Raw genomic sequence first — 57,671 nt, 5'->3', positions numbered from 1 at the left:
ACGGCATGGGAGGTTACCTTGGAGTCCCGGGGGGACAGCTATGTGTTCTGTTCCAATGTGAAAAGATAGGTGTCATTTTGACCCTTCTGTAGGGACAGAGGAACTGGGACATCTGGAGATGATCGGCACCATTGTCCATCAGCTCACCCGAAATCTCACCCAGGAGCAGCTGCGGGAAGGCGGCTTTGCCCCCTACTTCATCGACCACACTGCCAGCGTCTACCCCACGGCCGCCTCTGGTTCCCCCTGGAATGCCGCCGGGATTGGGGTGAAGGGCGATATCATCGCAGACCTCACCGAGGACCTGGCCGCGGAGCAGAAAGCCCGTGTGACCTATGACAACATCCTGCGTATGTCGGATGACCCAGACGTCAACGATGTCATCCGTTTTCTGCGGGAGCGGGAGATCGTCCACTTCCAGCGCTTTGGCGAGGCCATTTACCGGGCCAAGGAGCGGATGGATCAGAAAAATGTCTATCTCACCAACCCCGCCTTCGATCAAAAGAGATCATAAAAGTGAAACTTGGGCCCGTTGCCAGATGCGGCAACGGGCCCAATGATGTTTTTATGTTTACTTTTCGGGGACAATTTCAATCCAGTACCCGTCGGGGTCGGTGATAAAGTAGATGCCCATGTCGGGGTTCTCGTAACAGATGCATCCCATCTCCTGGTGCCGGGCGTGGAGGCCCTCGTAGTCGTCGGTGACAAAGGCCAGGTGGAACTCGCACTCGCCCAGGTTGTAGGGATCGGTGCGGTCTCGCAGCCAAGTCAACTCCAGCTGGAACGGGGTCTTGCCGTCACCCAGATATACCAGTTTAAAAGAACCATCCTCCGGGACGTATTCCCGCACGACCTCCAGGTCCAGGGCATTTTTGTAGAAGGCCAGGCTCTTGTCCAGGTCCAAAACGTTAAAGTTAAAATGCTGAAAATGAATCATAAGGGGTCACTCCTCCAGGTAAAATAGACAAGCCATATTATACCGTCTCCTGTGTCGCCTTGCAATATGGTTGACGGGAGAGGTGATACCCCTTACAATGAATTTAATGATCCGTAGCTCCAGGAGGAATTGCAATGAATTTGACGTTTTTGGCCCAGACTCCCCTCTTTCGTGGGATAGCCCCTCAGGATATCACCGCCATGCTGGGGTGTCTCCACGGCAGGGAGCAGTCCTTTTTCAAGGGGCAGCTGATCTATGGAGCTGGAGAATGTGTCACCGCCATGGGTATGGTGTTGGAGGGCAGCGTCTGCATTCAGCGAGATGACTTCTGGGGCAATACCAGTGTGTTGGACTCGGTGCAGCCGGGGCAAATGTTTGCAGAGACCTACTCCTGCATCCCGGATGAGCCGCTGATGGTCAGTGTGGTGGCGGAAAAGTCGTGCACCGTCCTCTTTTTGGAGACGCCCCACATGCTCCAGGTGTGCAGCAATGGGTGCGGATTCCACCAGAGACTGGTGCAGAACCTACTGTCCATCTCTGCCCAGAAGAATTTGGCCCTCTCTCGGAAAATTGCCTTTACTACCGCCAAGACCATTCGGGGTCGACTTCTGACCTATCTCTCTGCCCAGGCAGCAGAGCACAAGAGCCCTTCTTTCACAATTTCCTTTAATCGTCAGCAGCTGGCAGACTATCTCAATGTGGAGCGTAGTGCCCTGTCCAACGAGCTGAGCAAAATGCAGCGGGATGGCCTGTTGACCGTGGAGGGCAGACAGTTTGTGCTGAAGGTACAGGAGGAAAACCTCCTATAAGACTGGAAATGAAAAACCCATTGCCAGGTGGAATCTTTTCGTATACAATAGAGGGCTGTCAATTGATGCACAAATGAAGGAGGACGCACCATGCGTGACTTTTTGCCAATTTCCAAAGCGGATATGGAGCGGCGAGGCTGGGAACAGTGTGACTTTGTCTACGTCATTGGGGATGCCTATGTGGACCATCCCTCCTTTGGCCATGCCATCATCAGCCGTGTGCTGGAAGCGGCAGGATATAAAGTGGGATTCATCTCCCAGCCTGATTGGAAGAACCCCCAGTCCATTACCGTCCTGGGTCGGCCCCGTCTGGGCTTTTTGGTCACTGGCGGCAACATGGACTCCATGGTCAACCACTACAGCGTGTCCAAAAAGCACCGCAAGATGGATGCCTTTACACCCGGTGGAGTGATTGGGAAGCGGCCCGACTATGCCACGGTGGTGTACTGTAATCTCATCCGTCGGGTGTACAAGGATATCCCCATTCTGATCGGAGGAATTGAGGCCAGCTTGCGCCGCATGGCCCACTACGACTACTGGTCAGACAAGCTCAAGCGCTCCATTTTGCTGGACAGTCAGGCGGATCTGCTCATGTACGGCATGGGTGAACGGTCTGTGGTGGAGGTGGCGGACGCTCTGGACAGCGGCCTGAAACCCCAGGACATCACCTTTGTCAACGGTACGGTGTACCGTGCCACCCAGGTAGACCTGATGATGCCCTATGTGACCCTCCCCTCCTACCAGGAGCTGTGTGAGGATAAGCGTAAGTATGCCCAGAGCTTCTACACCCAATATTGCAACACGGACCCCTTTTCTGGAAAGACGCTGGTGGAGCCTTATGGGCCCAAAGAGTTCGTCATCCAGAACCCCGCCCAGAAGCCCCTGAGTCAGGCGGAGATGGACCGGGTGTATGGTCTGCCTTATATGCGTACCTATCACCCCTCCTATGAGGCCGCTGGCGGTGTGCCTGCCATTGAGGAGGTGCGGTTCAGCCTGGTATCCTGCCGTGGCTGCTTTGGTGGGTGTAGCTTCTGTGCCCTCACCTTCCACCAGGGGCGTATCATCCAGACCCGGAGCCACGAGTCCATCCTGGCAGAGGCCCAGCAGATGGTGTGGGAGCCGGACTTCAAGGGATACATCCATGATGTGGGCGGCCCCACCGCCAACTTCCGTCAGCCCGCCTGTAAAAAGCAGCTGACCAAGGGCGTATGTCCCACCCAGCAATGCCTCTTCCCCAAGCCCTGTAAAAACCTGATTGCGGACCACAGCGACTATCTGGCTCTGCTGCGCAAACTCCGAGCCATCCCCGGGGTAAAAAAGGTGTTCATCCGCTCCGGTATTCGCTTTGACTACTTGTTGGCCGATCAGGATGACACGTTCTTCAAGGAACTGGTGAAGTATCATGTGTCCGGCCAACTGAAGGTGGCTCCCGAGCACATCGCCGACCCGGTGCTGGAGAAGATGGGTAAGCCGCCCCGGGCTGTCTACGACAAGTTCCTGGCCAAGTACAAGCGGCTCAACGAGCAGTGTGGTCTGAAGCAGTACGTGGTACCCTACCTCATGTCCTCCCACCCAGGCTCTACGCTGAAAGAGGCGGTGGCTCTGGCAGAGTATCTGCGGGACTTAGGCTATATGCCCGAGCAGGTTCAGGACTTCTACCCTACCCCCTCTACCCTGTCCACCGCTATGTACTACACGGGACTGGACCCCCGCACCATGAAGCCGGTGTATGTGCCCACTAATCCCCATGAAAAGGCCATGCAGCGGGCGCTCATCCAGTACCGCAACCCCAAAAACTATATGCTGGTCCACGAGGCCCTGGTGAAGGCAGGACGGGAAGATCTGATCGGTTACGACAAACACTGTCTCATCCGGCCCAAGGGTGGTCAGTGGTCCGGGAAGAAACCTGGAGCCTCCAGTCAGCGCCCCAACGCATCCAAGGGCGGAAAGCCCAAGGCCAAGGGGGACACTTCCCGCACCACTGCGCCGAAAGAGCACAAGAAGAAAAAGGCCGGATGGGCAGTGGCCAAGCCCAACAATTCCCGCAAAAAGCGGACCGGAAGAAAATAATCAGGTGAAACCATGAGTATTTCTCAATATTTCCCCATTTGGGACCAACTGACCCCAGCCCAGCAGGACCTGCTCACTGCCTCTGCCTCCAAAGCCCAGGCTACCAAGGGGACCGTGCTCCACAATGGTTCGGCGGACTGCCTGGGGCTACTGTTGGTGTGCAGCGGACAGCTGCGGGCGTACATTCTCTCGGACGAGGGGCGGGAGATCACCTTGTACCGCCTCTTTGAGCGGGATATGTGCCTGTTCTCCGCCTCATGTATGCTGCAAAGCATCCAGTTTGACATTCAGATTGAGGTGGAGAAGGATGCGGAATTCTGGATTATCCCACCGGACGTGTACAAATCCCTCATGGAGCAGTCCTCTGCCGTGGCCAACTACACCAATGAGGTGATGAGTGCTCGGTTCTCTGAGGTCATGTGGCTGATGGAACAGGTGATGTGGAAGAGCTTTGACAAGCGTCTGGCCGACTTTCTCCTCCAGGAGAGCGTGCTGGACGGCACGGACCAGCTGGTCCTCACCCACGAGAAAATTGCAAACCACATGGGGACAGCTCGGGAAGTGGTCACCCGAATGCTTCGGTACTTCCAGTCCGAGGGTCTGGTCTCCCTCTCCCGGGGCGTGGTGAAGATCGAGAATGAAGCAGCCTTGCGACAATTAAGTGAGCGATAAAAAAGCTGCTGCGATTTCCTCGCAGCAGCTTTTTGCTCATTTGTCTCGGTATTTTGCTTGGCAAATCAGCTGTGTCATGGTGCCCATGGGGCAGTAGACACACCAAGAGCGGGGCTTGAAGAGCACCATAGTCACAAGGCCCAGCAGCGTGGAGGTGAGCATGACGCTGTAGAATCCAAAGGCAAACTGGGCCACACCGGGGGAGAATAAGGTGCCGTGGTAGGCCCAGTGCCAAGGCAGCCGGAAGGTCCATAGCAAGGTCACCACCTGGGAGAGATCCTGGGCACCTGCAAACACCAGATAAGTATTCCACAGCATGAGAAAGAACATGGCAAAGAAGAACACCAGAAAGCCGTAACGGAATCCCCGACTCTTCATCCACTTGGGCATATCTCTCCGCCGGGATAGTCCGAACCGGCCTCCCAGCAGACCCAGAAGCTGACCCCGGCCACAGTAACGGTTGCAGTAGCTCTTCTGCCCGGTGGCAACGGCCAAAATCAGAGGGATGAAAAAGCACAGAAGGCCCAGCCAGGCAAAAAGAATGTTGAAAAAGCCTAGGACTAGGTAGAGGGCTGTGGCAATCCACAGATAGTCGTACCAACGCTTTCCCTTCATGCCCCCACCTCCTGAATGGTGATGATAGAGGCCGGGCACTCTTTGGCGCACTTCCCGCACCCCACGCAGCGGGCCGGGTCTACCTTGGCATACAGCCCATGGAATACTTCAATTGCTGACAAGGAACAAACCTTCACACAACAGCCGCAGGCCACACACAGGGCTTGGTCCACCACGGCGTTTCGTTTCACAACACGCATCTGTTTTCCTCCCACGATTTGATACGTGTATCATACTATGTTGGGTGCTTTCGTTCTGTGACCAGATCACATAGCGGTAGAAAACACCCGCTTTGCAATGTCCACGGAGTCTTTGGCGTCTTTGGCATAGAAATCAGCGCCGATTTGAGCGGCATATTCCGGGGTAAGCACGGCTCCCCCCACCATTACCTTGCAGGCCAATCCGGCCTGACGGAGTTGGGCGATGGTCTCTTCCATGTTCTTGACGGTGGTGGTCATTAGGGCGGACAGTCCCACCAGCGGGGCTTGGTGGCGCTGGGCGGCCTCCACTACCTTCTGGGGGTCTACATCCCGGCCCAGGTCCACCACGGTGTAACCGTAGTTCTCCAGCAGTACCTTGACGATGTTTTTGCCGATGTCGTGGATATCCCCCTTCACCGTGGCGATCACGATGGTGCCCCGGTCCACTTGCTCCTGGTCTCCCGTGGTCATGTGCTGGCGGATGACGTCAAAGGCGGCTTGAGCGGCTCCGGCAGACTGGATGAGCTGAGGCAGAAACACCCGGTTTTGCTCGAAGTCTGCCCCTACCTTGTCCAGAGCGGGAATGAGCATCTCATTGACAATGTCCATGGGCTCCCGCTGCTCCAACAGACTGTGGGTGGAAGCGGCGGCTTCTGCTTTTAGCCCAGCCACTACGGCTTCTTCCAGCGTTCGAGTGCCGGAGGTACTGGTGGGAGAAGCGGAAGTCCCGGCTGTGGTGGTGATGGAGGTGGATACGGTGGCGTTGCCGTAGGCGGCGATGAAGTCGGCGGCGTTCTCATCCACTGTGGTCAGCAGATGGTAACAGCGCACGGCTGCCATCATGGCGTCCACGTTGGGGTTGAGAATGGGCAGGTCCAGCCCTGCTGCCATGGCCATGGTGAGAAAGTTCTGGTTGACCAGTCCTCGGGCGGGGAGGCCGAAAGAGATGTTGGACACCCCCAGCACCGTTTTCAGGCCCAGTTCCTCCTTCACCTGCCGGAGGGCCTGGAGCGTCTGCACGGCCCCGTTGGGCTCGGCGGACACCGTGAGGGTGAGACAGTCAATATACACATCCTGTTTGGGAATGCCGTAGGACATGGCTCGGGCCAGAATGTGGCGGGCGATGTCTACCCGCTTCTGGGCGGTCTGGGGAATTCCCTCTTCGTCCAGGGTGAGGCCCACCACAGCGGCGCCGTATTGTTTCACCAGGGGGAGAATTTTGTCGCTGGTGGCGTCTTCCCCGTTCACCGAGTTGACGATGGCCTTGCCGCAGTACACCCGCAGGGCCCGCTCCAGCACGACCGGGTCGGTGGAGTCCAGCTGCAAGGGGGCATCTGTCACCCCTTGAATGGCCTTCACCGCTGCCACCATCATCTCAGCCTCATCAATATCGGGCAAACCCACGTTGACATCCAGAAGATCCGCCCCTGCGTCTACCTGAGCCAGGGCCTGCCCCAGCATATAGTCCACATCGCCCCGGCGGAGCGCTTCTTTCATGAGCCTTTTGCCCGTGGGATTGATGCGCTCACCGATGACGCGCACTCGGTCAATGGGCACCACTTTAGTGGCGCTGCACACCGCTGGAGGCACGTGGCGGGGCACCTGGCGCACCTGGGTTTGGCTGAGCGCCTCCCGTAGCAGCCGGATATACTCCGGTGTGGTGCCGCAGCAGCCGCCGAATACCTGTACCCCCATCTGGGCCAGGGAGGCCAGACTCTGGGCAAACTCCTCCGGGGTGATGTCGTAGCCAGAGCCATCCGGGTGGGGTAGGCCTGCATTGGGCTTGAGCACGATAGGGAGATTGGTCCATGCAATCAGTTCCTCCACCAGGGGAGGCATCTCCCGGGGGCCCAGGGAACAGTTGATGCCGATGGCATCGGCCCCCATTCCCTCCAGGGTCAGAGCGGCGCAGGCGGGGCTGCAACCCAGGAAGGTGCGCCCGGTGGACTCATAGGTCATGGTCACCATGACGGGCAAGGAACTATTCTCTTTCACGGCCAGCAGAGCGGCTCGGGCCTCCTGTAGGTCGGTCATGGTCTCAATGACGGCCAGGTCAGCCCCAGCGGCCACACCGGCCCGTACCACCTGGGCAAATATATCCACTGCCTCTTCAAATTCCAGAGTGCCAGTGGGCTGGAGCAACTGGCCAATGGGGCCGATATCCAACGCCACCAGTCCCCTGCCCTGGGCGGCTTGCTTGGCCAGAGAGACGGCGGCTTGTACGACTTCTTCCACAGTGACCCCGCAATGGGCCAACTTTTCTCGGTTGGCCCCAAAGGTGTTGGCATAGACAATCTGACTGCCTGCGTCCAGATAGGCTGTGTGTATGTCCAGCAGCCACTGGGGGTGTTCCAGGGCAACCAACTCAGGGGTTGCGCCTGTGGGCAGCCCTTTGGCCTGGAGCATGGTGCCCATGGCGCCGTCCAGCAAGATGGGGTGACCGGAGGTGAGTAACTTATTTAGATCCACAGTGACCGCCTGCCTTTCGATATTGACAATGTTCCCCGGCAGGACAGCTCAGACAGCTTCGCTTGGCGTCTGTCACAGGTGTGTGAGACACACCGATGAGAGCAGTGACCGATTTTCGGGGGGTTAAAATGTGGGTGGCGCTGGCGCACAGTCCGATTTTTCGGGGGGCGTCCAGCAGGGCCAGTAGCGGGCCCTGGAGGGACAAGGGCAAATCCCCATACCCGGGGCTATACCGGAAGGGGAAATAGCACCCTGGATACTCTCCGTGAAGGAACGTCTCGATTTCATCGCAGACCTGTTCCACCGCAGCAGTGGCGCAGCAATCCAAAGCTAGGGCCTGGAGCATGTCCCGGCTCTCCGCCTGCCGGATGAGACTGTCTGTCTGCGGGGACAGGGTGGCGCAGAACACTGCCACCTGATGGCAGCCGCTGAGGTGAGTGCGGAGGTCCTGCCCAGGTAGAAGAAGCCCGGTGGACAGGCGCACCCCCTCCTCCTCCAGAGAGATGGAGAAGGTGCGATAGGTCCACCGGGGACGAGCCGTTTTTACAAGTGCCTGGGCGCAGGTCGTTACCGTCTCCACCAGCGCTTGGTCCGCCTGGTGGGCGGGACAGCCCATATACCGCAGAACCTCAGAGATGTCCAGGGACGAAAGCTGTACTTCCATCATACGCTGCGGATGGCGGTGATGCTGTCACTGATCTGACGGGCCACCTGAGGATTGTTCATGGTGTACAGGTGAATCCCGTCCACACCGGCGGCGATCAGGTCAGAGATCTGGTCAATGGCATAGGCGATACCTGCCTCCCGCATGGCCTGGGGGTGATCACCGTAGCGGGCCAGAATACGGGTCAGCTTCCGAGGCAGAGAGGCACCGCACATGGACACCATACGCTGAATGGAGGCCTTGCTCAGCACCGGCATGATACCCGCCTCAATGGGCACTTCAATCCCAGCCAGACGGCACCGCTCCCAGAAGCGGAGGAAATCGTCGTTGTCAAAAAACAATTGGCTGACCAAGTGGGTCACACCGGCATCCACCTTTTGCTTGAGATAGCGGATGTCAGAGACCACGTCGGGGCTCTCCGGGTGTCCCTCTGGATAGCATGCCCCGGAAATACCAAAATCCCCGTGCTGCCGAATCCAGGACACCAGGTCATCAGCGTGGAGAAAGTCCGTGTGAGAGACTGCGTTGGGGTTGTGGTCTCCTCGCAGCGCCAGAATATTCTCCACGCCTCCGGCCTTAAGGGTGTTCATCACCTCTAGAGCACTCTCCTTGGTGCAGCCCACACAGGTCAAATGCGCCATAGCAGTAATGTGGTACTCATTTTCAATCATGCAGGCAATCTCTTGGGTGGAGTGGTTGACGTTACCGCCACCCCCTGCGCCGTAGGTCACACTGATGAAATCAGGGCGAATATCCTTCAATCCATCTAACGTGCGATAGATGCTGTCAATGGGGGAATCCCGCTTGGGCGGGAAGATCTCACAGGAGAATACAGGGCGGCCTTGGCCAAACAATTCTGCAATTTTCATGGGGTACCTCACTCGTTTGCTTTTTTTCGCTAAATAGCTGTATCTTTTGTGAGTATACAGGAAAATGAGGCAAAATGCAAGATGTCTTGGGAAGCGGAGGGAAAATGTTAACAAAGTATGAAATATTAATTTCCTCACAAAAATTCGACCATTTGCGAAAAAGGATATCTGAAACGAGAAAACAGGAAAAATTGTCGTGGTATGGAAGGAGTTTCTAGATAAATGCGGTACAAATCAAATAAGAACGGTTGAAATGAATTAGAAAAAACCGGAAAATGCAAGACAGGAAAAATGATCTTGCAAGAAAAGAGTGGTTGACAAGTCGCCGTCAAGTTTGATACTCTAGGTGTAGTATGTTAAATTTCAAACTATGTCACGGAAAAGAGGTTGCGGTACATGAACGTGTTGTTGGAAGAGTTTGTGCTCCCTCCCGACCTGGAAAAGATACTGGACAACAGCCCCAGTATCATCATTCCCAAGACGGAGGAGATGCTGTACGGCCTGATTTTTGGCAATAACGGAACCAATACCAATCAGGTGGATGTCTGCTACCGGGTCAATGGTGAGCTGGTGAAGGAGGCAGTGGTCTCCCGCTGCAAGAACGGTGCTGCCGTCAACTTCACCGAGGACTATATGCGCCGTCGTGATCCGGACTGTATGCGCATTGGCGATGATCTCCCCACGGATAAGCCCCGCTTTAAGGATGTGTACGGCTACGACTTCGAGAAGTTGAAGATCGAGACCTATAAGTGGCTGGCCCGTCAGGAGCTGATCCTGGTGCCCTTTATGGCGGGCGGCAAGGAGTATGGCTATGAGGCTCTGCTGGTGTGTCCCCGCAATGCGGCTTTCTTTGCCTTTGCTCTGTCTCAGCTCCAGTCCTTTGTCAGTGGCAAGGACATTCACAACTTTAAGCCCCGCGCCATTGTCTATGTCGCTCCCCCCTTCCGCCACACCCACTTCAACGGCAGACAGGTGTGCGTGCACAATCGTCTGGAGGATCGCCATGAGGTGTTCTCTTATAACCTCTATCCCGGCCCCTCCGCCAAGAAGGGGATTTACAGCGTGCTGCTGGATATCGGCGAACAGGAGGGCTGGGTGACTGCCCACGCCTCCGCTGCCCGCATTGTCACCCCTTATGAGAATGAGATGGTGATGATGCACGAGGGCGCTTCTGGCGGCGGCAAGAGCGAGCTGCTTCAGGATGTGCACCGTGTGTCCGATGGCCGTGTGCTGCTGGGTACCAACCTGGAGAACGGCGAGCGGGATTACCTGCACATGAGCGATACCTGTACCATTCACCCCGTCACCGATGATATGGCCATCTGCCACCCCTCCTTCCAGACAGAGAGCGGCAAGCTGGCTCTGTACGACGGTGAGGACGGCTGGTTCCTCCGTGTGGACGGCATCACCGAGTATGGCAGCGATCCCATGTACGAGCGCATCACCATTGAAAGCGAGAAGCCTCTGATGTTCTTCAACATCGACGGTGTTCCCGGTGCTACCTGCTTGGTTTGGGACCACACCATGGACTCCAACGGCAAGCCCTGCCCCAACCCCCGTGTGATTATTCCCCGCACCATGGTGGACAACATTGAGATGTCCCCTGTGGAGGTGGATGTGCGCAGCTTCGGCGTGCGTATGCCTCCCTCCAGCGCCGCCCACCCGGACTACGGCATCATGGGTCTGATGCACATCATCCCCCCCGCTCTGGCTTGGCTGTGGCGTCTGGTGGCCCCCCGTGGCTTTAAGAATCCCAGCATCAGCGGAAACTCTCCCCTGGCCAGTGAAGGCGTAGGCTCCTATTGGCCCTTTGCCACTGGCCGTAAGGTGGTGCAGGCTAACCTGCTGCTGGAGCAGATTCTGAACTCCCCCAACACCAAGTATGTTTTGATTCCCAACCAGCACATCGGTGTGTATCGCATCGGCTTTGCTGCGGAGTGGATTGCCAGAGAGTATCTGGCCCGCCGCGGCGGCGTGAATATGAAAATGGACCGTCTCACCCCCGCCCCCTGCTCCCTGCTGGGCTACTGCATGAAGGAGATGAAGGTGGACGGCCAGGAGATCCGCACCACCTTCCTGCACCCTGAGACCCAGGAGCAGATGGGAATGGAGGGCTACCAGAAGGGTGCCCAGATTCTCTACGACTTCTTCGCCAAAGAGCTGGAAGCCTTTGACGTGGAAGAGCTCCACCCCGTGGGCAAGGAAATCCTGGAGTGCTTCAAGAAGCACGGCACCATCGAAGACTACTGCGCAATTACTCCCCTCGGCCTGAAATGAGAACCAGCACCCTCAGCTTTCCGGCAACAGAAAGCTGAGGGTGTTATTTTGCGCCCACTTGAAAAGAATACCACTTGTGCTCCGCGCAATTTTTGTTTATGATATATAAAAGCATTCTACCGATGACAGGAGGCGGTCATGATGACTTTGGAAATCTGTGTCGACAGCGTGGAATCGGCCCGTGCTGCAGCGGCGGGTGGCGCCACCCGACTGGAGCTGTGCGGCAATTTGATCATTGGCGGGACCAGTCCCAGCCCCTATCTCATTGAGGCAGTACAGAAGTTGGATGTGCCAGTGCGTGTGTTGCTTCGCCCTCGCTTCGGCGATTTCCTGTACACCCCCTCCGAACAGGAGATCCTGTACAAAGAGGTGGAGTTGTGCCGCTCTCTTGGTGTAGACGGCGTGGTGATTGGTGCGCTGTGTCCGGATGGGACCTTGGATGTCCCCTTCCTCTCTTCCCTGGTTGAGGCCGCCGGACCTCTGGGGAAAACGCTGCACCGGGCATTCGATGTGTGCGCCGATGCCCAGCAGGGCCTGGAGGCGGCGATCACTCTGGGCTTTGACACCATCCTTACCTCCGGTCAGGCGGCCACAGCTCTGGAGGGAGTGGAGACTTTGGCCCAGCTGCAACAGCAGGCGGACGGGCGGATTACCCTGTTGGCAGGCAGCGGCGTGAGCCCGGAGAACATTCCTGTTATCCGGGAGCGCACAGGAATTTCCGCGTTCCATATGTCGGGAAAACGCACGGTGGAGGGCGGTATGCGGTTCCGCCGGGAGGGAGTTCCTATGGGATTGCCCTTTGCCAGTGAATATGAGCGATTTTACACAGATGAGGGCTTAGTACGCAGCGCTTATGCAGCACTAACCCAAAAATGACTCAAAATGCAAAGGTAAATATCAACAAAAATTTCAGTGAAATTTTGTGAATGAGTCCGGTCTTATCTCTTTTGTCTAAAATACTATTGACAAATCCAAGCTTATTTTATAATATTTATCCAGTAGCTTGGATTGTTACCGCATAGGCGGGCAAAACCGGGACTCACCTTGACGAAATTACAGAGCTGATGTGTCTGGGCGGTGCCCAATTCTCTGTTACGGGTGAGGCCTGGTTTTTCTCTTTTTTCGTCCTTTCGATTTCCGTTCAGAGGAGGAATTACGGTGGTATTCCATGTGCTTAAAACGATCAATAATAACATTGTTAGCTGCTTAGACGAGAACAAACAGGAACACATCGTCATGGGACGCGGACTTGGGTTTGGTGTCAAGCAGGGCGCGGTGATTGATCAGGAGCGCGTGGAAAAGGTGTTCAGCATCTCCAATCCCGCCAATCTGGAACAGTTGAAGGACCTGCTGGCCCGCTGTCCCCAGCCTCAGGTAGAGTTTTGTACAGAGCTGATTCAATACGCCACTCAGGTGCTGGATCATCCCCTCAACGAGGGAATTTATCTGACGCTGTGCGACCACATCTGCTTTGCCATCCGCCGGGCGGAATCCGGTATGGGGTTTACCAATGCCCTGCATACGGAAGTCCGTCTGTTTTATCCCCAGGAGTACAACATCGGCTGTCACGCTTTGACGGAGATTCAGCGTCGTTTCAATGTGACGCTTCCCCAGGATGAGGCGGCCTCCATCGCCCTACACCTGGTCAACGCTGAGCATGAGATGTCTCTGGGTATTACCTTAAAGGTTACCCAGGCGCTGGGCCAGATGCTGCACACGCTGGAGTCCAATGACAAGTTCCATTTGGATCGAACCACCATCTATTATGATGAGTTGGTCATTCATCTGAAGTTCTTGGCATTGGACCTCTATTCCCCCCGGGATACTCTCCCGGCAGACGAGCAGTTCTCTGACCTGATTATGCAGGCATTCCCGCAGGACTATCATCTGGCGGAAATCCTCACCAAGGAGCTGGAAACAGCCTGCGGGAAAGAATTATCCAAGGAACAGAAAGCCTATCTGGCTGTTCACTTACACCGCATCAATAAAGGAAAAGAAGGAGTGAAGGAACATGGGACTATTTGACAAATTGCTGGGCAAGTCTTCGCATGCAGACGATCTGGTGATCTACGCCCCGATGGACGGAGAGGCCGTTCCGGTCAGCCAGGTCAACGATCCTACGTTCAGCGAGGAGATCTTGGGCAAGGGCATCGCCATCCGCCCCACTGGCACTCAGGTGGTTGCTCCCTGTGACGCCACCGTGGAGATGATGTTTGACACCGGCCACGCTGTGAGCCTCCAGGCTGACAACGGTGCTGAGGTGCTCATCCACGTGGGACTGGACACCGTGAACCTGAAGGGTGCCCACTACACCGTTCACGCCGCCAACGGCGACAAGGTGAAGAAGGGTCAGCTGCTTATCACCTTTGACCGTGAGGCCATCAAGGCGGACGGTTACGACACCATCACCCCCATGGTGATCTGCAATTCCGATAACTTTTCCACTGTGGAAGGACACACTGGCCCCGTGAAGGCTGGCGATGTGCTGCTCACTCTGAAAAAGTAAAAAAAGAAATCAGATAAATTTAGGAGGCACATTATGATACGAGGTTCGGGATTGCCGGTTTGCTCCGGCGTGGCCATTGGCCCAGCTTATCTCTATCGCAAGGGGCAGGCCACCCTGCCCGTCTCCTGCGGCGACCCCGCCGTGGAGCAGCAGAAGTTTGACAAAGCCAAGGAGGTTGCTCTTTCTCAGCTGCAGCACCTGGTGGATCAGGCCACCAAGGAGCTGGGCGAGGAGCAGGCCATGATTCTGGATGTCCAGATGATGATGCTGGACGATCTGGACTATCTGGAGAGCATTCAGGCCAAGATCCAGAACGGCCTGGGCGCCGCTCAGGCTGTCAAGCAGACTGGTGAAGAGTTTGCCATGGACTTTGCTTCCATGGACGACTCCTACATGCAGGCCCGTGCTACGGACGTGCGCGACGTGTCCACCCGTGTGGTCAACATCCTGTGCGGCGGCAGCTCTGGTTTTGAGATGGATCGGCCCGGCATTCTGATTGCCGAGGACCTGACTCCCTCTGAGACCGTTCAGCTGCCCAAGGACAAGATCCTGGCTTTTGTCACTCAGCACGGTTCCGCCAACAGCCATACCGCTATTTTGGCCCGCATCATGGGTATCCCCTCCCTGGTGAAGGCTGACATCGCCATGGATGACTCCCTGAGCGGTCAGATGATGGTGGTGGACTGCATCGAGGGCAACTATTACATCCAGCCCGACGATGAGACGCTCAAGGCCATGACCGAGAAGCGCGAGACCGTGATTCGCCACCAGCAGGAGCTGGAGGCCTACCGTGGTAAGCCCTCCGTGACCCGTAATGGTCAGAAGATCAAGCTGTACGCCAACATCGGTAACCCCTCCGACGTGGAGCACGTCATCAAGGGCGACGCCGAGGGCGTGGGCCTGCTGCGCAGTGAGTTCCTCTATCTGGGCCGCGAGGACTATCCCACTGAGGATGATCTGTACCAGGCCTACCGCAAGGTGGTTGAGGGCCTGCAGGGCCGTCCCTGCGTCATCCGTACTCTGGATATTGGTGCGGATAAACAGGCTGACTACTTCAACCTGGACGCCGAGGAGAACCCCGCTCTGGGTCTGCGCGGCATCCGTATCTGCATCCGCCGTCCCGAGGTGTTCCGTACCCAGATGCGCGCCATCTACCGCGCCAGCGCTCACGGCCCCGTCAGCGTCATGTTCCCCATGATCGCCTCTGTCTGGGAAGTCAAGCGTGTGCGTGAGATGTGCGACGCCTTCCGCAAGGAGCTGGAGGAGCAGGGCATTCCTGTGGGCGAAGTGGAGCACGGCATTATGATCGAGACCCCCGCCGCCGCCGTCATCAGCGACGAGCTGGCCAAGGTGGTTGACTTCTTCAGCATTGGCACCAATGACCTGACCCAGTACACCCTGGCTGTGGACCGTCAGAACCCCTCTCTGGAGGAGTTTGGCGATACCCATCACCCCGCCATCATGCGTCTGCTGCGGATGATTGCCGAGAACGCCCACAAGGCTGGCATCTGGTGCGGCATCTGCGGCGAGCTGGGTGCCGATCCGTCTTTGACCGAGACATTCCTGGATATGGGCTACGACGAACTGTCCGTCTCCCCCACCCGGGTGTTGGAACTGAGAAAGAAAGTTTGTGAAAGTGAGGGAAAACCCCAATGACTACCTTTACCTATGTGATTCAAGATCCCCTGGGCATCCACGCCCGTCCCGCCGGCCAGCTGGCTAAGACTGCCGCTACCTTCGCCGACTGTGACATCAAGGTTTCCGCCAACGGTCAGACCGCCGATGCCAAGCGCATCATGGGCCTGATGAAGCTGGGCGCCAAGCAGGGCCACACCCTGACCATCACCTGCGAGGGTGGTGACGAGGCCGCCGCTGCTGCCGGCATGGAGGCCTTCCTGAAGGAGAACCTGTAAGCGGATTTCTCCTGCATCTTAATTCGCATACTCCTGCATTCTTTTTGGGTGTAAAATAGGTGGCCGTTGTGGGCAGCGGCCACCTAAAATAAGGGTCAGCGGATGCTGACCCATACATCTATTGAGGGAGGGTATCATTTATTATGATGCGATTTTTACAACGTCTCGGCAAAGCATTGATGCTGCCCGTGGCAACTTTGCCGATCTGCGGTATCCTGATGGGTATCGGTTACGCTCTCAGCCCCCATGCTATGCAGGGCGGCACCATTGAGGGCGCTCTCGAGATTATTGGTTTCTTCCTGATCAAGGCCGGTGGCGCTCTGATCGACAACATGGCTATTCTGTTTGCCATCGGTGTCGGCGTCGGTATGGCTGATGACAAGGACGGCACTGCTGGTCTGGCTGCTCTGGCCTCTTGGCTGATGATCACCAGCCTGCTGAACACCAATGTGGTGGCCACCATTGCTCCCCACATGCTGCCTCTGAATGCTGAGGGTGTCATCGATACCACTAGCACCAACTACATTGCCTTCTCCAAGATTGCTAACCCCTTCATCGGCATCCTGTCCGGTCTGATCGGTGGTCTGAGCTACAACAAGTTCAAGAACACCAAGCTGCCTGACTGGCTGTCCTTCTTCAGCGGCAAGCGCTGCGTGGCCATCGTGGCTGGTCTGATCTCCATCGTGGTTTCTGCCATCCTGCTGTTCGTGTGGCCCGTGATCTTTGGTGCTCTGGTTGCTCTGGGTAAGGGCATCGCTAGCATGGGTGCTGTTGGCGCTGGTCTGTACGCTTTCTTCAACCGTCTGCTGATCCCCACCGGTCTGCACCACGCTCTGAACAACGTGTTCTGGTTTGACACCATTGGTCTGGGCGACCTGACCAACTTCTGGGGCGGCAAGACTTCTGCCGATGTGTCTTGGAGCCTGGGTATGTACATGTCCGGCTTCTTCCCCTGCATGATGTTCGGTGTTCCCGCTGCTGCTCTGGCTATGTATCACACTGCTAAGCCTGAGAAGCGCAAGGTTGCTATGGGCATCCTGCTGTCCGCCGCTATCGCCTCCTTTGTGTGCGGCGTGACTGAGCCCTTCGAGTTTGCCTTCATGTTCCTGGCTCCCGGTCTGTATGTGGTGTACGCTCTGCTGTACGGCATCTTTGTCGCTGTCACCACTGTCGTGGGCTTCCGCGCTGGCTTCTCCTTCTCCGCTGGTCTGACTGACCTGATCTTCTCCGCTTCTCTGCCTGCCGCTCAGAAGACCCTGCTGATCATTCCTCTGGGCATCGCTGCCGCTATCGTCTTCTACGTGGTGTTCCGCTTCGCTATCGTGAAGTTCAACCTGAAGACTCCCGGCCGTGAGGATGACGATCCCGATGAGGTTTCCGACGGCGCTCTGGCTAACAATGACTACACTGCCATTGCCAAGGCTGTTCTGGAGGGTCTGGGCGGTGTCTCCAACGTGACCTCCGTGGACAACTGCATCACCAGACTCCGTCTGGAGGTGAAGGATTCCAGCCTGGTCAACGAGAAGGCCATTAAGGCTGTCTCTTCCGGCGTGATCCGCCCCAGCAAGACCTCCGTTCAGGTCATCATCGGGCCCAAGGTCCAGTTCGTGGCCGACGAGTTCAAGAAGCTGGTAAAGTAATTTTTACCAAAACCCCCAAAAAGAATGCTTTTCATGAGAGAAATCTCATAGAAAGATTCCCTGTCCTACAGCCCACTGTAGGACAGGGTTTTTTATTTGTATAAGTTATAAGAGCACAGTTCGAGTTTATCTCGAACTGTGCTCTTATACTTTGGTCAATAGGCCATTTTTCACTGTGGTGGATAGGGAGAACTTCTTCTCCCCTGCTTGCGAAAAGGAGATGGTCACAATATCCTGGGATAGGTCAATGATCTTCCCTTCCCCGTATTTTTTATGCCGAACCTTTACGCCCGGATGGAACATGGCCGCATGGACTTTAGCCGCTTGCTCCTTTGGCGTAATGGGAGGAAACAGCTCCTGAGCAAATGCAGAGGGCAACTCCTGTGCCTTGTAAGAGAGCACCCATAGAGAGTCCTGCGCCCGGGTCATAGCCACATAGAAAAGCCTGCGCTCCTCCTGGTAGGTATCAAAGTCGGGGTCCTCTGCGGAAACATTAAATACTTTGGGGAGAATCCCGTCTACCACATCCATAAGAATGACGTGGGGGTACTCCAGGCCTTTGCTGGAGTGGATGGTGGACAGGGTAACGACACTCTCCTGCTCGGTATTAGGGCCCTCCCGCATCAGCTGATACAGGTCGTTTAACCGGTCTAGCAAATTCATAGGTGTGGCTTCTTGAAAGCCTAACGCCTCCAGAATCTCTGCTTTGCGTAGATCACCACCGCGATCTTCCACATACCTCCCGTACCCCATGTAGTGGACAATGCGATGGATGGCCCGGTGGGCTGGTTGTTGCAGCAGGTAGGAAACATGGGCTTGTAGAGCTGAACACTGCTTTCTAGACCATGGGGAGAGCATGGTGCACTTGGACAGATACTCCAGGATGGTTACCCCCTCCCCTTCACATCGATTGACCGCCTCTACTGCGGCCAACCGGGTGATTCCGGCTCCAAGCTTGTAGTATAGATCCAGAAAGAGCTCCCCATTGCAGGGCTGGGCGGCAAAGCGAATGATGTTACAGATATCCCGCACCACCCGATGGGTGAAGAAGCCACAGTCCACTTGACGGCACCGATAGGAAATCTGCTGGCGCTGGAAGAGATCAATGAGGGGGATGGCGCTGTCGTTGTCCCGGTAGAGAATGGCGATGGGACGAGTGGCTCTCTTCGCCACAGTGGCCAGATAGGCATACTGGCTGGTTCGGTTCTGCACCATCACTTGACGAATACTGGGCCCGGTGCGCCCTGTGGAGACCATGGTCTTAGGGTGGCGGTTTTTGTTCTTCTCAATAAAGGTCTGAGCGGCACTGACAATCTCTTTGGTAGAGCGATAATTGGTCTCCATGTACAGCACCTGCGCCTTGGGATAGAGCTCCTGAAAGTGGAGCAGGGCCTGGGGATAAGCTGCTCGAAAGCCATAGATGCTCTGGTCCTCATCTCCCACCATGAACAGGTTCCCGCTGGTTTGAGCCAAGAGGGAGATGATGGCGTGTTGGATTTTAGAGGTGTCCTGGGCCTCATCCACACAAAAATATCGGTATCGTGCCTGGAACTGGCGGAGGACTGGCGGACAGAGCTTTAGAATTTTCCGGGCATACACCAGCTGGTCGTCATAATCCATCTTTTGCTGTTGTTGCAGGGCCTGACCATAGGCGTGGTACAGGGCGGGAAAGTCGGTCACACCTTCCACTTCCACTTGCGCCAGCTCCTGCTCAGAGGTGATCATCTGGTTTTTTACATAGGTAATGGCGGTTTGTACCGCCTTGATGGTGCTCTCCGTGGCGTATTCTCCGGTCAGACGATGGTAGAGCGTGCCGATGAGAGAACTCTGCTGGGAAGTCTGTTCCATCAGGGTGTAGGCTTTCCGTCCCGTGATGTGCTCATAGCAGGAGATGATGCGGCTGCATACCCCGTTGATGGTACGAAACTCCAGCCGCTGAGCTACCTCTGCTCCAAACATAGAGGCGAAACGCTGCCGCATATCCCGGGCCGCTGAGACGGTATACGTCATGGTGAGGATGGACTCTGGAGGTATGCCACACCCCAGGACCATGTATCCAATTCGGCTGACCAAGACGGTGGTCTTACCGCTGCCTGGAACGGCCAACAGCAGCACCGGGCCATCCAGAGTTTGGACGGCTCGCTGCTGCTGTGCATTCAGGGACAGCCGATAAGTATGCAGAAATTGCGTCAATGTCATATGTATCTCCATGGTGGATCAGATTATGGGTGACATAGGCCACAGGGGGAGTATCCCTGTTCCACCAGTGCCGCTCGGCTGCCCTGATAGTCCTGGCGGTTGGAGCCATTCATATCCCGCACCCCAGAGCATTCTGGCAGGTGGAACTTTTTTGAGCTGGTATTGAGGACATAGTGGGTGGCGGTTACTTCTGAGGTCCAGCTCTCCCCCGTGGCGTAGTCAATGGTAATGCCAGGCTGGACGTTGTAGACATATACGTTAAAGCATACGCCCTCCCCCTGGTCTTCCACTGACCAGGCTTCCATCTGTACCCCAGAGGCCACCAAGTTGTCCCCATGAAAGATGGGAGTGACCCGGTATAGTACATGGTTTTCCGTTTCCTCCACATAGTCTGCCACCTGGTTCTCAAAAGGTAGCATGCCCTCCACATTCATATATCGGGTGCCAGTGATGAGATTTTGCTCATTGGCGTTTTCCCCCGCCAGCTGAAAGCCAATGAGATGGCAGCGATTGTAGAGGTACCGCCCGTCTACATTGTCATAGGTGACAGTGTGCCAACCGGAGGGCTTCACTTGACCGATGGAACCACGCTCCTCGGTGGGCATCAACTCCGTGCAGATGTTGGCGTAAGCCACCCCGCAGCGGTCCAGCTCATCCAAGGAAGCATAGGTCTCAAAGGCCTGGGTAGTGAAGTCAGAGGAATCAAAATTTGGGACATTGTCCTGTAGGACCACATAGGGCTGGTCTGTGTAAGGAGGGACGGTCTCCAAATCATAGCTGACCACCTGGGCGGTGGGGGTGGGAGTTGGAGCAATCTCTGTGAGAAGAGAGCAGCTTGACAAGGAAAGGGCTGCCAACACCCCGGCGAGGAGAAGGGATACGTTACGCTTCATGGTTCAGCATCCCACTTTTCGCCACAGCTGCCACGATCTCCTGCATTACCGGAACTGGCTGCACCAGGGCAAAGCGCACATGGCCCTCTCCCAGCTGGCCGAAGGCGGAGCCAGGGGTGCACAGCAGTCCAGAGCGCTCCAGCAGCTCAAAGCAGAAGTCTACGGAGTTGTGATATCCCTTGGGCAGGGGTGCCCACACAAACATACTGCCCTGGCTATCCGGCACATTCCAGCCAATGGAGCGCAGGCCACCACAAAGGGCGTCCCGTCGGGCCTGGTACTCGGCACGATTGCGTGTGACACTGTCCTGAGGCCCGTTGAGGGCAGCGATAGCGGCATACTGCACGGGAAGGAAAATGCCGTAGTCGATCTGGGAGCGCAGCCGACGGAAGGTCTGGATGATTTGACGGTTGCCCAGCACAAAGGAGATGCGAGCACCGGTGAGATTGTAGGTCTTGGACAGGGAGTTATACTCCACCCCCACCTCCTTGGCTCCCTGGTAGGCCAGGAAGGACTTCCCCACCCGTCCGTCAAAGATGATGTCGGAATAGGCGTTGTCGTGAAGAATGATGATATTGTGGGCCTTGGCGAAGGCGATGAGCTTGTGGTAGAACTCGTCGGGAGCGGTGACACACACAGGGTTGGCGGGATAGGATACCACCATCATCTTGGCCTGGTCTGCCAGCTCCGGTTCTATCCCGTCCAAATCAGGAAGGTAGCCGTTTTCTTCCTTCAGAGGGTAATGGACGATTTCTGCCCCACACAGGGCGGGGCCCATCTCAAAGATGGGATAGCCGGGGTCAGGCACCAGCACCACATCTCCTGGGTCACACAGAGCCCAGCCGATGTGGGTCAGCCCTTCCTGAGAGCCGTAGATGCTCATCAGCTCCTCTGGCTCCAATTCCACGCCATAGCGGCGCAGATACCAGTGCTGGACCGCCTCCACCAGCTCCGGCAGTTCGGTGAGAGAATAGCGGTAGTTGGTGGGCTGGCTGGCCGCCTGGGCCAGGGCTTGTACCACGTGGGGTTCCGGGAGAAAGTCCGGGGTGCCAATGGACAGATTGTACACCGGAAGCCCCTGGGCCAGCCGCTGCTGGCGGCGTTCATCCAAGACATTGAAAATACCAGGCTGGAATTCCTCCATGCGCTGTGCAACGTTGAGTTTCATGAAAGGATTACCTCGATTCTATTTCTGGGTGGTGAGGTCGGTGAGAATGGGCTGGTACTGCTGGGGGTCATCGCTGACGAGCTGGAGGAATTGGGCCTCATCCAGGACGGGAATGCCCAGTTCATTGGCCTTGCGCAGCTTGGAGCCCGCAGCCTCTCCAGCAATGACACAGCTGGTCTTTTTGGACACAGAGCCGGATACCTTGGCTCCCAGGGTCTCCAGCATTCCCCCTGCCTCCTTGCGGGAGCAGTGGGACAGCTCGCCGGTGAGCACAAAGGTGAGTCCTGCCAGACGATCTCCCACGGGGGCGGCAGTACTCAAAGTGTTCACCCCTGCCTGGGCCAGACTGTGCATCAGGTGCTGGCTCTGGGGAGAGGCAAACCACGCCGTGAGATACTCGGCGGTGATGGGACCGATGTCGTCAATGGCGGTGAGCTCTTCTACGCCAGCCTGGGCCAGAGCTTCCAGAGAGCCGAACTTGGCGGCCAACACTTTGGCGGCCTTCTGTCCCACCTGGCGAATGCCAAAGGCGAAGAGCAGCTTGGAGAGATCGTTGGATTTGGAGCGCTCAATGGCGGACAGCAGGTTCTCCGCTGACTTCTGGCCCATCCGGTCCAGAGCGGCCACCTGCTCCTGCTGGAGTTGGTACAGGTCTGCGGGGGTGTGCACCAGTCCGGCCTGGACCAGTCCTTCCACCACTGCAGGCCCTAAGCCCTCAATGTCCATGGCATCTCGACTGGCGAAGTGGGTCAGGTTGCGCAGCAACTGGGCAGGACACTCGGCCCCGGTGCACCGTACGTGGGCCCCATCCTCGTCCCGCGCCACCGGAGCACCGCACACGGGGCACTGGTGGGGCAGCTCATAAGGTACGGTGCCCTCTGGACGTTTGGCGATGACCACAGACACGATTTCCGGGATGATCTCCCCCGCCTTCTGTACCACTACGGTGTCCCCAATGCGGATATCCTTTTCGGTGATAAAGTCCTGGTTGTGAAGGGTGGCGTTGGTCACCGTGGTGCCAGCCAGACGAACCGGGTCCACCACCGCCTTGGGGGTGAGCACTCCAGTGCGGCCTACCTGCACCACAATGTCCCGCACCACGCTCTCCTTCTGTTCCGGAGGGTATTTGAAGGCGGCAGCCCAGCGGGGGAATTTTGCCGTCTCCCCTAGAGTCTCGCGGACCGACAAGTTGTTCACCTTTACAACAGCCCCGTCAATGTCAAAGGGGTATTTCTCGCGCTGATCGCCCAGCTTCTGAATCTCCTTCTGAATCTCTGCCATGTCCGTGGACTTCACATAGTCAATGACTTTGAAGCGCAGGCCGCGCAGATAGTCCAAACTGTCGCTATCAGATGTAAAGGAGATTCCATTTACATATTGAATGTTGAAAATTAGAATATCCAATCCCCGGGATGCGGCCACTTTCGGGTCCAACTGACGCATGGACCCGGCAGCGGCGTTGCGGGGATTGGCAAAGAGAGGCTCGCCCCGCAGTTCCCGTTCCTGGTTGAGGCGCTCAAAGGTTTTCCGGGGCATATAGACCTCACCCCGGACGATGAGGGTCTCGGGGGCGCCCTCCAGCACCATGGGGATGGAGCGAATGGTGCGCAAGTTTTCGGTGACGTCCTCCCCCACCATGCCGTCTCCCCGGGTGGCCCCCCGGACAAAGACGCCGTTCTCATACTCCAGGGCCACGGACAGGCCGTCCACCTTGGGCTCCAAAAGGTATTCAGTGGTCCCTCCCTGCGAGACTCGCTGGTGGAACTCCATCAGCTCCTCGGGGGAAAAGACGTCTTGCAGGGACTGGAGGGGCACCCGATGAACCACTTGGGTAAAACTGTCCAGGGGCTTCCCACCCACTCGCTGGGTAGGAGAATCCGGGGTAATCCACTCTGGATGGGCCTGCTCCAACTCCTCCAGCTGACGCAACATGCGGTCGTATTCAAAATCGGAGATGGTGGGCTGGTCCAAGACATAGTACAGATAGTTGTGGTGGTTGAGCTCCCGGCGGAGCTGCTCAATTTGCTGCAAGGAATCCATATCCGTTGATCTCCTTTGTGATGAGTTATCCATTTTGTATATAGGTGTTTGGTACGGTGCCAATGAGAACCGTCTCAGCCAGACACACCGTGGTATCCACGGTGACAGAGGTGATCTCCCCAGGGATAAATAGGTGGACTGTGACGGAGATATCCATGAGCACCTGGTGATGGGTCTGATTGATCCCGGCACTGTCAAATTGGTTGTGGACTTGGGTCATGACGTCCCCCACCGAGTCGATGGAGACCCGAAGCTTGGGGCCCAGTCCGGAGAAAATCATCCATCCGGTAAGGTTGCCCAGGGGGACTCCAAGCTGCCCGGAGTCCAGGTCCTCCAGCTGCTCCACCAGAGCTTGGGTAATCTGATTACGTAGCTGGTTAATGGTGGCTGTGCGCCCAGTGACGGTGGTCAGGCCGTCGCCGTCGGAAGGTTGCAGGTTCATCAGATCATTGTAGCCTAAGTTCTGCTCCTCCATGCACTGGTCCACCACATCCGCCACCAGCACCGAGATGAGATTGGTGGCCTGGCTTACCGCCACCGTCTCCACTACTGGGCGCATACTCCGGGAAAATTGGAAGAAGACCACAGCGATGAGAAGCATGGCAATGAGGATGGGCAGCAGAATGAAACATAGAGGCTGCTGTTTCCACCGCCTCCAACGGCGGCGCAGCGGTACCGACACGACAATCACCCCCGGGGACATTGTATGCCCCCGGGGGCCTGACCCATTCAGTGACCCAGCAACTCTTGAGCGGCCAGCATCAGACCGGCCTTGCCCGACTCGTAGGTCAGGCCGCCCTGGAGATATACCGTATAGGGCTCCCGCATGGGGGCGTCTGCCGACAGCTCAATGGAGGCACCCTGGATGAAGGCACCAGCTGCCATGATGACCTGACAGTCGTATCCGGGCATGTCCCAGGGCTCCGGGGTGACGTAGGAGTCCACAGGGGCGCCAGACTGAATCCCCCGACAGAAAGCTTTGACCCCTTCTCCGTTGCCCAGGTGAATCATCTGAATGATGTCGTGGCGGGGTGCCAGAGAGTGGGGCTCAGTCTCATACCCCATCTGCTCCATGAGAGCGGCTCCGAACACAGCGGTTTTTAACGCCTGGGCCACGGTGTGGGGGGCCATGAACAGGCCCTGATACAGCAGACGGTTGTTGCCCAAGGTGGAGCCGCATTCCTTGCCGATACCGGGGCAGGTCAGACGCATAGCGGCCCCTTCGACGAGGTCGTGGCGTCCGGCCAGATAAGCTCCGGTGGGGGCCAGACCGCCGCCGGGGTTCTTGATGAGGGAGCCCACTACCAGGTCAGCGCCCACATGGGTGGGTTCCTTCTCCTCCACAAACTCCCCGTAGCAGTTGTCCACCAAAATGGCAACATTGGGGTTGTGCTGGCGGATGATCTCGCACATGTGGCCAATCTCGTCCACAGACAGAGAGGCCCGGGTGGAGTAGCCCTTGGAGCGCTGGATGAGTACCGCTTTTACCTTGGGGGCAGACACGGCCTGAGCCAGTCCCTCCAAGTCGGGCGTATTCTCCGGGGTGAGGTCCACCTGGCGGTATTCCACGCCGAAGTCCTTTAGGGACCCGGTGCCTTTATCGGTGACACCGATGACACCCAGCAGAGTGTCGTAGGGAGCGCCAACGGCGGAGACCAGCACGTCTCCGGGACGCAGGCAGCCAAACAGGGCCGCAGAAATGGCGTGGGTGCCGTTGACAAACCCGATGCGCACCAGGGCGTCCTCCGTGCCAAACAGGTGGGCATAGATCTCGTCCAGCTTGTCCCGGCCCAGGTCGTCATAGCCATAACCAGTGGTTCCGGCAAAATAGCTCTCCGCCACTCGATACCGGCGGAAGGCGTCCAGCACCCGCAGGGTGTTGGCCTCAGCCACTGCGTCAATGCGGGCAAACTGCTCTTTCAGCGTCTCCTCTGCCCGGCGGGCCAGGGTGCGCAACTCCTCAGAAAACTGTAAAGACATATTCCTTAACACTCTTTCTCTAACTTAGTTTGGGCCAGTGCGGCCACCAGTGCCACGCAGGCCTCCACATCGGCGGCACACACCATCTCACAGGGGGTGTGGGTGTAGCGACAGGGGATGGAAATGCCCCCGGTGCACACGCCGCTGCGGGTCTGATGGATGGCTCCGGCGTCGGTGCCTCCCGCCTGGATAACATCTCGCTGGGCGGGAATGCCCTGTTTCTGGGCCAGCTCCATCAGAAGGTTTACCATTTCGGGGTGGCAGATTACCGAGCGATCCATCACCTTCACCGCGGCTCCTTGCCCCGCCAAACTGCTGGCGGTGTGCTTGGCACCGGGAATGCCGTCCTCACTGGTGACGTCCACGGCGATGCCATAGTCTGGGTCAATGGACCATGCGGCGGTTTTGGCTCCTCGCAGGCCCACCTCCTCCTGGGTGGAGAAGACGAAGTACACGTCGTTGGGGCAGTCATGCAGCCGCTCCATGGCCTGTAACAGCACCAGGCAGGAGATGCGGTTGTCCATATAGGGTCCGGCTACCAGAGCACCCGCTGGAAAAACCGGGGTGTTGTACACCGCCACATCGCCAATCTGCACCTGTTGTTCCGCCTCCTCTCGGGAGGTGGCTCCAATGTCCAGGTACAGGTCAGCCATGGTGCGCTTTCCGGGCGTGGAACCCACCTGGGCAGCGATGACGCCGCAGGTGCCGTTTTGAAAGCGCACCGGGGTGTTGACCACAGCGTCGGCGTGAACGCCGCCGATGGCTCCCACTCGCAAAAAGCCCTTGTCGTCGATGTGGGTCACCACCAGGCCAATGCTGTCCATGTGGGCGGAAAACATGAGCCGGGGGCCACTTCCCTTTTTGCGGCAAATGAGATTGCCCATGGTGTCCCGGGTGATCTCATCCACATAGGGGCGGGCCATCTCTTCTATGATCTGTGCCACTCCCCCCTCGGCCCCAGATGGGCCAAAGGCGTGGCACAGGGTATTGAGTGTATTGATCCATTCCATGTTGGGTTCCTCCTGTCAGCAATCCCCGGCAACAGACTGTAAAAACAGCCAGGCCAGTTCCAGCACCTGCTCCACATCGTTTATGTTCACTACACTGGCAGGGGCGTGAAGATATCGCACGGGGGCAGAGATACCGGCTACTCGCACACCGGACTTGGTGCGTTGAATGGCTTTGGCGTCGGTGCTGCCCGCCACGTAGTGTTTCAGCTGCCAGGGAATGTTATGCTCCTGGGCCACAGTACGCAGGCGCTCAAACAGGTTCCGGTCATAGATGGTGCCTTTGTCCATCCAAGACAGCACCGGGCCTTGCCCCAAGTGGCAGATTTGAGCCTCCGGGTCCTGGCTGGGGGCGTCCGCTGCGGTGGTGCCTTCCAGCACCAGGGCGATGTCTGGAGTCACAGAGAAGGCCGCTCCAAAGGCACCCCGGGTCCCCACTTCCTCCTGGACGGTGAAGACGAAGGTGCAATCCATGGGAAGGTCCCGACGCAGCAGCTCCAGAAGAACTGCGCAGCCAACACGGTCGTCTAAAGCCTTGGCCTTGAGGCAGCCGTCTCCAAACTCCACACAGTCGCTGCGGAAGACACAGGGGTCCCCCACCTCCACCAGTGCCTCCGCCTCTTCCCGGCTGGAAGCTCCGATGTCGATGTAGTAGTCCTCCAGTTTGGGGACCTTCTTGCGCTCCTCGGCGGTGGTCATATGGATGGCTTTCAGGCCAATGACGCCGGGGACCTGGCGGTCTCCCACCAGCACCTGCTTGCCCAGCAGCACCCGGCGGTCCATCCCCCCCACACAGACGAATTTCAGATACCCGTCCTCGGTGATGGAGCGGACCATAAGCCCTACCTCGTCCATGTGAGCACAGAGCATCAGCTTAGTTCCAGTGGCCTTTGCGCCCTTTTTGAAGCAAATCAGATTGCCCATAGCGTCCACATTCATGGTGTCCACATAGGGGGCGGCCTGTTCTTTGATGTAATCTCGTACGGCATCCTCGAAGGAGGACACACCGGGGAGGGCACACAGCTGTTTCAACAAATCCATGATGCTTGTGCTCCCTCCTCTCCCAGCTTTCGGGTGAAGGCTGCCAACAGCTGAGCGGTCTGCTCCAGGTCGGCAAGGTCCACCACCTCCACGGGGGTATGCATATAGCGCAGGGGCAGAGAGAGCACCGCAGTGGCAATGCCCTCATTACAAATCTGCATCCCCCAGGCATTGGTCCCGGTGTCTCCGCCCATGACTTCCTTCTGGACCGGAATGTCCAGCTCTTGGGCTTTGTCCAGCATGCGGCGGGTCATCCACCGGGTCATATTGGGGCCAATGCCCACGGCGGGGCCGCCGCCCAGGTCATAGGCCCGACCTTTGGCGCTGTCCGGAGTGGCGCCATGGGTGACATCCACCGCCACGCAGAAGTCAGGGTCGATGGTACAGGTGCCTACCATGGCACCAGTACCCCCGGTTTCTTCCCGGGTGCTGCCCATGATGTACAAATCCACGTCCAGTTGCTCTAGGTTGAGCAATTCCACGGTACGCAGCAGAGCGGCGAAACAGGCCCGGTCGTCCAAAGCGCCGGAGCAAATCTTTCCACCGGCCAGCTCTAAAAAGCTCTCCCGGAACACCATTGGGGTGCCCACGGGAATCTCCCGCTCCACCGTCTCCTGAGAGAGGCCGGTGTCCACATAGTATTCCCCTAGGGCTGGGGCCTTCTCCCGGTCCTCCGCCGACAGTACATGGGGAGGCAGACATGCAATCACGCCCAGTCTGGGCGGCTGGGTAAGGATGGTTACCTCCCGGTCGGGGAGCATCCGGGGGTCTACCCCGCCGATGGAGGCAAAGCGCAGGTACCCGCCTTCTGCTCCAGTGACCATTAGGCCGATCTGGTCCAGATGGGCATCCAGCAGCAGCTTTTTGGCGTTGGGTCTGCCGCAGCGGCGCAGGCCGATGACGTTGCCCAGCCGGTCCGTCCACACCTCATCCATCCAGGGGGTGAGAAGATGGGCGGCCAGGTCTGCCACGGGTGCCTCATAACCGGAGGGGCCTCCGGTCTGACACAGGGTTTTGAGACATTCCAGGGTATTCAATGGGCGGTCACTCCCTCCAGGGCATTGACGTACTGCTTGAACTTGTTGCCCCGCTCCTCAAAGTTGCGGAAGCAGTCAAAGGAAGCGCTGGCGGGAGACAAAATCACCACGTCTCCAGGCTGTGCCACGTCGTGGGCGGTATGGACGGCCTGTTCCAGATTCTCGCAGCGCCGGATTTCGGGATTGCCAGGGGTGTAGTCTGGAGCCTGCTGGGTAGCCTGTTGGATTTTATCCGAGGTGGCACCGGTGAGAATGAGGCACTTCACAGATTTGACGATCTCCGGGCCCAGCACATCGTAGGGAATGTGCTTATCGTAGCCACCGGCAATGAGAATCACCTTCTCCGAGAAGGAGCGCAGGCCGGCAATGGTACGGGTGGGGCTGGAGGCGATGGAGTCGTTGTAATAGCGTACACCGTCCAGCTGGCGTACCAGCTCAATGCGGTGGGCCACGCCGCCAAAGGACTTGGCGTACTCTCGAATGGTCTCATCGGACACCAGACCGTCCACAGCCGCAATGGCGGCCATGTAATTTTCCAGGTTGTGGACTCCGGGAATGAGAATGTCGTCGGCCGCCAGGATGGGGCGAGTGTGGTAGCAGATCATCCCGTCCCGGACACAGACGCCCCGCTCCAGGTTCTTTTTGCGGCTAAACAGGGTGACTTCGCCCCGGGCCTGAGAGGCAAATCCAGCGGTGATCTCATTGTCTGCATTGAGCACCAGCTTGTCCCCGGTATCCTGATAGGCGAAGATATTGCGCTTGGCGGCAATGTACTCCTCCATGTCCTTGTGGACATCCAGATGGTTGGGAGACAGGTTGGTGATAACCGCCACGTTGGGACTCTGGCGCATGGTCATCAGTTGGAAGGAGGACAGTTCCAACACCACCATGTCGTCGGGACGAATTTCGTCCACCTCGCACAGCAGCGGATGCCCGATGTTGCCTCCCACAAAGGTGCGATAGCCTGCTGCTTTCAGCAGTCCGGCAATGATGGTGGTAGTGGTGGTCTTTCCGTCCGAGCCGGTGACGGCAATGACACTGCATGGACACAGGTCCAAAAATGTCTCCATCTCGGAGGTCAACTGTGCGCCTGCCGCCACGGCGTTGGCGATCTGGGGCAGGTCCGGCCGCACACCAGGGGTGCGGAAAATCACATCTGCCCCCTCCAGGCCGTCCAGATAGTTGGGGCCCAGGCTCACCTTCAAGCCCTTGGACTCCAGCTCAGACAGACCGTCAAAATCATCTCTCTCTCGTTTATCACACACACGGACCGTCAGTCCGGCCTGTAACATTTTCTTTACCAGTGGGGCGTTGGACACCCCCATGCCGATGACGGCAATTTTTTTACCCTTGAGTGAATTCAAATAATCCCATAGAATTGATTGCATGGACCGTTGCCTCCCTTTCCTCATAGGAGTAAAATGACATCAGATTATTATAACGCATAAACTCCCATTTGACAATCATGCAAAGTTGAAGTACAATCATAGAGCAAGTAAGCTGGACAGCCGCGTGGGCAGGTCGAAAGGCCGTCCATGAGGAAAGTCCGGGCTCCGTAGGGCAAGGATAACGGGTAACGCCCGCCGAAGGCGACTTCAGGAAAAGTGCAACAGAGATATACCGCCTTGCTTTTGCAAGGTAAGGGTGGAAAGGCGGAGATAAGCGCCCGCCCGATGACTGGGAACTGCTCATCGCTGTAAACTCTATCCGGAGCAACACCGTGGAAACGCACACAAAGCCGGCCCGGCTGCGTTGAGGAGGTGGCTGGAGTGCAGCGGCAACGCTGTGCCTAGATAGATGGCTGTCTTAAAGGACAGAACCCGGCTTACAGGCTCACTTGTACCAAAAACGGCTTGCCCCGTCCGGGGTAAGCCGTTTTTCTCTTGACAGGCGGGGAAAATCCGTTATAATAAAATCCGCAATTCCATAACAGACAGTTCGGAACCATCCTGTCTCTAAACAAAACTACGGGAAAGCCACAGCCTTGGGCTGTGGTGCGCTTTTGTGCGCAAACAACGAGGATGGTGTACGCTCCGAAACCGGAGGGTGCACCTTATTTTTTGTCCATGGAGGGATTCAAGGTGGAACTCAGTCGCTATTCTGTCATCGAAGATAAAAACCCGCGGGAAATTGTTTTGCTGCGGGGCCGGGGATGCGCCTGGAAGCGGTGTCGGTTTTGCGATTACCATCTGGATGCCTCCCAGGACGAGGAGGCCAACCTGATTCTCAACCGGGAGGCGCTGTCCCATGTCACGGGGCGCTATGGCCGCCTGGAGGTCATCAACTCCGGCTCCTTTGCCGAGCTCCACCCCTCTACCCTGGCGGAGGTGGACAAGGTGTGTGTGGAGCGAGGCATCCGGGACCTGCATGTGGAGAGCCACTGGCTGTTTCGCAAGACCATTCCGGCTTTGCGGGAGCACTTTGCCCAGCTTGGTGTGACCCTCCACGTGAAAATTGGAGTTGAGACCTTTGATGCCGACTACCGGGAGCGCATCTTGGACAAGGGCATTGACGAGACGGACCCTGCCGCCATTGCCGCCCCCTTCGATGAGTGCTGTCTCCTCTTTGGCCTGTCGGGCCAGAGTGTGGAGGGCATGAAGCGGGACGTGGAGACAGGCCTTGCTCACTTTCACCGGGTTTGTATCAACGTGATGGTTCCAAACACCACCCCAATTCTTCCTGATTTGGAGGTTCGGGCAGCCTTTGTGCGGGAGGTCTACCCTCTGTACAAGGACAACCCCCGGGTGGATATTCTGTTGGAGAATACAGACTTTGGTGTAGGAGAGAAATTATGAGAAATGAACTGCTATTGATTGTCACCCTTTTGGTCCTGTACGGCTCTGTGCTGCTGTGGTTTTTCCTGTTTGGCACCAGTGGCCTCATGTCCTTTACCGTCTTTGCCACCATCGCCGCCAACATCGAGGTGCTGATTCTGGTCCAGGCTTTCGGCATGGAGATGACCCTGGGCAATATCCTTTTTGCCACGACCTTTTTGGTCACGGATATTCTCAGCGAGATTGCAGGAAAAAAGCAGGCCCAACAGGCGGTATGGATTGGCATTGCCGCCAATGTTCTCTTTGTGCTGGTCTCCCAGTCCTGGCTGATGTATGTGCCCTCGGTGAACGACTGGGCTACTCCGTATATGCAGGCCATTTTCTCCAATACCCCCCGGCTTATGCTGGCCTCTCTGGCCGTGTACGCCATTGTCCAGGTGTTTGATGTGTGGCTGTACCACAAGTGGTGGGAGTTCACCCAGCGCCGCAGCGGAGATCGGCGGGCCTTTTTGTGGGTGCGAAACAACGGCTCTACCCTGATCTCCCAGTTGCTCAACGCCATTTTGTACACTCTATTTGCCTTTTACGGCAGGTATGACCTGCCCACTCTGGTGTCCATTGTCCTCTCTAGCTACGTCATCTTTATCTTCACCTCTCTTTTGGACACTCCCATTGTGTACTGGGCTCGGCTCATCCACGAAAAACGTCAGGCGGTTGGATAAATCTTTTCCCCTCCACGGGTTTGCACCGTGGAGGGGTTTCTCTTGTGAAACGAAATGAGCTATGGTATAATCACCGAGATTTCATAGGTTTTGATATAAAGGAGAGACAAGCAATGATCAAACTGGTTGTCAGCGATATCGACGGCACCCTGCTGCCCTACGGGGAGACCAAGCTGTCCGGAGAAATCTTTTCTCTCATTGAGCAGCTCAAAGAGCGGGGCATTCCCTTCTGCCCTACCTCCGGTCGGCAGTACCACTCCATCCGCTCCCTCTTTCCCCACATTGCCGATGAACTGTCCTATGTGTGCGAAAACGGCGGCGTGATTTACGGGCCAGGCACCGAGGACACCGCCCCCATCTTGGGTTCTACGCCCATGGAGCGCTCCTCCGCTCTGGCTCTGGCCCGGGAGATTTTAAACTTGCCTGACAGCCAGCTGCTGATCACCGGTCCCAAATATGCCTACCTGTGCCAGTGCACCCAGGACTACGTGGTGCATATGCGGGATTTCAAGGGTTTCCAGTTGAAAATTGTAGAGGACGTGGAAGAGATCCCGGAGGAGATTTTGAAGGTTTCCGCCTACTGTCCTCTGGGCACCAAGCCCGCCGCAGAGTCCCTGGGCCCTGCCTGGTCCACCGTCTTCCACATGGCTGTGGCCGGAGAGGACTGGCTGGACTTCACCCTGGCGGACAAAGGCGTGGGCGTGCTGGGCCTGTGCCGCTCCATGGACATTGACCCCAAGGACGTGCTGGCCTTTGGCGACAACTGGAACGATGCGGCCATGCTCTCTGTGGTGGGCCATCCTTACCTCATGGCTGCCGCAGAGCAGGGGCTTCTGGAGCAGTTCCCCACCACCTGCCACCGAGTAGAGGACGTGCTGCGCTACTTCTTAGATACCAACCAACTGCCCTAATCTCACCATATAAGACGGAGGACAACTCATGTTTCCAAAAGGATTTCTCAAACGGCTGGAGGCCCAGCTGGGCCCGGAAGAGCTGGCGGAGTTTCTGGCGGCGGCCGAACATCCCCGGTGGGTGGCGCTGCGCCTGAACAAACTGAAAACCCACACCCCGCCCCCTCTGCCCCAGTTTGGCCTCTCCCCGGTGCCTTGGGCAGACAGCGGCTATTACTATGACCCCGATACCCGGCCCGGCCTGTCTCCCTACCATGAGGCGGGGCTGTACTATCTCCAGGAGGCCAGTGCCATGGCCCCGGCAGGGCTGCTGGATGTGCAGCCAGGCATGCGGGTGCTGGACCTGTGCGCTGCCCCTGGCGGGAAGTCCTCCCAGCTAGCTGCCCTGTTGGACGGCCAGGGGCTGTTGGTGTCCAACGAGATCGAACCCAAGCGGGCGGTGATTCTCAGCCGCAATCTGGAGCGCATGGCAGTGGCCAATGCCCTGGTGCTCAACGAGCATCCCCGCAAGCTGTCGGAGCGGTTCGTGGAGTATTTTGACCGGATTCTGGTGGATGCTCCCTGTTCCGGCGAGGGCATGTTCCGCAAGGAAGAGGCGGCCTCCACCGACTGGAGTGTGGAGACGGTACAGATGTGTGCCCACCGCCAGGGCGAGATTCTCCACTCCGCCGCCCAAATGCTCCGGACCGGTGGCCGCATGGTGTACTCCACCTGTACCTTTGCCCCTGAAGAGAACGAGGGGGTCATTGCCGCCTTTCTCCAGACCCACCCTGACTTTTCCCTGGTCTCCGTGGACGCCCCTTGGTTTGCACCGGGCCGCGCGGACTGGGTGGACGCCCCGCCCTGCGGCTTAGAGCATACCTTCCGCCTCTGGCCCCATAAGCTCCACGGTGAGGGACACTTTGCAGCGGTGTTGGAGCGTCAGGAAGATGCAGCGGGTCAGGACCAGCCTTTGGAGCCTGCCATTGCCACACCCAAGGAATTGCGGGAGTTCTGCGACGCCGCTGGAGTCACGCTGCCCCAGGGGAAGCTCATCTCCTTTGGGAAGAATCTGTGGATGGTCCCGGAAGATATGCCCGCCCTGAAGGGACTCAAGGTGCTGCGTGCTGGTCTGGAGCTGGGCCAACTGCTGAAAAATCGCTTCGAGCCCGCCCACGCCCTGGCCCTGTGGCTGAAAGAATCCGCCTCTCAGGTGGACTATCCGGTAGACGCTCCGGAAATTGCCGCCTACTTGTCCGGGAACACCATCCCCGGCACCCAGACGGGATGGACCCTTCTGAAAGTGGATGGACTGTCGCTGGGCTGGGTCAAGGGCAGTAACGGTGTTTTGAAAAACCACTTTCCCAAGGGCCTGCGGCGTACGCTGCGCTAAGGATGCATCAAGATGGGAAAATCGGGCAAACTGATTTTGCCATGTGAAATGTGTTGAGAGGTGAGGGAAAATGCGCATTGCATGTATCGTCCTGGCCGCTGGGAAGAGCACCCGGTTCGGCGCAAACAAGCTGCTGGCGCCTCTGGTGGACAGACCACTGCTGGTGCACACCCTGGACGCTATTCCACGTTCCTGCTTTTCTCAGATGGTGGCGGTGGTCAGCGACCCTGAGGTGGAGACTCTGTGCCGTCGTCATGGGGTGAAGACGGTGGCCTATGAGGGTGGCCCTCAGAGCAAATCCATCCGCTTGGGGTTGGAGAAGTTAGAAGACGCAGATGGGTGTCTGTTTGTCCTGGGGGACCAGCCCCTGTGCAGCGCAGACAGCATCCGCCGTCTGGTGGCTGATTTTCAGGCGCGGCCCCAGACCGTGCACCGTCTGGCCTACCAGGGCCAGCCCTCCAGCCCAACTCTCTTCCCTGCCCACCTCTTCCCTGACCTGATGGAGCTGACCGGAGAGCACGGCGGCATGGCCGCCGTGGGCGACACTCCGGTATGTTACGTGGAGGCAGGAGGCCCCCACGAGCTGTGGGACGCCGATACGCCGGAGAAACTTTCCAGAATCCAACAATATTTACAAGCACACCTCTGATCTTCCAGAGAGGTGTGCTTTTTTGTCACTTTACATCCCTTCAAAAGTACGGTACAATATACTGTGTATTGTTGCGCATTGGCCAGATATGAATATACAAGGTTTGGAGGAAGTGTCTTGTTGACCATCAGACAATATGTCCGGGCGGAGAGCCTGGAACAGGCCTACGAATTGAACCAAAAGAAAGCCAATCTCATCCTGGGCGGTATGCACTGGATGAAAATGACCACCCGCAGTGTGGACACTGCCATTGACCTGTCCGGCCTGGGGCTGGACACCATTGTGGAGACAGACCATACGTTTGAGATCGGCTGTATGGTCACCCTGCGCCAACTGGAGCAGCACCCTGCCCTCAATGCCTGGACGAACCATGCTGTGGCCGATGCCGTCAAGGACATTGTGGGCGTGCAGTTCCGCAACACCGCCACGGTGGGCGGCTCCATCTTTGGCCGCTACGGCTTCTCCGACGTGCTCACTGTATTCCTGGTCCTGAACGCCAAGGTGGTGTGCCACCATGCCGGAGAGATTTCCCTGGAGCAGTATGTCCAGATGCCCGCGGACCGGGACATCCTGGTGAAGCTGGTGGTGGACAAGCAGCTTATGCAGGCGTCCTACCAGGCTATGCGCCATGCCCGCACCGACTTCCCCATCCTCACCTGTGCGGTCTCCTGCGTGGATGGGGTGTGGCAGGCATCCGTGGGTGCCCGTCCCCACAAGGCGGCTCTGGTGCGAGATCAGGAGGGGCTGCTCTGTGGCGGTGTGGATGAGACCAGCGCCGCCCGATTTGGAGACTATGTGGCCGGACAACTGAATTTTGGGTCCAACATGCGGGGCAGCGCTGCCTACCGCCGTCAAATCTGCGGCGTGCTGGTGCAGCGGGCCGTGCTGGCAGCCTGTGAGGTGAAGTGACATGGAATTGAAATTTGAACTCAACGGAAAGAAGATTGCCACGGTGGTGGAGGCGGACAGCCTGCTGTTGGATGTGCTGCGCTCCCTGGGCTGCGCCAGCGTCAAGCGGGGCTGTGAGAGCTCCAACTGCGGCCTGTGCACCGTCTTTGTAGACGATAAGCCGGTGCTGTCCTGCTCGGTGCTGGCAGCCCGGGTGGCTGGCCACAAAGTCACCACTCTGGAGGGGCTCCAGGAGGAGGCTGCCGACTTCGGGGCTTTCATCGCTGACCAGGGCGCCGAGCAGTGCGGATTCTGCAACCCCGGCCTGATGATGAATGCCATTGCCATGTTCCGGGAGAACCCCCACCCCACCGAGGAGGAGATCCTCTCCTACCTCAGCGGCAACCTGTGCCGCTGCTCCGGCTATGAGGGACAGCTGCGGGGCATTCAGTCCTATCTGGCCTTCAAGGATGCCCAGAAGAAAGGAGGGGTGTGAGGAATGTGCCATGTGAATCAACCCGTTCGTAAAAAGGACGCCATGGCCCTGGTTACCGGCAAACCGGTGTATACCGGGGACCTGCGGGACCCCAACGCCCTGGTGGTGAAGGTGCTTCACAGCCTCCATGCCAATGCCATGATTGAGAACATCGACACCTCCATCGCCATGAAGGTACCCGGCATTGAGGCCATTTTCACCTATAAAGATGTGCCTCAGAAGCGGTTTACCATGGCTGGACAGACCTATCCTGAGCCCAGCCCCTACGACCGCCTGCTGCTGGACCGCCATGTGCGATTCCACGGGGACGCCGTGGCCGTGGTGGCCGGTGAAAATGAAAAGGCTGTGGACAAGGCCTTGAAGCTCATCAAGGTCACTTATCAGGTGCTTCCTGCGGTGCTGGATTTCCGCACTGCCAAGGACAATCCGGTGCTGGTGCACCCGGAGGACAATTGGGTGGCACACTGCCCTGTGGGGGCGGACAACCACCGAAACCTGTGCGCCCACGATGAGATGGGTCACGGGGACATTGAGGCGGTACTGGCCGACTGTGATGTGGTGCTGGAGCGCACCTACCACACCAAGGCCAACAGCCAGGCCATGATGGAGACCTTCCGCACCTACACCTATATGGACACCTATGGACGGCTGAATGTGCTCAGTTCCACCCAGATCGTCTTCCACGCCCGGCGCATCATCGCCCACGCTCTGGACATTCCCAAGTCCAAGGTGCGGGTGACCAAGCCCCGCATCGGCGGTGGCTTTGGCGCCAAGCAGAGCTGTGTCACCGAGGTGTTCCCCGCCCTGGTCACCTGGAAGACCGGAAAGCCCGCCTACCTGGTGTATAGCCGCCAGGAGAGCCAGACTTCTGGCAGCCCCCGCCACGAGATGGAGATCACGGTGCGCATCGGAGCCATGAAGGATGGCCGCATCCGTGGCTTTGACATGTATACCCTGTCCAACACTGGCGCCTATGGCGAGCACGGCCCCACCACCGTAGGCCTGTCTGGCCACAAGTCCATCCCCCTGTATAACCGCAACCAGGAGGCCTACCGCTTCACCTATGACGTGGTGTACACCAATATGCAGGCCGCCGGAGCCTACCGTGGCTACGGCGCCACTCAGGGTCTGTTTGCTGTAGAGTCCATTGTCAACGAGCTGGCAGCTGAGTTGAAGATGGACCCGGTGCAGCTGCGGCTGATGAACCTCATTGCAGAGGGACAGGTGCCCCCTGCCTACTACTATGAGCCCTGTAACGCCTGTGCCCTGGACCGCTGTCTGAAGGAAACCGCCCAGCGCATGGGTTGGGACGAGAAGTATCCCTGCCGGGATATGGGCAACGGTAAGGTGCGTAGCGTGGGCGTAGCTCTGGCCATGCAGGGGTCCAGCATTTCCAATGTGGACATTGGCGGCGCTACCATCAAGCTCAACGACGACGGCTTCTATGCCCTGACCATTGGCGCCGCTGACATGGGCACCGGCTGTGACACCATTCTGGCTCAGATGGCCGCTGAGGTCATGGAGTGTGACGTGGACAACGTGGTGGTCTACGGTGCCGACACCGATGCCTCCCCCTATGACTCCGGCTCCTATGCCTCCTCCACCACCTACCTCACTGGGCGTGCTGTGGAAGAAGCCTGTGAGAAGCTGCGGGAGAGCATCCAGAAGATCGGTGCTGCTCTGATGAAGTGCGACGTGGAGGACACGGAGTTTGACGGCAAGACGGTCCGCTGTGTCAGCGACCCGCAGCGCAGCGTCTCCCTGGTGGACGTGGCCACCGCTTCCATGGTCAACAACCAGTTTGAGACCCAGTTCACCGCCACCACCTCCTCCCCGGTCTCCCCACCCCCCTATATGGCTGGCATGGTGGAGGTGGAGATCGACAAGGCCACCGGAGCCATTCAGGTGCTCAACTATGAGGCTACTGTAGACTGTGGCACGGTCATCAACCCCAATCTGGCTCGAGTCCAGACTGAGGGCGGCATCGCCCAGGGCATCGGCATGGCCCTGTACGAGGACATCACCTACACCGATAAGGGCGCCATCCGGGAGGACTCCTTCATGCAGTACAAGATTCCCACCCGTCAGGATGTGGGACGCATCCACGTGGAGTTTGAGTCCAGCTATGAGCCCACTGGCCCCTTCGGTGCCAAGTCCATCGGCGAGATCGTCATCAATACCCCCTCCCCTGCCATCGCCCACGCCGTTTATAACGCCACTGGTGTGTGGCACCGGGAGCTGCCCATCACCCCGGAGAAGATCCTGCTGGGTGAGAAGTACTACGAAACATCTTCTGTGTGAGTTTGTCACAGAAGGGAATCATAAAAGGGTGTATGCTCAGAGTACAAAATTCAACAAGAAAAGGAGACGTTCCTCATGAATACCATTACCATCACCAAGGACAATTTTGACGCTGAGGTTCTTCAGGCCTCCCAGCCCGTGCTGCTGGACTTCTGGGCTGAGTGGTGCGGCCCCTGCCGCATGCTGGCTCCTGTGTTGGACCAGATCGCCGCTGAGCGCACTGACATCAAGGTGGGCAAGGTCAACGTGGACAACGAGCCTGAGCTGGCCCGTCAGTTCGGCGTGATGAGCATCCCTACCCTGGTGGTGATGAAGAACGGCGAGGCTGTGGCCCAGTCCGTGGGTGTGCAGCCCAAGGAAGCCATTCTCCGCATGATCTAAGACCATTTAGAAACCCGTAGCTGTGTTTGTCCAGCTGCGGGTTTCTCTTTTGATTGCTTTTTCTGAGAAAAGCAGGTATACTTTACATCAACTCTCTATGGATTCGAAAGGAGTTCCATGTTATGAAAGAGCGACGAAAAAAGGGCTTTCCCTGGCCCAAGGGAAAGTTGGGGAAAATCCTTCTGAACCTCCTGGTTACAGCGGTGGTGGGGTTCCTCTACTTCTATATCACCTTGCCCGCCCTCAATCTACAGGCCACGGAGTTTTACGGATTTCTCTTCCTGCTGTGCCTGGTCTATATGGTCTGTGCCCTGATTACCTCGGGATTTCAGGACACCACGGTGGTGACCACCGGGAAAGATAAGGTGCGCCATTATCTTAGCTTCATCAAACAACAGTGTCTGCCCATCGGGATTTTCATGCTCTTGCTGGTGGTAGTGGGTGTGGTGGGACAGTTGGTCTCCCTCCCCATTTTCCGGGCCCAGGCTTACCGGGAGCTGCTGACGGTCAACAGCGGTGAATTTTCCCAGGATATCAGCCAGATTTCCTTTGATGAGATTCCCACCCTGGACCGCACCTCTGCCGAGTACCTGGGGGACCGCCAGATGGGTACCCTCAGCGACATGGTCAGCCAGTTTGAGTACGGCGGAGATTCCACCCAGATCAACTACCAGGGCCGCCCCGTCCGCGTGGCCCCTGTGGCCTATGCCGATCTGTTCAAGTGGCTGACCAACCGGGGCGAAGGTCTGCCCGCCTATGTGCTGGTGGACATGGTCACCCAGGAGGCTCAGGTGGTGCGGCTGGAGGAGGGAATGAAATACTCCTTCTCCGAGCCTTTGAACCGGAACATCATGCGTCACCTCCGATTCCAGTACCCCACCTTCATGTTCTCCACTCCCCGCTTTGAAATCGATGAGGACGGACAGCCCTGGTGGATTGCCCCCCGAGTGGTAAAGACCATCGGCCTGTTTGGCGGTACCGACATCCAGGGCGCTGTCCTCTGTAACGCCATCACCGGAGAAAGCCAGTATTATGATGAGGTGCCCTCTTGGGTGGATAACCTATATACCCCTGCCCTCATCATGCAACAATATGACTACTATGGCACCCTGGTCAACGGATTCATCAACTCCATTTTCGGCCAGAAGGATGTGACCGTGACCACAGAGGGGTATAACTATATCGCCATCAACGATGACGTGTACGTGTACACCGGTGTCACCTCCGCCAACTCCGACCAGTCCAATCTGGGCTTCCTCCTCTCCAACCAGCGCACCAAGGAGACCATTTTCTACGATGCTCCCGGTGCCACAGAGGCGGCGGCTCAGGCATCTGCCGAGGGTGTGGTGCAGGACCTGGGCTACACCGCCACCTTCCCCCTGCTGATCAATGTGGCAGGACAACCCACCTACTTCATTCCCCTCCAGGATAACACCCTGCTGGTGAAGAGCTATGCCATGGTCAACGTGGCCCAGTATCAGCTGGTGGCCACGGGAAGCACCGTAGCCCAGTGTGAACAGCAGTATATCCGCATGCTCACAGACAAGGGCCTGACGGAGGAGGAGGAAGTGCCTCAGACCACGGCCCAGGGTGTCGTGGCGGAGATTCGCAGCGCTGTACTAAACGGCAACACCTACTATTATGTGCGTCTGGAGGAAGAGAACGTGTTCTACTCCCTCTCCGCCGTAGAGAATCCCACTGCCGTCATCCTCAATGTGGGCGATCAGGTGACCATTGAGCACGAGATGGCGGAGGATACCACCGCCATTCTCCAGGGATATTCCCTGAGCATTGACGCAGCTGCGCCGGCATCAAACCCAGAATCTTAATAAAAAGCACCACCGACGAAATCGTCGGTGGTGCTTTTTACAGTTCCAATTGAGAAAACAGGGGGCTTTCCAGATCCACGATGTCGTCCACAGGAATGTCTCTGCCCTCCATGGTGCGGAACAGCCGTCGGAAGGTGTCCAGGGCCCGCACATGTCCGGTAAACACTTGGTACGCTCCCCCGGCTTTGCGGGTGTCCGGCTGGAAATAGGTTACGGTGACCTGTGGGTGTTGGTGCACCTGTTCCAGCAGGAACTGCTGCTTTCGGTCCAATATGAGTTTTTCGTCCTCACTGAGCTGGCGTCTGGCCTGGGTAGTACGGGCCGTCTCTCGAATGGCGGCATCGTGGCCGGTGAGCGCAGCAAAGGGGGCAAATTGTGCCGCCCGGTCCTGCCGGGACATGGGTGGACGCACATGAGTGGTGGGCCGAGGCACAGAGAGGATGTCCTCGTAGGGGTGTCGCTTCTCCCTCATGCCTTGTGACCCCCAATCTGTCCATTGCGCTCCCGGGTGGTGGCCCCGTCCCGGAAATTCATCCCTTTGAGAAGGGCGTTTTTTCCGTACTTCTTTTTGATGCTGAGAATGGCCTGCTGCTTCTGGCGCTCTCGCTTTCGCTGGGCTTTCCGCTGTTGCCCATCGTCAGAGAATAGGCTCAACTGTTGGAACCCTTGCGTAGGCAGGCAGTCTTCCCGCAACACCCGGTTGGCGGTGACATTGAGCCGCCGAATGAGCAACTGGGGATTGACAATTCGGTCAAATAATCTGGTTATTGCCTCCACAATCTCTGTGGTGGAGGAGGTGTATTCCGGCAAATGAGTGGTGCCGTGGGCGTGCTTTGGGATGGCTCGTCCATAGGCATCGGTGGAGACAGCACCCCGGTAGGCCAGCCTCCGCTGGGGATCGGTGAGATTCTCCCGGTCGTAGCCCACCGTCAAAGTGAGCTGGTCGGTCATCAGCCGATGGTCCACCAAATCCAGTACCAGGAGATCTGCCATCTCCTGCACCACCAGCCGGGCCTTTTCCGCCGGGTATGGGGTTTTCAGCACCTGGCCCGACCCCACACTGTTGGTGGTAGGGCGATAGGCCTTGATATCAGCGATGGTGCACGGCTCCCACCCCCAGGCGTGGTCAATGAGCAGCTCCGCATTCACCCCAAAGAGCTTGTAGAGCAGTTCCTCGTTGTAGTAGTCCTCTCGCCTGCCCAGAGAACACCGGGCAATGTCGCCCATGGTGTACAGCCCCTGCTGTTCCAGCTTTTTGGCGTACCCTCGGCCCACCCGCCAGAAATCGGTGAGAGGACGATGGGCCCAGAGGTTGCGGCGGTAGCTCATCTCGTCCAGACGGGCGATGCGAACCCCATTTTTGTCCGGCTGAATGTGCTTGGCCTCAATGTCCATGGCCACCTTGGCCAGATATAAATTGCTGCCAATGCCAGCGGTGGCGGTGATTCCGGTGGTGTGGAGCACATCCAGCAGAATGGTACGGGCCAACTCCTCTGCCGTCATACCATAGGTGTCCAGATAGGGGGTTACATCCAGAAACACCTCGTCAATGGAGTAGACATGCATGTCCTCCGGCGCGATATACTTCAGGTATACGTTATAGATGCGGGTGCTGAACGAAATATAGTGGGCCATCTGCGGCGGGGCCACCAAGTAGTCCAGGGCCAGGTCCGGCCGGGCCAGAAGCTGGGGAGCCTGGTGGGAGGTTCCCGTGAAGACTCCGCCTGGGGCCTTGCGCCGCCGCTGGGCGTTGACCTCCTTCACCTTCTGCACCACTTCAAAGAGCCGGGCCCGCCCGGAGATGCCGTAGGCTTTCAGGGCAGGAGACACCGCCAGACAGATGGTCTTCTCGGTACGGCTCTGGTCGGCCACCACCAGATGGGTGGTCATGGGGTCCAGTCCCCGCTCCATGCACTCCACGGAGGCATAAAAGGATTTCAAATCAATGGATAGATAGGTTTTCTCCTGCATGCCCCTGCGCTCCTCTCTCGGTGATGGGATTATTCTACCACAGAGGATGTCCCATAACCAGGACTTTCATCCTCTCAGTCCGCATGGGTGAGCAAGGCGAAAATTTTAGTTTTCCCAACTGTGCGCACCGCTAGAGCACATCCCGCCAAATAAAAGAGAGCAAAGCCAATGGAAGCCAGCCAGACCAGGGGCTGTCCGCTCCAAAGGGTCAGGACCACTCCGCTGAGAATACAACCCATCAGGCACAGCCCCATCTGTTCCAGGAAGAAGGAGCCGAACACCCGCGTTTGGGAGGCACCCAGCCCTCGCATAATGGCAAACTCCATGCGGCGGCTGTTGACCATGAGCCAGGACACCACAAAGCCCATAACTCCCATGAGGAGGAAAAGCACGGGGAAGAGAATTTGGCTCAGGGTGATGTAGCGCCCCAGAGCCTCCACGGTCTGGGTGAAGGCATAGTCGTTGAGCACCACCACAATGCGGCTGCCATTCAAATCACCCGGAACCGAGTACCCCTCCTGGGCCAGGTACTCCCGGAATCTCTCCAAATCATAGGAGGACTGGAGGGTAAATCGACAGCCGGGGAAATAGTCCCATGGCGCTGCACTTTGCTGTGGGCTCTCCGCCTGCCAAGGGGGCAGGCAGAGACGGCTGAGCGGCACATAGATGGTTTTGTCCGTGCCCTCCAAGGCATAGGAACCTACAGGGAACACCGTAATGGTGCCGCCCTTTTGGGAATTGATTTTAATGTCATCCCCTAAGCTGATTCCCTGCTCCTCCATCCAAGTTTGGCTGGCAATACAGGGAAGCGGGGTGCTCTGGGGGGTGTTGTAGTAGCCGGGATCTTCCAAGAAGCTCTCGTCCCAGCCCTCCAGCCAGGTGATGGTGGGCACCTGACCGTAGACAAACTTGGGAGATACCTCCAAACCGTTGAGAAAGACCAGCTCCGGCTGCTTGGAAACCCACTCGCCCCGGAGCTTATTGCCGAATGCGGTGTTTGGAAAGTCTGGCATCTCATCCGGCATCCAGTAGTGGGTGGAGTCATAGACCTGCATGGACGAGAGCAGACCCGAGTCCCAGAGTTGCCAAGGGTCTTCCAGCATGAGTCCGGTATACTGCCTGCCATTGACCGAGGTAAACTGTCCTGTAATGGTGGTGTTCTCATACAGAGTAGCCCGCTGCTGATCCCAGCCCTGGGCCGTTGCCATGAGAAACCCTAAGAAAGCAGATAGGACCAGGGCCACGCCAGGTACTACCATGGAGCGCCAACCGCCCCGGCGGGCGGAGAGCCAGGCAAAGCGCATGGCACCCTTCCCCGTGATACTGGTTCCGCTGCGGGGAACTCGCACTCGGCTCTTCCCTCGGCGGAGGGTATTTTTCCTCTGGGCCAGCTGTGTAAACAGGGCACACAGCACCAGAGCGAGTAGAAATACGATAACAGCGGACACCCACGCAGGCCACAGCGGCACATGTTGAGGCAGCTCTGCCTCTTTGGTGGTACCCAGAGCTCCGTTGCTGTACCGCTGATCGGCAGCATACAGAGCCCGGGCCCCTTGCAGGGCCAGCCCAATGAGCAACTGCATAGACACGGCAGACACTGCCATGCCCGCAAGCACAGCCACGCCAGCTACAAGGGTGACTCCAGAGAGAAGCCACAGCCGAACCTTTCCCCTGGGGGTACCCAGGGACACCATCACATCCACGGCCTGCTGCTGTCGTCCCACGAAGAGGAAGGCAAACAGGCACAGTACCGCCAGTACCCCCACCAGAGAGGCAAAGGTGGCTCCTTGGGCAGTGGCCTCCATGGCCTGTAGAGGCTGGGCTGCGGTGGCATAGCCCTGGTCGTACAGAGTGATCTCCACCCCGTCAGGGGCCATGGCCGTCATCTGCTCCACGGCCACCACGGCTCCAGCGTTGTCCAAAACAGCACGGCCAAACAGATATCCAAACAGCGGGGCTTCCGGCAGGGTGTCTTGCCGAGATACCCAGAGGTGCCCTTCGTAGCCCTTGCCCTGATTGACAATCCCCACCACAGTCCAGGTGCGTCTGTCCCCTGTCTCCTCCAGAGCGAAGGGGTCTGTCTGGGTGGACTGCATTACCGACACAGAAAGCTCATCTCCCAGGTCCAAGTCCAGCTGTTGGGCGATGTCCTGGGTGACAGCGCATACCCCCTTCTCCCCTGCCTGGGGGTATCGTCCCTCTTTGAGGTAGAGCGTTCCCTGTTGGAATGGCTCCAAGGCGGGGATGTTGTCGCTGGCCTCCACTTGGATATAGTTGTTGCCCCGCTCATACTGTTTGGCGTACGCTGAAAAAAGGCTATCGGTGAATATGGGGTCGTCATAGCTGTCAAAGGAAACCCATGGGGATTGATCACAGCCCTCATAGAACGCTCTCACGACAATGCCTTGATTGGATGCGCCGCTGTCCATCCGCTCACCGTGGATCAGATACCGCTTTCCCGGCTCTGCCACAAAGCCGCTGTCTCCAGGATAGACCTCTACGAGCACGCCGCTTTTTCCGTCATAGGAATACAGGTTTTCCCCAATGATTCCGCTGTAGTGGTCCAGAGCCAAGCGGAAGTTTACCAGTGTGTCGATGGAGGTCAACCTTCCGGTCTGTGGGTCGGTTTCAATATAACTGTCCCGGCGAAAGAAGCCACCCTGATTTTTTAGCCAGTTCAGCTCCATGGAGAGACCCCGGTCTTTGTCCACCAGGGTAACGGTTCCGTTCATCTGTTCGGTAACATATGCCGCTGACGTCTCCAATGGCGCACTGGAGTAATATGGAATATCCTCCCACTCCCCCTCCCGGATGTGGACGGTGCACCGGTCGTCGGAATAGATCAGGTATTCCTCGGGAAGATCCTCCAACTGTGCGGAACACTCCTGAAAAGCGAATACCTCACTGAGTTGAAAGACCGACACCACCATCTTATCCTCATAGGGAATGGTGCCGTCCGGGCGCTGATAGCCGTCTGTCAGAACCATCCCACGTTGTGTGGACTCCCACAGCTCCACGCCCTGCACTTGGCTATAGTCTCCCAACTGGGAAAATGCGGCCCGGGCCGATTCATCGGCGGCATATTGGTCCGGATACTTCTCCCCTTTGTACTCCACCAAGGCGATGGAGGTGTAGGTAGCGTCCATGGCAACCAGCGTCTGAGCGCAATAGCTCCATAGCCCCAGTCCCAGGGACAGGGAGAGGGTGAGAAGGAAAATCAAAAGGGTGAAGAGAACGGTGCGACCACGAGAGCGCACAGTGCTGAGAATTCCATTGCGAAGAATCATAAACACACACCCTTTCCCTCAAGTGTGGGGGGAATTCGATTCCATCAATCTGCATGGGTAAGGAGGGTAAAGATTTTGGTCCGTCCCACGGTACGTACGGCCAGAGCACATCCCGCCAAATAAAAGAGAGCAAAGCCAGCGGAAGCCAGCCAGACCATAGGCTTCCAACTCCAAAGGGTCAAGACCACTCCACTGAGGATACATCCGATCAGGCACAGTCCCATCTGTTCCAGGAAGAAGGAGCCGAACACCCGCGTTTGGGAGGCACCCAGCCCTCGCATAATGGCAAACTCCATGCGCCGACCATTGACCATCAGCCAGGACACCACAAAGCCCATAACTCCCATGAGGAGGAAGAGCACAGGGAAGAGAATTTGACTCAGGGTGATGTAGCGTCCCAGAGCCTCAACGGTCTGGGTAAAGGTGGAGTCGTTGAGCATGACTACGATGCGATTGCCGTTTAAATCCCCTGGGACAGAATATTCTTCCTGGGCCAGATACTCCCGGAAATCATCCAAATCATAGGCAGATTTCAGGGTGAAACGGCAACCCAGATAATCGACAATGTCGGTTTGCAAGCAACTCAGCGGCGCATAGAGGTTGTCAGCAGCTCCCCACGGAGTAAAGGAACCCACGATGCACACAGGAATATCGCCTGCCAGTTCCGTATAGACGGAAATTTGGTCGCCCAACTCCACCCCCTTCTCATTCATCCAGCGTGTGCTGGCAACACAGGGGGTGATGCCCTCCATGCCACTGGTGTAGTTGCTGGGCTCTGTCAGGAATCCCTCGTCCCAGCCCTCTAGCCATGTGATTTCCGGGCTTTTCTCGCTGTAAATAAAGTCTGGCGCAACTGCGAAGCCGTTGAGGAATACCATGTCTTCCTGCTTTTCAATCCACCCGGCCCTGCGGTCCTGGCCATGTACATTGTCTGCGAATTGTGGCATGTCCTTGCTCAGCCAGTAGTGGTAGCTGCGATAGACCTGAATGTCAGACACCATACCGGATTCGCTGATCTGGAACGGATCGGATAGATGCAAATCTGTATACTGCCTTCCATTGGCAGAGGTAAATTGACCTGTGATGGTGGTGTTATCATAGAGACTCCGGCGCTGGCTCTCCCAGCCCTGAGCAGTCACCATCAAAAATCCCAAAAATCCAGACAAGACCAGCGCCACCACGGGAACGACCACAGAGCGCCAACCGCCTCGGCGGGCAGAGAGCCAGGCAAAGCGCACAGCACCCTTCCCTGCGACACTGGTGCCGCTGCGGGGTACACGCACCCGGGTTTTACCCTGGCGAAGTGTGTTTTTTCGCTGCGCCTGGCCCACAAAGGCCACGCACAGGGTCAGAGCGGCCACAAACACCACCACGCCTGCCACCAAGGCAGGCCACAGAGGTACTTGTTGGGGCAGCTCTACCTCTTTGGTGGTGCCCAGAGCCCCGTTGCTATACCGCCGATCGGCGGCATACAGGGCACGAGCCCCTTGAAGGGCCAGAGTAATGAGCAGCTGCATGGAGGCGGCAGATACCGCCATCCCTACCAGTACAGCTACCCCTGCCACCAGGGTCACGCCGGAGAGGAGCCACAGCCGAATCTTACCCTTGGGCGTGCCCAGGGAGACCATCACGTCCACCGCCTGCTGCTGTCGCCCCACAAAGAGGAATGCAAATAGGCACAAGACAGCCAACACACCCACCAGGGAGGCAAACGTGACGCCCTGAGCCGTGGACTCCATGGCCTGTAGGGGCTGGGCAGCAGCTGCATAGCCCTGGTCATACAGGGTAATGCGCACCCCATCCGGAGCCATGGCTTCCATCTGGTCCACCGCCTCTACCGCACGGTTGTTGTCCAAAACGGCCCGGCCCAATAGATAGCCAAACAGAGGTGCTTGAGGTAGATCCTCTCCCCTGGAAACCCAGATGCGCCCCTCGTAGCCGCTGGCCTGGTTCACAATCCCAACCACGGTCCAGCTTCGAGTGTCGTCCGTTTCTCCCAAGGCAAAGGGATCGTATTCGGTAGACTGCATCATGGACAGAGAGATGGTGTCGCCCACCTTCACATTCAGCTGTTTGGCAATGTCCTGGGTTATGGCACATACACCGCTCTCCCCCGCTTTGGGATATCGCCCGTCGGTGAGATACAAGGTCCCCTGTTGGAAGGGCTCCAGAGCGGCGATGTAATCGCTGGATTCCACTTGCATGTAGTTGTTGCCCAACTCATATTTTTGGGCGTACTCTGTAAAGATGCTGTCGGTGAATACTAGGTCATCATAACGGTCAAAGGCCACCCAGGGAGACTGGTCACAGCCCTCGTAGAACTCCGTCACCCGAATGGCACGGCTGGAACTGCCGCTGTCGTACAGTTCTCCGTGGAGGAGGTAACGCTTTCCAGGCTCAGGTACAAAGCCGCTGTCCCCGGGGTCAATTTCCACTAAAACACCACTCTTCCCCTCATAGGAGTAGAGATTTTTCCCGATGATGCCTGTATACCCTGCCGGGGCCTGTCGATATCCCAAGAAATATTCTACCCAATAGCTCTCACCTGTGGCAGGGTCTGTCCCATAGGACTCTCCACGATCGAAGACGTTCCCCGCCTCCTCCATCCAGCTCAAATCCAATGTGATGTCGCGGGTCTCGTCTATTAGAGTGAGTCTAGGGCTGGCAACCACTCGGACATCCTCTTTTTTGCTGGAGAGCAGGGAATAATACTGAATATCTTCCCACATGCCCTCCTTGGTTTTTACAGTGCAGGTGGGGCCTTCCCGAATTATATACTCCTCCGGGAGGTCTTCCGGCTCAATGGTGAAGGACTCTTGAACGTACTTCTGGGTGATCTGGAACACAGCCAAAACCACCTGGTTCTCATAGGGAATGGTGCCGTCCGGACGCTGATATCCCTCGGACAGGGCGACGCCCCAATCGGTGGTCTCCCACAGCGTTACCCCAGGCACCTGGCTATAGTCCCCCAACTGCGCCAGGGACTGGCGGGCGGTATCGTCCGCTGCATAGGGGTCGGGATAGTTCTCTCCCATGTGTTCCACCAAAGCAATGGAGGTGTAAGCTTGGTTCATGGCCTCCAGCGTCTGGGCGCAGTAACTCCACAGACCCATACCCAGGGACAGGGAGAGGGTCAAAAGCAGGATGAGCAGGCTGAATAGGACGGTACGCCCTCGGGCCCGAACTGTACTGAGAATACCGTTTCGTATCACCATGGGATTCGCCTCCTCACTTTACCACCTGACCGTCTTTCAGTTCCAGAATGTCATCTGCTTTCTGGGCCAGGGTGCGGTCGTGGGTGACAATGATGACACAGTACCCGTCGTCATGGGCCAAACTCTGGAGGATGGAATAGATATTCTCACTGTTGGCCGTATCCAGGTTTCCGGTGGGTTCGTCCGCCAAGAGAATTTTGGTGTCCATGCCCAGGGCGCGGGCAATGGACACCCGCTGCTGCTCACCGCCGGAGAGCATGGTGGGATAACGGCCCAGCACGGTCTCGGGCAGTCCTACTTTTTCTACCAAAATCTTAGCCTTTTCTCTTGCCTCCTTGGGGCTTGTCCCCCGCAGCTCCATGGGGTACATCACATTTTCTGCCACTGTGAGCAGAGGGAATAGCCGGAAGTTCTGATAAATCACCGCCACCTGCTCCCGGCGGTACTGCTCCAACTTCATTTGGCTGGTGGCCACATCGTGGCACAGCACCTCGCCTTCTGTGGGCAGGTCCAGCCCCGCCAACAGGGAGAGCAACGTGGTTTTTCCGCTGCCCGATTTGCCAACCACGGCGTACACCTTTCCACCATCGAAGGATGCGGTGATGTTCCGCAGGGCCTCTACCTTTTGATACTGCGTCTGATACGTATAGCTGACGTCTCTAAGTTCCAATACTCCCATGATTCACCGCTCCTTTTTTGTATTTTGTGGTTTGTTTAAGTATACAACAAGATACCGGATGATGCAACGACTCTATGGTCAAAATAACCATATTGATGAATGACATATTGACATTTCTCGATGGATTGAATATACTGCCATTAGATTGAAATTCTTCGATGTGATAGGAGGGATTACTGTGCGAGATCACGCCTCAGATATGAGGGTGTTTAAGGCCTTTTGCGATGTGAATCGGCTGCAAATTTTGGAGCTGCTCCGTAGCGGTGAGAAGTGCGCCTGTGCGCTGTTGGAGCACCTGCACATCAGCCAGTCCACCCTCTCCTATCACATGAAGATTCTCTGTGACTCCGGTGTGGTGGTGGGACGTACGGAGGGAAAGTGGACCCACTATTCCCTGCGGGAGGAGGGCTGTGCCTATGCCCGGCAGCTGTTGGAGGAATTGACGGACACCTCGGCTGCTGGCACCTCAGACAACTGCTGTGGATGAGAAAACCATCTGTTTCTTGAGATGGTTTTTTCTCAACTTGTTCAAATCGAAATTTTTAGAACTGTAATTGGAGGTATGGATTAGATGGAATGGATCAGATCAGGTTGGCTCTTCTTCCAAGATCAAGTCTTGGGAATGAAATGGCTCAACGAACTCATTGGAAATGGTCTGGCTGCGGTGGGATTGGATGGAACCCTGGGCGGGATTGTACAATTTTTCCTCTACGACACCATTAAAATCTTTGTCTTACTCTCGGTGCTGATTTTCGGCATCTCGTATTTGCAGAGTTACTTTCCACCCCAGCGCACCAAGAAGATTCTGGGACGATTCCAGGGGCTATGGGCCAATGTGGTTGCAGCTCTACTGGGGACGGTGACGCCCTTCTGTTCCTGTTCGTCTATCCCCATTTTCATGGGCTTTACCAGTGCCGGGCTTCCGGTGGGCGTGACCTTCTCCTTCCTCATCTCCTCCCCCATGGTGGACTTGGGCTCCCTGGTGCTATTGATGAGCGTGTTTGGCACCCGCGTGGCGGTGTTGTATGTGCTGCTGGGTCTGGTCATTGCCGTAATCGGCGGCACGCTTCTGCAAAAGCTGGGGATGGAACGGTATGTGGAGGATTTCATCCGCCATGCGCCCCACATCGAAAGCCAGAGCGGCACCCTGACCCGGCGAGATCGTGTAGACTATGCCAAGGGTCAGCTGGTGAACACGGCGAAAAAGGTGGCCCCGTATGTTTTCCTGGGCGTGGGTATCGGCGCACTGATTCACAACGTGGTGCCCCAGACCTGGGTGGAGATGGTGCTGGGCAGCCAAAATCCTCTGGCGGCGATTCTGGCCACTCTGGTAGGAGTGCCCATGTATGCGGATATTTTCGGCACCATCCCCGTGGCGGAGAGTTTGCTGTTTAAGGGGGCTGGACTGGGCACCGTGCTGTCCTTTATGATGGCGGTGACGACTTTGAGTCTTCCCTCCCTCATCATGCTGAAACAGGCGGTGAAGCCCCGGCTGCTGGCGGCCTTTATCGGGATCTGTACCCTGGGCATCATCCTGGTTGGATATTTTTTCAATGCCATTCAAGTTTTGCTAGTTTAATCATATAGGAGGAATGTAACATGGCACTGTTTGGATTCGGTAAGAAGAAAAAGAGGAGCAGACGGTCTCCTGTTCCTGTCAATGCGGTTGTTCCGCACCTACTGGAGTGGCCCCCAAGTCCGGGGCGGCCATTCAGGTGATGGGCACCGGCTGCGCCTCCTGCCACACCCTGCTGGAGAACACCCAGGAGGCGGTGCGTAGTCTGGGTCTGAATGTAGATGTGGAATATGTTCAGGACATGGCCACCATTGCCGGTTACGGGGTGATGAGCCTCCCTGCCCTGGTGGTGCATGGTAAGGTGGTGTCCACCGGAAAGGTGCTCAAGCCTGCCCAGATCGAAGCCCTGCTGAAGGATGGCAAGGAATAAAGGAGATGAATGACATGGGAAAACCCAAGGTTGCATTTGTGTGCGTTCACAACTCCTGCCGCAGTCAGATGGCGGAGGCCCTGGGCAAAAAGTTGGCGGGAGATGTATTTGAGAGCTACTCCGGCGGCACCGAGGTAAAAGACCGCATCAATCCCGACGCCGTGCGCATGATGAAACAGCTCCACGGCATCGACATGGAGGAAACCCAGTACAGCAAACTTGTCTCACAGCTGCCCCAGCCGGATGTGGTAATTTATATGGGGTGTAACGTCAGCTGTCCGGCCTTTACGGCCCCCTATACGGAGAATTGGGGCCTGGAAGACCCCACTGGACAGAGTGACGAGGTGTTTGAAGAAACGATTCAAACCATTTATAACAAGATTCTAGCACTCAAGGAAAAACTCTCTTGAGAGAAATCGCTCCCCCGTACTCGGTGAAACTTGTTCCGAGCACGGGGGATTTTTGTTTCTCTACTTGGCATTTGAGGCGAGATGAGATATGATGAATTTATCAAAATCAGGGAGGAGGCCGACCTATGGAAACCTACCACGTTGTACCCGATGCCCCCGAGTCCCGTTCTGATCCGACGCCCAGCTGGCAGACCACGATGACCCAAATCCTCTGGGGATTGGCCCTGAGCACCCTTACCCTGGAGATTCCTCTGCTGCAAGAGCTGCTGTCTTTCCTTGGTTTACTCCTGTTATACTTGGGCTTCCGAGCCGTACGACGGGAAAACAAATGGCTGTTCCGCTGTTATGTCTTCACCGCAGTGCGTTGTATCGCCCTGGTACCGATCTTTGCCCTAAACGCCACCATCTTTCAAAATCAATTCTATACCTCTGCTTTGGGATATCTGACAAACCTGGCGTCGATGTTCCTGGTGCTGGTCACTCTATTCTCCCTGTGGCGGGGACTGCTTCAGCTGCGAAAGGCCTCCGGAGTGAAGGCATCCACCAGAGCCGCCGGTGGACTGGTGGTGTGGTATGTAGGCTTGGCCCTGCTGTCCGTGGTTGGAGTGATTGGACTGTTTGGATTTCTCGTTCTGATCATTCTCTATGTCTTTTGCCTCTACCGTATCTTCCGATTCTCCCAGGCAGTCACCACCGCCGGATACCCGCTCCCTCGGCTTCGGGCGTGGCTCTCAGAGGGACGGTTTGCGCTGTGTTTCACTGGGTGCATTCTGGTGGGCGTGGCAGGCGGATTTCTCTTCTTCCACAGTTACTCCATGGATTGGATGCTCCTGTCTGCGCCGCCCTCTTCTCAAGAACGAGAAATCAAAGAAAAGCTTCGAGACTTGGGCTTCCCAGACACGGTTTTGAATGACCTCTCTATGGAGGATTTGCAGGATTGTCAGGGCGCCCAGCAGGTGGTGGTAGATGAGTACACCCGCTCCTTTGAGGAACATACTACATCAGATGGAAAAGTGCCTCAGCTGCACCTGACGGGCATTGGAGTGCAGTTGTCCGAAGAGCCGGAGCGTTGGAAGCTCATCCACCACTTCCAGTGGGTGGATAGCCCCGCCTTTTACGGTACAGAGTCGTTCCAACTCACCCCTGTCTACACCAACACCTCATATTGGATTCCTGCCGAAGATGCGGTGCACGGCCGCCTTCTGTACGACGACAACGGCGCGACCTTCGTCTCTCCCTATGCCCGTCTGGAGAAAGCCTCTTACACCTACGACTCCATCTTTTGGGGCCAGCAAACGAATTCAGATTGGTTTGCCTCCTTCTCTCTTCCTCGTCAGGGAAGCAATCACCGGGGCTATGTGGCATACTCTGTGTTTCCCACTTCTCCTGGCGAAACAGTCTGGATCGATTCTTGGGTTCAGTACACCCACCAGACTTCACGATTTCAGTACCCGGTGCTCACGGCCACAGACCACCAGCAAAAGAGTCCCTCTTTAGGGGCGGGACGCCCCTTCTCCACCGTTCAAACCATGCTCCAATTTGCCCCTTATTCTCTGGAAGAGTAATCAAAACAGGGATTCCTCCGATTTTAGGAGGAATCCCTGTTTTCGTTACAGAATGTCGATGTACTCCCCGCTGAGGGCCTTGTTCATGCTGCGTACGGCGCAGAACTTGCCGCACATGGAACAGCTGTCCTCGTGCTCCGGGGCCCGGTCATCCCGGATGCCCTTGGCGGTCTCCGGGTCAATGGCACATTCCCACTGCTTGTCCCAGTCGAAGGTCCGCCGGGCATCGGCCATGGCGTCGTCCAGGTCTCTGGCGTGGGGGATTTTCTTGGCGATATCCGCGGCGTGGGCAGCAATGCGGGAGGCGATGATTCCCTGCTTCACGTCCTCCACATTGGGCAGAGCCAAATGTTCGGCGGGGGTCACATAGCACAGGAAGGCAGCGCCTGCCGAAGCGGCCACTGCCCCGCCGATGGCGGCAGTGATGTGGTCGTAGCCAGGGGCGATATCCGTGACAAGGGGACCAAGCACATAGAAGGGAGCGCCCATGCAAATGGTCTGCTGGAGCTTCATGTTGGCCTCAATCTGGTCCAGGGGCATGTGGCCGGGGCCCTCCACCATCACCTGTACGTCTTTGGCCCAGGCCCGGCGGGTCAGCTCGCCCAAGCGTACCAGCTCTTCAATCTGGCATACGTCACTGGCATCGGCCAGACAGCCGGGGCGACAGGCATCTCCCAGGGAGATGGTCACGTCATATTCCCGACAGATATCCAGAATCTCGTCAAAGTACTCATAGAAGGGGTTCTCTTCCCCGGTCATGCTCATCCAGGCAAACACCAGGGAGCCGCCCCGGGAGACGATGTTCATTTTCCGCTTGTGGTTTTTGATCTGGTCGATGGTTTTGCGGGTAATGCCGCAGTGGAGGGTGACAAAATCCACCCCGTCCTGAGCGTGGAGTCGCACCACGTCGATGAAGTCCTTGGCGGAGAGAGTGGCCAAATCCCGCTGATAGTGGATGACACTGTCGTATACGGGGACCGTGCCGATCATGGCAGGGCACTCCTGGGTCAGCTTCCGGCGGAACGGCTGGGTGTTACCGTGGGAGGACAGGTCCATGATGGCCTCTGCCCCCATATTCACTGCCGCCATCACCTTCTGCATCTCCACGTCATAGTCTTTGCAGTCCCGGGACACCCCCAGATTGACGTTGATTTTGGTGCGAAGCATAGAACCCACGCCGTTGGGGTCCAGACAGGTGTGGAGTTTATTGGCACAGATGGCCACCTGTCCTTTGGCTACCAGCTCCCGAATCTCCTCCTCCGTGCGGTACTCTTTGGCGGCCACCGCCTTCATCTCCGGGGTGATGATGCCCTGACGGGCTGCGTCCATCTGGGTTGTGTATGTTCTCATGTTGATCTCTTCCTTTCTGGATGCGGGTTGGATGAGCGTTGAAACAGAAACAGCGGGGATACCTGACTTGGTATCCCCGCTGATGACGGCATATGTCTCCCTACGTTGGCATTATCCAAATCAGGTTCATGGGTCGAAGGGCACACCTTCCTCTCAGCCTGTCTACAAGCTCCCCGTTTTCAATTGTAAGCAATGGTATTATACAACGATTCAGAAGAGAACTCAAGAAGTTTTTCCAGCCAGGTTCAGCCCCCGGTACCGGTTGAAACAGGCGAAGATCTCCTGTCGTCTGGGCCGTGCCAAAAAGGCTCCCTCACGACCGCACAGCGCTTCCAGGCCCTTGCGGTCCATGATTTGTTCCAGTTCCTCCACTACTTGTTGCAGGGTGCGTCTGCCGTCCATGAGATACTTCTGGGCGTATATCAAACAGTACCCCAGTGCGGTGAGTTGTTCCGGGTCAGTGAGCTGCTCCACGTACCGCAGGTCGATGGTCTCGCGGTTAATGGATACCCCATCCCGCCCCAAGGTTTTCAGTTTTATCCGATCACCTTGGCCAAACTCCTCCGGTCTACAGGGACAGCGGTGTACATTGGGAGCCGGTGCAGGCTCCAGCTGGGCACAGGTGGAGGGGAACGCCTGTGCCGCCTCTTTGGCCAGTGCGGTAATGTCCCTGGGGATATATCGGTCCATTTGAATGATGTGGTGAGCGGGGTGGAAATAGGCGCCAGAGCTGCCCGCCACCAAAATGGTGGAGATGCCGTGGGTGTGATACAGCTCTTCCACACGCTCCAAAAACGGGGTGATGGGCTCCATGTCTCGGTGAATGACCCGCTGCATCAGCTCGTCCCGAATCATGAAGTTGGTGGCGCTGGTGTCCTCATCCATGAGCAGCAGAGAGGTTCCAGCCTCCATACTCTCCACCACATTGGCAGCCTGGGAGGTACTGCCGCTGGCGTCCTGGGTGGTGAAGCGGGTGGTGTCCGTTCCATTGGGCAAATGGTTGATGAACATGGAGATATCCGTCTGGGCAATGCTTCGGCCATCTTCTGCCCGGATTTTAACGGCGGTATGATCCGTGATGACGTATTCCCGTCCATCCCCGGAAATGTGGTTGTATACCCCTGCCTCCAGTGCCTTGAGCAGGGTGGATTTTCCGTGATATCCACCGCCCACAATGAGGGTGATGCCTTTAGGGATACCCATGCCGGTGACGGTTCCCCGGTGTGGCAGTTCCAAGGTGACAGACAACTCCTGGGGTGACTGAAATGGTACACTGCCCTTCATGGGCTGGGCAGAGATGCCAGTGGCTCGAGGGAGAATGCTACCGTCTGCCACGAAGGCGCACAGGCCAAGTTTGGGAAGAGTCTCACGGATATACTGCTGGTCCTCCGCCAGATCTGCTACCCCTTGCAGCCTCTTTCCGTCCAAATTTCGGTACATGAGGGATGCTTCCACGCACTGGGGCAGGAACTCAAACAGCATCTTTCTCAGTTCTCCAGCGTTTACCGTACGGCCATTGGCGGGAAATCCTGCCTCAAAGCGCAACACAGCGTCTCCGGAGACCGGGTCCATACTGCATGCCGTGCGCTCCAATACCTCCTGTCCACAGCGGCTGGTGGAAAGAAGCCCGCTGTGCCCGGAGCCTCTGGCCAGTCCGGATACCTGCCCAGCTTTCCGGGCAAACAGGCGGGTGATGGCATCTTGCAAGGCGATGCGCTGACAGGGCATCTGGTACAGCTCATGAGGAAACCCGGCCTTCTCTCCTTTGACATGGATGCTCAGTTTGGAGGGAGCGGCAAAAGGGTCTCCCTGGACGTGGTCGATGGACAGTATATAGCCCGGAAACTGATAGGTTCCTCGGGTGTCCTTATAGGCCGGGTAACTTCTGCGGTCTATGCGGGTAAGCAGCTGTTGAAGTT

Annotated in this window: 49 protein-coding genes, 1 other RNA gene, 1 pseudogene and 1 riboswitch (1 of these 52 running past the window's edge); of the genes and pseudogenes, 28 read left to right on the top strand and 23 right to left on the bottom strand. The window is 57.2% G+C overall.

Annotated features, from left to right (window positions below; genetic code table 11):
• Both E0L15_RS00255 and E0L15_RS00250 read left to right on the top strand, forming a co-directional pair.
• Positions 1-69: the final stretch of a hypothetical protein gene (locus E0L15_RS00255; protein WP_168124126.1), read on the top strand. It extends 474 nt beyond the left edge of the window; only the last 69 of its 543 coding nucleotides appear in the window; its start codon lies beyond the left edge, outside the window; the stop codon is at positions 67-69.
• Between the two features lie 19 nt (positions 70-88).
• A pseudogene (locus E0L15_RS00250) lies at positions 89-514 on the top strand (manganese catalase family protein); the annotation flags it as partial.
• A gap of 57 nt (positions 515-571) precedes the next feature.
• Here the strand turns inward: E0L15_RS00250 and E0L15_RS00245 are convergent.
• Positions 572-937 (bottom strand): VOC family protein, encoded by a 366-nt coding sequence (locus tag E0L15_RS00245; protein WP_168124125.1) that lies wholly within the window; start codon positions 935-937, stop codon positions 572-574.
• Positions 938-1,071: 134 nt separating this feature from the next.
• Between E0L15_RS00245 and E0L15_RS00240 the strand changes: the two genes are divergently transcribed.
• From E0L15_RS00240 to E0L15_RS00230, 3 genes are all read left to right on the top strand, one after another.
• Positions 1,072-1,746 carry a Crp/Fnr family transcriptional regulator gene (locus tag E0L15_RS00240; RefSeq protein ID WP_168124124.1) on the top strand — a complete coding sequence of 225 codons (675 nt, stop codon included), beginning with the start codon at positions 1,072-1,074 and terminating at the stop codon, positions 1,744-1,746.
• Positions 1,747-1,836: 90 nt separating this feature from the next.
• Positions 1,837-3,816 (top strand): YgiQ family radical SAM protein, encoded by a 1,980-nt coding sequence (locus tag E0L15_RS00235; RefSeq protein WP_168124123.1) that lies wholly within the window; start codon positions 1,837-1,839, stop codon positions 3,814-3,816.
• Positions 3,817-3,828: 12 nt separating this feature from the next.
• Positions 3,829-4,488, top strand: a complete 660-nt coding sequence (locus E0L15_RS00230; protein ID WP_168124122.1) for a Crp/Fnr family transcriptional regulator — start codon at positions 3,829-3,831, stop codon at positions 4,486-4,488.
• 36 nt (positions 4,489-4,524) lie between these two features.
• Here E0L15_RS00230 and E0L15_RS00225 read toward each other — a convergent pair whose 3' ends face one another.
• From E0L15_RS00225 to metF, 5 genes are all read right to left on the bottom strand, one after another.
• A complete protein-coding gene (locus E0L15_RS00225; protein ID WP_168124121.1) occupies positions 4,525-5,103 on the bottom strand; it encodes a 4Fe-4S binding protein in 579 nt (192 codons plus the stop codon).
• On the bottom strand, positions 5,100-5,303 hold the full coding sequence (locus E0L15_RS00220; RefSeq protein ID WP_168124120.1) for a 4Fe-4S binding protein: 204 nt from the start codon (positions 5,301-5,303) through the stop codon (positions 5,100-5,102). Before E0L15_RS00220 ends, E0L15_RS00225 begins: the two co-directional genes overlap by 4 nt.
• A 66-nt stretch (positions 5,304-5,369) precedes the next feature.
• On the bottom strand, positions 5,370-7,772 hold the full coding sequence (locus tag E0L15_RS00215; protein ID WP_168124119.1) for a homocysteine S-methyltransferase family protein: 2,403 nt from the start codon (positions 7,770-7,772) through the stop codon (positions 5,370-5,372).
• Positions 7,759-8,439: a methionine synthase gene (locus tag E0L15_RS00210; RefSeq protein ID WP_168124118.1), complete on the bottom strand. Its 681-nt coding sequence runs from the start codon at positions 8,437-8,439 to the stop codon at positions 7,759-7,761. The genes E0L15_RS00215 and E0L15_RS00210 overlap by 14 nt, the downstream gene beginning before the upstream one ends.
• Positions 8,436-9,305, bottom strand: a complete 870-nt coding sequence (metF, locus tag E0L15_RS00205) for a methylenetetrahydrofolate reductase [NAD(P)H] (RefSeq protein ID WP_087230080.1) — start codon at positions 9,303-9,305, stop codon at positions 8,436-8,438. The genes E0L15_RS00210 and metF overlap by 4 nt, the downstream gene beginning before the upstream one ends.
• Positions 9,306-9,701: 396 nt before the next feature.
• Here metF and E0L15_RS00200 point away from each other — a divergent pair, with 396 nt between their 5' ends.
• The 7 genes from E0L15_RS00200 (at position 9,702) to nagE (ending at position 17,641) form a co-directional block, all read left to right on the top strand.
• Positions 9,702-11,582 carry a DUF4914 family protein gene (locus E0L15_RS00200; protein ID WP_087230083.1) on the top strand — a complete coding sequence of 627 codons (1,881 nt, stop codon included), beginning with the start codon at positions 9,702-9,704 and terminating at the stop codon, positions 11,580-11,582.
• Between the two features lie 138 nt (positions 11,583-11,720).
• A complete protein-coding gene (locus tag E0L15_RS00195; RefSeq protein WP_168124117.1) occupies positions 11,721-12,458 on the top strand; it encodes a copper homeostasis protein CutC in 738 nt (245 codons plus the stop codon).
• Positions 12,459-12,659: 201 nt separating this feature from the next.
• Entirely contained in the window at positions 12,660-13,607 is a 948-nt protein-coding gene (locus E0L15_RS00190; RefSeq protein WP_087230089.1) for a PRD domain-containing protein, read from the top strand.
• Complete coding sequence (locus E0L15_RS00185; RefSeq protein ID WP_087230092.1) at positions 13,594-14,088, top strand: PTS glucose transporter subunit IIA; 495 nt, start codon at positions 13,594-13,596, stop codon at positions 14,086-14,088. The genes E0L15_RS00190 and E0L15_RS00185 overlap by 14 nt, the downstream gene beginning before the upstream one ends.
• A 33-nt stretch (positions 14,089-14,121) precedes the next feature.
• On the top strand, positions 14,122-15,744 hold the full coding sequence (gene ptsP / locus E0L15_RS00180) for a phosphoenolpyruvate--protein phosphotransferase (RefSeq protein WP_168124116.1): 1,623 nt from the start codon (positions 14,122-14,124) through the stop codon (positions 15,742-15,744).
• The gene (locus E0L15_RS00175; RefSeq protein ID WP_087230097.1) at positions 15,741-16,001 is read left to right on the top strand and encodes an HPr family phosphocarrier protein; all 261 of its coding nucleotides are present in this window, start codon (positions 15,741-15,743) and stop codon (positions 15,999-16,001) included. The genes ptsP and E0L15_RS00175 overlap by 4 nt, the downstream gene beginning before the upstream one ends.
• A 143-nt stretch (positions 16,002-16,144) precedes the next feature.
• A complete protein-coding gene (gene nagE, locus E0L15_RS00170) occupies positions 16,145-17,641 on the top strand; it encodes an N-acetylglucosamine-specific PTS transporter subunit IIBC (RefSeq protein ID WP_168124115.1) in 1,497 nt (498 codons plus the stop codon).
• A gap of 144 nt (positions 17,642-17,785) precedes the next feature.
• On the opposite strand, the gene E0L15_RS00165 is transcribed toward nagE, so the two are convergent.
• The 10 genes from E0L15_RS00165 to murD are packed head-to-tail and all read right to left on the bottom strand — an operon-like array spanning position 17,786 to position 30,394.
• Positions 17,786-19,840, bottom strand: coding sequence for an ATP-dependent helicase (locus E0L15_RS00165; RefSeq protein WP_168124114.1), 2,055 nt, complete (start codon positions 19,838-19,840; stop codon positions 17,786-17,788).
• A 23-nt stretch (positions 19,841-19,863) separates the two neighbouring features.
• The gene (locus E0L15_RS00160; protein WP_168124113.1) at positions 19,864-20,733 is read right to left on the bottom strand and encodes a DNA/RNA non-specific endonuclease; all 870 of its coding nucleotides are present in this window, start codon (positions 20,731-20,733) and stop codon (positions 19,864-19,866) included.
• Entirely contained in the window at positions 20,723-21,901 is a 1,179-nt protein-coding gene (locus E0L15_RS00155; protein ID WP_168124112.1) for an aminotransferase class I/II-fold pyridoxal phosphate-dependent enzyme, read from the bottom strand. Before E0L15_RS00155 ends, E0L15_RS00160 begins: the two co-directional genes overlap by 11 nt.
• Before the next feature lie 18 nt (positions 21,902-21,919).
• Positions 21,920-23,941: an NAD-dependent DNA ligase LigA gene (ligA, locus tag E0L15_RS00150; protein ID WP_168124111.1), complete on the bottom strand. Its 2,022-nt coding sequence runs from the start codon at positions 23,939-23,941 to the stop codon at positions 21,920-21,922.
• A 25-nt stretch (positions 23,942-23,966) separates the two neighbouring features.
• Entirely contained in the window at positions 23,967-24,623 is a 657-nt protein-coding gene (gene yunB / locus E0L15_RS00145; RefSeq protein WP_158096559.1) for a sporulation protein YunB, read from the bottom strand.
• A 47-nt stretch (positions 24,624-24,670) separates the two neighbouring features.
• Positions 24,671-25,921, bottom strand: coding sequence for a methionine gamma-lyase family protein (locus tag E0L15_RS00140; RefSeq protein WP_168124110.1), 1,251 nt, complete (start codon positions 25,919-25,921; stop codon positions 24,671-24,673).
• Positions 25,922-25,926: 5 nt separating this feature from the next.
• Positions 25,927-26,931, bottom strand: a complete 1,005-nt coding sequence (locus E0L15_RS00135; protein ID WP_168124109.1) for a M42 family metallopeptidase — start codon at positions 26,929-26,931, stop codon at positions 25,927-25,929.
• A gap of 15 nt (positions 26,932-26,946) precedes the next feature.
• A complete protein-coding gene (locus E0L15_RS00130) occupies positions 26,947-27,969 on the bottom strand; it encodes a M42 family metallopeptidase (protein ID WP_206020495.1) in 1,023 nt (340 codons plus the stop codon).
• Positions 27,957-29,006: a M20/M25/M40 family metallo-hydrolase gene (locus E0L15_RS00125; protein WP_243155323.1), complete on the bottom strand. Its 1,050-nt coding sequence runs from the start codon at positions 29,004-29,006 to the stop codon at positions 27,957-27,959. The genes E0L15_RS00130 and E0L15_RS00125 overlap by 13 nt, the downstream gene beginning before the upstream one ends.
• Positions 29,003-30,394: a UDP-N-acetylmuramoyl-L-alanine--D-glutamate ligase gene (gene murD, locus E0L15_RS00120; protein ID WP_087230128.1), complete on the bottom strand. Its 1,392-nt coding sequence runs from the start codon at positions 30,392-30,394 to the stop codon at positions 29,003-29,005. The genes E0L15_RS00125 and murD overlap by 4 nt, the downstream gene beginning before the upstream one ends.
• Before the next feature lie 104 nt (positions 30,395-30,498).
• Between murD and rnpB the strand changes: the two genes are divergently transcribed.
• From rnpB to E0L15_RS00065, 11 genes are all read left to right on the top strand, one after another.
• An RNA gene (gene rnpB / locus E0L15_RS00115) (RNase P RNA component class A) lies at positions 30,499-30,850 on the top strand.
• Between the two features lie 237 nt (positions 30,851-31,087).
• Complete coding sequence (locus E0L15_RS00110; protein WP_347565954.1) at positions 31,088-31,801, top strand: radical SAM protein; 714 nt, start codon at positions 31,088-31,090, stop codon at positions 31,799-31,801.
• The gene (locus E0L15_RS00105; protein WP_168124108.1) at positions 31,798-32,502 is read left to right on the top strand and encodes a queuosine precursor transporter; all 705 of its coding nucleotides are present in this window, start codon (positions 31,798-31,800) and stop codon (positions 32,500-32,502) included. Before E0L15_RS00110 ends, E0L15_RS00105 begins: the two co-directional genes overlap by 4 nt.
• Before the next feature lie 113 nt (positions 32,503-32,615).
• The gene (locus E0L15_RS00100; RefSeq protein WP_168124107.1) at positions 32,616-33,413 is read left to right on the top strand and encodes an HAD family hydrolase; all 798 of its coding nucleotides are present in this window, start codon (positions 32,616-32,618) and stop codon (positions 33,411-33,413) included.
• Between the two features lie 28 nt (positions 33,414-33,441).
• Positions 33,442-34,785, top strand: coding sequence for an RsmF rRNA methyltransferase first C-terminal domain-containing protein (locus E0L15_RS00095; protein ID WP_168124106.1), 1,344 nt, complete (start codon positions 33,442-33,444; stop codon positions 34,783-34,785).
• Positions 34,786-34,855: 70 nt separating this feature from the next.
• Positions 34,856-35,434 (top strand): nucleotidyltransferase family protein, encoded by a 579-nt coding sequence (locus tag E0L15_RS00090; RefSeq protein WP_168124105.1) that lies wholly within the window; start codon positions 34,856-34,858, stop codon positions 35,432-35,434.
• Between the two features lie 117 nt (positions 35,435-35,551).
• Entirely contained in the window at positions 35,552-36,343 is a 792-nt protein-coding gene (locus E0L15_RS00085) for an FAD binding domain-containing protein (protein ID WP_168124104.1), read from the top strand.
• Position 36,344: 1 nt separating this feature from the next.
• Positions 36,345-36,818, top strand: a complete 474-nt coding sequence (locus E0L15_RS00080; protein ID WP_168124103.1) for a 2Fe-2S iron-sulfur cluster-binding protein — start codon at positions 36,345-36,347, stop codon at positions 36,816-36,818.
• Positions 36,819-36,821: 3 nt separating this feature from the next.
• Positions 36,822-39,119, top strand: coding sequence for a molybdopterin cofactor-binding domain-containing protein (locus tag E0L15_RS00075; RefSeq protein WP_168124102.1), 2,298 nt, complete (start codon positions 36,822-36,824; stop codon positions 39,117-39,119).
• A gap of 48 nt (positions 39,120-39,167) precedes the next feature.
• Positions 39,168-39,500: a thioredoxin gene (gene trxA, locus E0L15_RS00070; protein WP_275532466.1), complete on the top strand. Its 333-nt coding sequence runs from the start codon at positions 39,168-39,170 to the stop codon at positions 39,498-39,500.
• A 122-nt stretch (positions 39,501-39,622) separates the two neighbouring features.
• On the top strand, positions 39,623-41,329 hold the full coding sequence (locus E0L15_RS00065) for a hypothetical protein (protein WP_087369341.1): 1,707 nt from the start codon (positions 39,623-39,625) through the stop codon (positions 41,327-41,329).
• Positions 41,330-41,366: 37 nt separating this feature from the next.
• Here the strand turns inward: E0L15_RS00065 and E0L15_RS00060 are convergent, their stop codons facing one another.
• The 5 genes from E0L15_RS00060 to E0L15_RS00040 all read right to left on the bottom strand — a co-directional run bounded on the left by E0L15_RS00060 (position 41,367) and on the right by E0L15_RS00040 (position 50,481).
• Complete coding sequence (locus E0L15_RS00060; RefSeq protein WP_168124101.1) at positions 41,367-41,801, bottom strand: hypothetical protein; 435 nt, start codon at positions 41,799-41,801, stop codon at positions 41,367-41,369.
• The gene (locus E0L15_RS00055) at positions 41,798-43,300 is read right to left on the bottom strand and encodes a Y-family DNA polymerase (protein WP_168124100.1); all 1,503 of its coding nucleotides are present in this window, start codon (positions 43,298-43,300) and stop codon (positions 41,798-41,800) included. The genes E0L15_RS00060 and E0L15_RS00055 overlap by 4 nt, the downstream gene beginning before the upstream one ends.
• Before the next feature lie 74 nt (positions 43,301-43,374).
• Complete coding sequence (locus E0L15_RS00050; RefSeq protein ID WP_168124099.1) at positions 43,375-46,587, bottom strand: FtsX-like permease family protein; 3,213 nt, start codon at positions 46,585-46,587, stop codon at positions 43,375-43,377.
• A gap of 44 nt (positions 46,588-46,631) precedes the next feature.
• Positions 46,632-49,802 carry an FtsX-like permease family protein gene (locus E0L15_RS00045; protein ID WP_168124098.1) on the bottom strand — a complete coding sequence of 1,057 codons (3,171 nt, stop codon included), beginning with the start codon at positions 49,800-49,802 and terminating at the stop codon, positions 46,632-46,634.
• Between the two features lie 13 nt (positions 49,803-49,815).
• Positions 49,816-50,481, bottom strand: coding sequence for an ABC transporter ATP-binding protein (locus tag E0L15_RS00040; protein WP_168124097.1), 666 nt, complete (start codon positions 50,479-50,481; stop codon positions 49,816-49,818).
• Positions 50,482-50,680: 199 nt separating this feature from the next.
• On the opposite strand from E0L15_RS00040, the gene E0L15_RS00035 reads away from it, so the two are divergent.
• From E0L15_RS00035 to E0L15_RS00015, 5 genes are all read left to right on the top strand, one after another.
• A complete protein-coding gene (locus E0L15_RS00035; RefSeq protein ID WP_168124177.1) occupies positions 50,681-50,968 on the top strand; it encodes a metalloregulator ArsR/SmtB family transcription factor in 288 nt (95 codons plus the stop codon).
• Between the two features lie 84 nt (positions 50,969-51,052).
• Positions 51,053-52,060: a permease gene (locus E0L15_RS00030; RefSeq protein WP_168124096.1), complete on the top strand. Its 1,008-nt coding sequence runs from the start codon at positions 51,053-51,055 to the stop codon at positions 52,058-52,060.
• Between the two features lie 106 nt (positions 52,061-52,166).
• Complete coding sequence (locus E0L15_RS00025) at positions 52,167-52,427, top strand: thioredoxin family protein (protein ID WP_347565953.1); 261 nt, start codon at positions 52,167-52,169, stop codon at positions 52,425-52,427.
• A 14-nt stretch (positions 52,428-52,441) separates the two neighbouring features.
• Complete coding sequence (locus E0L15_RS00020) at positions 52,442-52,837, top strand: arsenate reductase ArsC (protein WP_087369347.1); 396 nt, start codon at positions 52,442-52,444, stop codon at positions 52,835-52,837.
• A gap of 125 nt (positions 52,838-52,962) precedes the next feature.
• Positions 52,963-54,402, top strand: coding sequence for a hypothetical protein (locus tag E0L15_RS00015; RefSeq protein WP_168124095.1), 1,440 nt, complete (start codon positions 52,963-52,965; stop codon positions 54,400-54,402).
• Between the two features lie 45 nt (positions 54,403-54,447).
• On the opposite strand, the gene thiC is transcribed toward E0L15_RS00015, so the two are convergent.
• On the bottom strand, positions 54,448-55,752 hold the full coding sequence (gene thiC, locus E0L15_RS00010; RefSeq protein ID WP_087230213.1) for a phosphomethylpyrimidine synthase ThiC: 1,305 nt from the start codon (positions 55,750-55,752) through the stop codon (positions 54,448-54,450).
• Positions 55,753-55,832: 80 nt separating this feature from the next.
• Positions 55,833-55,937: riboswitch (TPP riboswitch) on the bottom strand.
• A 37-nt stretch (positions 55,938-55,974) separates the two neighbouring features.
• On the bottom strand, positions 55,975-57,671 hold a 1,697-nt coding region (locus tag E0L15_RS00005), incomplete at its 5' end, for an ABC-ATPase domain-containing protein (RefSeq protein WP_168124094.1).

The sequence above is a fragment of the Pseudoflavonifractor sp. SW1122 genome (genome assembly GCF_012027765.1).
In the GTDB taxonomy this organism is placed as follows: domain Bacteria; phylum Bacillota; class Clostridia; order Oscillospirales; family Oscillospiraceae; genus Enterenecus; species Enterenecus faecium.
Note: the sequence above shows the minus strand (reverse complement) of the source record. Positions and strands in the feature narration are given on the sequence as shown.

Excerpts from the sequence above, each read along its gene's own strand:
- E0L15_RS00245 (WP_168124125.1), bottom strand. The coding sequence starts at position 937 with ATGATTCATTTTCAGCATTTTAACTTTAACGTTTTGGACCTGGACAAG.
- E0L15_RS00240 (WP_168124124.1), top strand. The coding sequence starts at position 1,072 with ATGAATTTGACGTTTTTGGCCCAGACTCCCCTCTTTCGTGGGATAGCC.
- E0L15_RS00235 (WP_168124123.1), top strand. The coding sequence starts at position 1,837 with ATGCGTGACTTTTTGCCAATTTCCAAAGCGGATATGGAGCGGCGAGGC.
- E0L15_RS00230 (WP_168124122.1), top strand. The coding sequence starts at position 3,829 with ATGAGTATTTCTCAATATTTCCCCATTTGGGACCAACTGACCCCAGCC.
- E0L15_RS00225 (WP_168124121.1), bottom strand. The coding sequence starts at position 5,103 with ATGAAGGGAAAGCGTTGGTACGACTATCTGTGGATTGCCACAGCCCTC.
- E0L15_RS00220 (WP_168124120.1), bottom strand. The coding sequence starts at position 5,303 with ATGCGTGTTGTGAAACGAAACGCCGTGGTGGACCAAGCCCTGTGTGTG.
- E0L15_RS00210 (WP_168124118.1), bottom strand. The coding sequence starts at position 8,439 with ATGATGGAAGTACAGCTTTCGTCCCTGGACATCTCTGAGGTTCTGCGG.
- metF (WP_087230080.1), bottom strand. The coding sequence starts at position 9,305 with ATGAAAATTGCAGAATTGTTTGGCCAAGGCCGCCCTGTATTCTCCTGT.
- E0L15_RS00200 (WP_087230083.1), top strand. The coding sequence starts at position 9,702 with ATGAACGTGTTGTTGGAAGAGTTTGTGCTCCCTCCCGACCTGGAAAAG.
- E0L15_RS00195 (WP_168124117.1), top strand. The coding sequence starts at position 11,721 with ATGATGACTTTGGAAATCTGTGTCGACAGCGTGGAATCGGCCCGTGCT.
- E0L15_RS00185 (WP_087230092.1), top strand. The coding sequence starts at position 13,594 with ATGGGACTATTTGACAAATTGCTGGGCAAGTCTTCGCATGCAGACGAT.
- ptsP (WP_168124116.1), top strand. The coding sequence starts at position 14,122 with ATGATACGAGGTTCGGGATTGCCGGTTTGCTCCGGCGTGGCCATTGGC.
- E0L15_RS00175 (WP_087230097.1), top strand. The coding sequence starts at position 15,741 with ATGACTACCTTTACCTATGTGATTCAAGATCCCCTGGGCATCCACGCC.
- nagE (WP_168124115.1), top strand. The coding sequence starts at position 16,145 with ATGATGCGATTTTTACAACGTCTCGGCAAAGCATTGATGCTGCCCGTG.
- E0L15_RS00165 (WP_168124114.1), bottom strand. The coding sequence starts at position 19,840 with ATGACATTGACGCAATTTCTGCATACTTATCGGCTGTCCCTGAATGCA.
- E0L15_RS00160 (WP_168124113.1), bottom strand. The coding sequence starts at position 20,733 with ATGAAGCGTAACGTATCCCTTCTCCTCGCCGGGGTGTTGGCAGCCCTT.
- E0L15_RS00155 (WP_168124112.1), bottom strand. The coding sequence starts at position 21,901 with ATGAAACTCAACGTTGCACAGCGCATGGAGGAATTCCAGCCTGGTATT.
- ligA (WP_168124111.1), bottom strand. The coding sequence starts at position 23,941 with ATGGATTCCTTGCAGCAAATTGAGCAGCTCCGCCGGGAGCTCAACCAC.
- E0L15_RS00140 (WP_168124110.1), bottom strand. The coding sequence starts at position 25,921 with ATGTCTTTACAGTTTTCTGAGGAGTTGCGCACCCTGGCCCGCCGGGCA.
- E0L15_RS00135 (WP_168124109.1), bottom strand. The coding sequence starts at position 26,931 with ATGGAATGGATCAATACACTCAATACCCTGTGCCACGCCTTTGGCCCA.
- E0L15_RS00130 (WP_206020495.1), bottom strand. The coding sequence starts at position 27,969 with ATGGATTTGTTGAAACAGCTGTGTGCCCTCCCCGGTGTGTCCTCCTTC.
- murD (WP_087230128.1), bottom strand. The coding sequence starts at position 30,394 with ATGCAATCAATTCTATGGGATTATTTGAATTCACTCAAGGGTAAAAAA.
- E0L15_RS00105 (WP_168124108.1), top strand. The coding sequence starts at position 31,798 with ATGAGAAATGAACTGCTATTGATTGTCACCCTTTTGGTCCTGTACGGC.
- E0L15_RS00100 (WP_168124107.1), top strand. The coding sequence starts at position 32,616 with ATGATCAAACTGGTTGTCAGCGATATCGACGGCACCCTGCTGCCCTAC.
- E0L15_RS00095 (WP_168124106.1), top strand. The coding sequence starts at position 33,442 with ATGTTTCCAAAAGGATTTCTCAAACGGCTGGAGGCCCAGCTGGGCCCG.
- E0L15_RS00090 (WP_168124105.1), top strand. The coding sequence starts at position 34,856 with ATGCGCATTGCATGTATCGTCCTGGCCGCTGGGAAGAGCACCCGGTTC.
- E0L15_RS00080 (WP_168124103.1), top strand. The coding sequence starts at position 36,345 with ATGGAATTGAAATTTGAACTCAACGGAAAGAAGATTGCCACGGTGGTG.
- E0L15_RS00075 (WP_168124102.1), top strand. The coding sequence starts at position 36,822 with ATGTGCCATGTGAATCAACCCGTTCGTAAAAAGGACGCCATGGCCCTG.
- E0L15_RS00065 (WP_087369341.1), top strand. The coding sequence starts at position 39,623 with ATGAAAGAGCGACGAAAAAAGGGCTTTCCCTGGCCCAAGGGAAAGTTG.
- E0L15_RS00060 (WP_168124101.1), bottom strand. The coding sequence starts at position 41,801 with ATGAGGGAGAAGCGACACCCCTACGAGGACATCCTCTCTGTGCCTCGG.
- E0L15_RS00055 (WP_168124100.1), bottom strand. The coding sequence starts at position 43,300 with ATGCAGGAGAAAACCTATCTATCCATTGATTTGAAATCCTTTTATGCC.
- E0L15_RS00050 (WP_168124099.1), bottom strand. The coding sequence starts at position 46,587 with ATGATTCTTCGCAATGGAATTCTCAGCACTGTGCGCTCTCGTGGTCGC.
- E0L15_RS00045 (WP_168124098.1), bottom strand. The coding sequence starts at position 49,802 with ATGGTGATACGAAACGGTATTCTCAGTACAGTTCGGGCCCGAGGGCGT.
- E0L15_RS00040 (WP_168124097.1), bottom strand. The coding sequence starts at position 50,481 with ATGGGAGTATTGGAACTTAGAGACGTCAGCTATACGTATCAGACGCAG.
- E0L15_RS00035 (WP_168124177.1), top strand. The coding sequence starts at position 50,681 with ATGAGGGTGTTTAAGGCCTTTTGCGATGTGAATCGGCTGCAAATTTTG.
- E0L15_RS00030 (WP_168124096.1), top strand. The coding sequence starts at position 51,053 with ATGGAATGGATCAGATCAGGTTGGCTCTTCTTCCAAGATCAAGTCTTG.
- E0L15_RS00020 (WP_087369347.1), top strand. The coding sequence starts at position 52,442 with ATGGGAAAACCCAAGGTTGCATTTGTGTGCGTTCACAACTCCTGCCGC.
- E0L15_RS00015 (WP_168124095.1), top strand. The coding sequence starts at position 52,963 with ATGGAAACCTACCACGTTGTACCCGATGCCCCCGAGTCCCGTTCTGAT.
- thiC (WP_087230213.1), bottom strand. The coding sequence starts at position 55,752 with ATGAGAACATACACAACCCAGATGGACGCAGCCCGTCAGGGCATCATC.